We start from the raw sequence: 56792 nt of genomic DNA, 5'->3' as shown, positions 1-56792 counted from the left end.
ACGGCCCGCCTCGACGGCGGCGCCCAGCGCACGGCAGTGCGACGGCTCGACCGGGACGGTACGGATGCCGTGCTGCCGGGCGGCGGTCGCGACACCGGCGAACAGCCCTCCACCGCCCACGGCGACCACCACGGTGTCCAGACCGGGAACCCGGTCGCGGATCTCCTCCAGCAGGGTGCCCGCCCCGGCGGCGATCAGCGGATGGTCGTAGGCGTGCGAGGCGAGCGCGCCGGTCGCGGCGGCGAACTCCGCGCAGGCCGCCTGCGCCTCGGCGTACTCGGTGCCGACGAGGCGCACGTCCGCACCGTAGGAGCGGAGCTTCGCCACCTTCACCCCGGGAGCGGTGGCCGGCAGGAACACGGTGGCCGGCACACCCTGGCGCCGGGCGGCCCACGCGCACGCCAGCCCCGCGTTGCCACCGGAGGCGATGGTCACCCCGACGTCCGGGAGGGTTCCGGTCTCTCGGTGTGCCTGGAGGAAGTTCTGCGCGCCCCGGGCCTTGAAGCTGCCGGTGTGCTGCATGAACTCCAGCGCCAGGTGGACCTGTCGTCCTCGCGGCACACGTGCCTGCCCGCTCTCGCCGGGGCCGAGCGGTACGACGGTCACGGGCCGGACCCGGCCCGCGATCCGGTCGGTCGCCGCCTTGATGTCGTCATGGCCGAGTGGGTGCACTTCATCGCTCCGATCACAGGTGGACACCGCTCCATGGTGCCGGGCGACCGACCATGGGTGCCGGGCCACATCCAGGAGACGGGCCGCCCATGGTTCCGTGCCCCCCTGCCGGCGGGCAGGCACCCCAGCGGTGCCGGCGGGGCCAGCGCCGCGGCTCGCCACGACCCGCTACGGCTCCCCCGGCGCGTACGGCCTCGGGGGTACGCGGGGCGGGACGGGCCATGACGTGGTCCGAGGCGACGGCGCCCCTGGTGCGGGAGCGGGCGGATCAGCCGCTCGTCGTGCCGGAGGCCTGCCGGCGGACCGCCGAGACCAGGCCGCCCGGCCCCTCCCCGCGTCGCGGCGGGGTGTTCACCGGGCGCCCGTAGGCGGCGGCACGTTCGCGCACGGTGTGGGTCTCGGCCTCCCAACCGTGTCCGGCGAGCCAGCCGACGGGGTCGTCGGGCATCTCCGAGACCCACATGGACGCCGTCGAGCCCGGCGTGGCGTCCGCGGCGAAGCGCTCGATCACTCCGGACGAGCCCAGCGTCAGCCCCATGCGGCTGCCTGCCGCCGACCGCGCGCCGATCCGGCCCAGCAGCAACTCGACGGCGTCCTGCGGCAGATAGATCAGCAGTCCCTCGGCGATCCACACGGTCGGCAGGGTCGGGTCGTGCCCGGCCGCGGCCAGTGCCCCCGGCCAGTCGTCCCGCAGATCCACCGTCACGGTGATCCGCTCGCACCGCGCGACGGCCCCCTCCTGACGCAGCACCGAGGCCTTGAAGTCCAGTGGGGCGGCGGTGTCGACCTCGAACAGCCTGGTGCCCTCGGGCCAGTCCATCCGGAAGGCCCGGCTGTCCATGCCGGCGCCCAGCAGTACGACCTGCCGGATGCCGGACGCGGACGCCCGCCGCAACAGGTCGTCGAGGAACTTCGTCCTGATGACGATGGAGAACGCCACCGCCGACCAGCGGCGCCGCGCGCCCTCGTCGTCGGGGAGCGGCGGCGAGGACGGCCACACCCCACCGGCGGCGGCGAAGGCCTGCGCCAACGGGTCACGGAACAGCGGGTTCTCCCGCGCGCTCTCCCGTGCCCGCACCCTGGCCACCCCCACCGCCGTGGCCCACACCCCCGACGGCCGCTCCCGCTTCAGCTCCTCAGTCACGACGCCAGACAGTACCGCGTCGCACACCCGTTCCGTGCGGATCCGCTCCGTGCGCACGGAACTCGTGCACCACCTGGATCCCACCGACGAGGTGGGCGTTGAGGTCGTCCAACTCCGCGGCGGGAACCCAGAGTTCCAGAATCGTCCGGCCGCCCGCCTGCCGGACGGGATACCGGCGCAGGAACTCCGAGTCGACCTCGAACCGGGTGACGAATCCGGCGCCGTCGTGCTTCACGTTCCAGTCCCGCGCGATCCTGATCGCGTAGTCCTCGTCGAGGACCGGATAGAAGATCGGCTGCTCGGGCAGTCGGGGCGGCCAGGTACGCCAGTTCGACTCCCGGACCAGCTCCAGCTCCTTGGGGCCGGTGGGGCGCCACAGGGTGGTCGTCGCTCGCCGACTGTCCATGCGCGTCGCTCTCCGAACGTGGGCCGCAGGTGCGGCGGGACGGGAGCCCGGACGATACCGGCACCGCGCGGGCGGCGGCCACGCGGTTTCCGCCGCGTGGCCGCCGACGGCCGCTCCGTGGTCGCACAGGCCGCCGTCTCGCCTACGAGCCGCTCACGGCGGGGTAGTCCGTGTAGCCCTCGACGCCTCCGGCGTAGTACGTCTCGCGGTCGCCTTCGGCGAGGAGGTGGCCGTGGGCGAACCGGTCGACGAGGTCCGGGTTGGCGATGAAGGGGACGCCGAAGGCGACCGCGTCGGCCAGCCGGCGTTCGAGCAGGTCGTTGCCGCTCTCCCGGGTGAAGCCCAGGTTGGCGACGAGAGCACCGCGGTAGTGGGCGCGGAAGCGTGCGAACGCGGCGAGGGGGCCGTCGGTGCCGGCGTCGGCACCGCTGTCCGTGCCGGTGCCGCTGTCCGTGCCGGTGCCGACACCCGTGCCGGGCTCCGGGCCGACGAGCTGAAGGTACGCCAGGTCGTTGTCGCTGAGGCGCTTCAGGAGCTGGTCGTAGTCGGCGAGCACCTCGGCGTCCGCGGTGAAGGCGGGCCCCCGGTTCCAGTACGGGGAGAGCTTGACGCCGACGCGGTCACTGCCCCACACCTCGCTGACGACGTCCACGATGTCCAGGAGGAGCTGGGCCCGCCGCTCGGCGCTGCCACCGTACGCGTCGGTGCGCCGGTTGAGACGGGGGTTGAGGAACTGGGCCAGCAGATGGCTTCCCTGGGCGTGGATCTCCATGCCGTCGAATCCGGCGCGCCGGGCGTTGACGGCGGCCTGCCGGTAGCTGTCGATCGTGGTGGCGATCTCCGCGGCGGTCAGGGCACGCGGTGTGACGGTGTCCTTGAGTCCCTCGGGGGTGAAGGACTGCTCCTGGGGGTTGATCGCGGAGGGGCCGCCGGGGAGGCGGCCACCGTGGTGATCCGGGTGGGAGGCGGCGCCGAGGTGCCCCACCTGCGAGACGATCCGTCCGCCCGCGGCGTGCACGGCTTCGGTGACCTTGGTCCAGCCGGCGGTCTGGGCGTCGGTGTAGATGCCGGGGACGTTGATGTAACCGATCGCCTCCGGGCTGACCCAGGTTCCCTCGCTGACGATCAGACCGGCGCCGGCGCGCTGTGCGTAGTAGGTGGCGTGCAGATCGGTGGGCGCCAGTTCGGCGTTGGCGGCCCGGGCGCGGGTCATGGGTGCCATGACGACGCGGTTGGGCAGTTCGAGGGCGCCGAGCCGGACGGGCCGGAGAAGGGGCTGAGCGTCGGGGGCCGAGGTCCGGTCGGGGAAGTCGGACATGAGTGTCTCTTTCGTAGGAGCGGAAGAAGGAAGAAGAAGGAACACCCCTCGCCGGCATGGCCCGTCGCATCACGTCACGTCACGACACGAGGAGCACAAGCGGTGAGCGGAAAGTGGGTCAGTCCTGCTTGAGGACGTGGAGGGCCGAGAGGGGACCGCCGAGCTGGATGAGCCGGCCTCCCTCGCGCAGCGACCCGAGGTCGACGGGCGCGAAGCCGAACTCGGAGGTCAGCTCCTTCACGGTGTTCTTGGCGTCGGCGTCGTCGCCGGCGAGGAACAGCACCTGCCGGCCCGCCTCGTGGCGTGGGTCGGGTGCGATGAACTGCGCGTAGAGGGCGTTGAACGCCTTGACCACGCGTGCGCCGGGGAGCAGGGAGGCTACGTACTCACTCCCGGTGAGCTCGCCCAGGTCGGCGATGGCCGGGGTCGGCGCCAGGGTCTCGAACTGGTTGGTGGCGTCGATGACGACGGTCCCGTCAAGGGGCGGGAGTCCGGCGACGGCGTCGGGGACGCTGGGCCAGCCGACGGCGAGTACGACGAGATCCGCGTCGGCGGCCTCCGCGGGGGTCCCGGCGGTGGCGAGCGGGCCGAGGCCGGCGACCAGGGCGGACAGGGAGGCGGGCCCCCGGCTGTTGCTGAGGACGACCTCGTGGCCGTGGCGGACGGCGTGCCGGGCGATGGCCTGGGCGACGGTGCCGGCTCCGAGCGTTCCGATGCGCATCAGGCGGCCCCGTTCCGTGAGTCGGTCGCCGGAGGTGTGGTGAGCAGGACGGTTCCGCTCTTGGCCGGCCGGCGGGCGTGCTCGACGGCGGCCTTGAAGTCGGCGAGGTCGTAACTGGCCGCGACCTCCAGCAGGTTCGGGGTGTCCTGTGCCAGTTCGAGGGCGAAGGCGACGTCCTCGGCCCGTTCCTCTGGGGTGCGGTCCGTCCACCGCAGCACCGTGGCGCCCCGCACGGTGAGTTCCCGCGCGACGAGCGGCAGCGACTCCAGCGGTGTCGTGCCCGCTCCCATCTGCCCGTAGGAGAGGAGGGTGCCGCCGGGGGCGAGCAGCGCCGCGAGGTCCCGGCTCATGGCGCCGCCGACGCTGTCGAGGACTACTCGGACCCCGTCGTCGCCGGAGTGCCGGCGGACCTGTTCCCGCCAGTCGTCGTCACTCGTGGAGATCACGGGCTGCGAGGGGTACAGCGCGCGCTTCCGCTCGGCGCCGGCAGTGCTGCGCACGAGGTTGATCAGGCTCAGGTCGTGCCGGACCGCGGCCGCGCTGATCAGTTTCCCGACGGACGAGCCGGCCGCCGTCTGGAGCACGGGGCCCTTGTGTCCGTGCAGGGCGTTCTCCAGCGCGCGGTACAGGGTGAGCAGGGTCAGCGGGTTGACCAGCATGAGGGCCGCGGTCTCGTCACCGACCCCGTCGGGCACGGGTACGGCCAGGTCGGCGGCGACCACGACGAAGTCGCTCCAGGTGCCGGGGGCCGGGAAGACCGCCACGCGCCGGCCGGGGCGCAGCGTGCGCACGTCCGGTCCGACGCTCTCCACGACGCCCATCCCCTCCACTCCGGGGATGCGGCCCGCCGACTGCTGTTCCGCCGGTCCCGAGGCGTACCTCACCAAAGCCAGGTCCCCCGGATGGACGGGCCGGACCAGCAGACGAACCAGCACCTGACCTGCGCCGGGACGTGGCGGGTGCGGTTGCTCCCGCAGGGTGAGTACCTCCTCGGGCTCGCCCGGCCGGGTGTGCACCACAGAACGCATGGGCTCCTCCACTCAGTTTTTGATGATGAGCGTCATTAAAAATAATGATGAGGGGTAACATTGAAAACGTCAAACACGACGCCGAGCGGGAGGGCGGCCATGCCGCGGATCACCAGGGAAGACAAGGCCAGGAACCGGCAGAACATCATCGACGCGGCCGGGCGCATGTTCCGTGCGCAGGGCATCGACGCCGTCGGGATCGCCGACCTGATGAAGGAGGCGGGCCTGACCCACGGCGGCTTCTACAACCACTTCGCGTCCAAGGACGAGTTGGCCGCCGAAGCGTGCGGCGCCTCGTTCGAGGCGTCCCTGGGCGTCCTGGACCAGGCCGTCGAGGAGGGCCCCGGTCCCACGGGCACACCGCTGCAGCGCGTCGTGAACGGCTACCTCTCCGCCGCCCACCGCGACGCCCCGGACGGCGGCTGCCCCTCCGCGTCCCTGGTCATCGACGCCGGCCGACACAGCGACACCGTCCAGGGCGCCTACGCCGTCGGCGTGGAGGGATACCTCACGGGCTTCGCCTCGGAACTCGCCCGCGACCACGACGAAGGGCTCACCCCGCAGGAGGCACGGGAGCGGGCGGTGCTGCTGCTCAGCCGCCTGGTCGGGGCGATGACACTCGCCCGAGCCGTACGGCACACCGAGCCCGAACTGTCCGACGAGATCCTGCGGACCTGCCGCGCCCACGCCTTCGACTGACGCGGCATCACCCGCCCCGCCCCGGCCGCGGCGAGCTCACGGACGACGCCGGCGTGGTCCGCGCGCCGGCGCGTGTCCGTGAGCGCGCCACGCCATGGCGCGGTGTCACCTCGTCGACGGGCGGGAGCAGGTCGCAAAAGCCCCACCGCCGCGTACGCGCCTCCGGAACGGGGAGCAGGACGAGCGGGAGCAGGGAGGTCCCGGGCCGGGCGGCAAAGACGCCCGCCTCAGCGCGCTTCCGCGCGGCGGGCGACCAGCACCTCGATGCCGTCCAGTATCCGGTCCAGGCCGAACTCCACCTCGTCGTCGCCGACGTCGTCGTCGTATTCGTCGCGGGCCATCATCGACGCCAGGATGGGATAGCCGTGCTCGTGCAGGAGCGGCTGGAGGAACCGTGTCACGGCGGCCGACCGGGTGGGCGCCGCGCTGCTCCCGCGCACGTCGCGGCGGGCGCCGGCGACGCGTCGTGCGTAACCGTCGAGGAGCAGCGCGCACGCCAGTGATTCGGCGGTGCTCAGCCCGGCACCGGTCAGCGCTTCCAGCAGGACCTCCGTCCAGCGCAGCAGGTTCGGGGTCGCGGGCGCCCCGCGGAGAGGAAGATCGGGAAGCCAGGGGTGCGCGTCGCACCGCTCGATCATCGCCCTGGTCCATCCGTTGGCCGCGGCCCGCCATCGGCCGGGCCCGGTCTCCAGATCCGGCGCCGGTCCCCACGCGGTCTCGGCGAGGAGCACGAGCAGTTCGTCCCGCGAACTGACGTACCGGTAGACCGCGTTGGCGGTGAGCCCCAGCCGCCTGGCGATGTTCGGCATGGACAGGGCCGCGAAGCCCTCCGCGTCGGCCAGGGCGACAGCAGCCTCGACGATCCTCTCCACGCTCTGCGAGGGTTTCCGGCCCAGTCGGCCCGTCCTGGCGGTGAGCCCCCACGCCAGGGCGAGGCCCGGCGGCAGCCGCTCGTCGTCGTTCGGCGGCATGACACACCTCTCCTGTCTCGGCCACGGACATTGACTTCGTGTGCGCCTCACACTTTATATTAGTGTGGGGCACACACGAATGATGCGAGCAGGGGGACGGACATCATGGAAGCCTTACGAGTGGATCTCTCGGCAGGGCGGCACGGGCATCGCGGGCGGCGGAACACGGTGCGGCAGCGTCTACGAGCCCTGCTGACCGTTCTGGCCTGCGGCGCCGTGATCAGTGGCGCGACCGGCGGGTACGCGCGGGCAGCACATGACGCCGGGGGCGGCCGGGGCGGTGGTCCCGGCGCCGTGGCCGGCACCGTGGCCGGCACCGTGGTCAGGACGGACGCCGGCCGGGTCGGGGGCCGTCTCGGCACGGACACCCGCGTGTTCCAGGGAATCCCGTACGCCGCTCCCCCGGTCGGGCCGCTGCGCTGGGCCTCGCCCCGGCCGGCCGCGTCCTGGCCGGGCGTACGGCCCGCGACCGAACCCGGCAGCCGGTGCGCACAGGCGGCGGGGCTCATCGACCCGCCCAGCGACTCCGAGGACTGCCTCTACCTGAACGTCACCACGCCTTCGCACGGCACCGCCCACGCGCTGCCGGTGATGGTGTGGATCCACGGCAACGGCTTCATCAACGGCGCCGGCAGCCTTTACGACGCCCAGCGCCTGGCGGCCAGGGGCAAGGTGGTCGTGGTCAGCTTCAACTACCGGCTCGGTGTCCTCGGATTCCTCGCCCACCCCGCGCTCGACCACGGCCCGGCCCAGCACCTGTCGGGCAACTTCGGCCTGGAGGACCAGCAGGCCGCCCTGCGGTGGGTGAAGCGCAACGCGGCGGCGTTCGGCGGCGACCCGGCGAACGTCACGCTGTTCGGCGAGTCGGCCGGTGGCACCAGCGTCTGCGCGCATCTCGTGGCGCCGGGATCGGCGGGCCTCTTCCAGAAGGCGATCCTCCAGAGCGCCCAGTGCACGGGACGCAAGTGGTCACCGGGGCCGCCCGCCTGGTTCCCGCTGCCGCGCGCGGAGCGCGAGCGGCACGGGCTCGCCGTAGCGGCCGGGGTCGGCTGCTCCGACCTCCGTACCGCGGCGGCCTGCCTACGGGACGAACCCGTCGAAGAACTCGTCAAGTGGTCCGACCACGCACTGGGCACCGGGCCGACGGTCGGCGGCGACGGCGACGGCGACGGCGACGGCGACAACGGCGTCCTGCCCGTGGCCCCGGAACAGGCCTTCGCCACCGGCCACTTCAACCGGGTCCCGGTCGTCCAGGGAACGACCCGGGACGAACATCGGCTGTTCACCGCGGCCATCGAAGCGGTGACCGGTCGGACGACGACCGGCGCCGACTACCGGCAACAGGTCGGGACGCTCTTCGCCCCGGCCGACGCGGACCGCGTCCTGGCCCGTTACCCCGCCGCCCGCCTCCGCTCCCCCGGCGAGGCGCTCTCCGCCGTCGTCACCGACTGGGCATGGGGGTGCCCGGTCCTCGACCGGGACCGGGCCCTGGACCGGCACACACCCCTCTACGCCTACGAGTTCGACGACGCCGGAGCTCCCTGGTTCAGCACTCTCGAGAAGCCCGATTTCCCCACCGGGGCCTTCCACGGCAGCGAGTTGCAGTACCTCTTCGCCGACGAACAGCTCCCCGGCCCGGCCACACCCGCGCAACACCGCCTCGCGGACACGATGGTGCGCTACTGGGCCCGGTTCGCCCGCACGGGCGACCCGAACGGTCCCGGCACTGCGCCCTGGCCCCGCTTCGGAACCGGCCGGCACGTGCAGTCACTGCGGCCGGGGAAGACGGGACGGGCCGACCTCGCCCGCGAACACCGGTGTGCCTTCTGGCGGACCATCGGCGACTGACGACCACCGCCGGGCGCGCGCCGCTCCACCACCACCGGGCGTGAACCACTCGGCGGCGGGCGGGCGCGCGCCGTTCGGTGCCGCGTTCAGCGCCGCGGTCGAACCGTGACGACGATCTTTCCGGCGTGGACCCCCTTCTCGAGGTGCCGGTGCGCCTCGACGACGTTGTCGAGGGTGAACACCTCGTCGATGGCGGGCCGCAGCGCGCCGAGGCGTACACCCGCGTTCAGGAAGGCCGCCATACGTTGCACCACGACGGCGTCGAGGGTGTGGTCGAAGCCGCGGTAGCGGAAAGTCCTGAGCGTCGTGCCCTCCGGGGAGGGTGCGGGCCGGGGGTCCAGGAAGCCCGCGGTGATCAGTGTTCCACCGGGACGGGCCGCCTCGAGGAGTTGCTGCTGTCCGGGGCCCCCGACCATGTCGAGGACGATGTCGGCGCCGGCGCCGGCCGTGAGGTCACGGACGGACTCGACGACGTCCATCCGGTCGGTGGCGACGACCGCGGCGGCACCGGCGGCGAGCAGTTCGTCCTTCTTCCCGGTGTGCCGGGTCAGAGCGAGGGGCACGGCGCCGATGTACCGGGCGATGCTCATCGCCGCACGGCCGACGGCGCCGGACGCGGCGGTGATGAGGACGTGGTCGCCGGGCCGCATCCCCGCCTTCTCCACGAGCGCGCCGTAGGCGGTGGAGTACCCCACCCAGACCGCCGCCGCCTCCGGGATCCCCAGCCCGGCCGGGCGGGCGATGACCTGGCTCGCGGGGAGCGTGGTGTACTCGGCGTAGCTGCCTGTGACGTGCGCGTCCGGGACGGCCGCGAGGATGACCGGCTCACCGACCCGCAGCCCGGTGGTCCCGGGACCCAGCGCGTCGACGACGCCGGTTCCCTCGATGCCGAGGCGGGCGTGCGGCAGCGGAACCGGTACGAACCCGGCGCCGGAGCGCACCATCTCGTCGAGCGGGTTCACGGCGAACGCCTCGATCCTCACCCGCACCTCACCGGGCGCGGGCTCGACGACCGGATCCTCGACGACGTGCAGGACATCGGGCCCGCCGAACTCGTCGAACACGACGACTCGTGGCATGGTGACTCCTCCGCATTCAGTGCTTTGCTGCTGCTTTCGTTGCTCGTACCGAACGTTACGGAGCCGCGCGTTACCTCTTGGTACCTTCGATGTCATGCGGAACGCGGCTCACTCAGCCTTCCTCGCCGACTGCCCCACACGTCTGGCGGTCGAGATCATCTCCGACAAATGGTCCGTCCTCATACTCTTCGGGCTCAGCCAACGGCCTCGCAGACACGGTGAACTCGTCGACCTCATCGGCGGCATCTCACGCAAGGTCCTCACCCAGTCGCTGCGCCGGCTCCAGCAGTACGGTCTGGTCGAACGCCGAACCGCCGAGTCACGGCGGGTCGAGTACGATCTCACCGACCTCGGCCGGACCCTCGTCGAGCCCATCGAGGTCCTGACGAACTGGGCGAAGGATCACGGCGAGGCCATCGTCGACTTCCAGGAGGCGGCGACAGCGGCCACTGCCGCCGCCCGGTCCGGCACGGCGGGCCCTTCCTGATCGAGCGAGCGGGGCCACCTGCTCGTACCGCGCGGACACGCCGTCGCCCCATGCCGTGACGCCGCGGCACACGTCGAACGTGACGTGCACACGTGCTCTGCCTCACTGACGGGGCCGCTGGGCAACCTCTCCGGCGCCGGCCTCTTCTTCCTGGGGTGACAACCCTGAAGAGAAGGCCCCGTCTGCTCGTACTCCTGACTCTGGCCGTGGTGGCGGTCGTGACGGCGACCGTCGTCATCGTCGTCCGGGCGAACAGGATGGAGACGGTCTCCCCCGGCGAACAACGCGACCGGGCCGCGCCCGGAGCGCGCATACCCCCGGGTCCGCACCAGGTGGACTGCCGGAAGGTCAAGTGCATCGCGCTCACCTTCGACGGCAACCCGGGCGAACCCACCGACCGGCTGATGGACCTCCTGAAGCAGTACAAGGCGCCCTCGACGTTCTTCCTCGAGGGCCGGCGCATCCACGAGTTCCCCGACGTTGTGCGGCGGATGGCCGAGGACGGCCACGAGATCGGGGACCACACCTGGACCCACCCCGTGCTGACCGACGCCTCCGATGCCCGGGTCCGCGACGAACTGCGCCGCACGGCGCGAGCCATCTCCCACCTCACCGGCAGCGCGCCCACGCTGATGCGCCCGCCCCAGGGCCGCACCGACGACCGCGTCTCCAGGATCTCGAAAGAACTGGGGCTGGCGCAGGTGCTGTGGACGGTGACCGCGAAGGACTACGCGACGGACGACACCGCGCTGATCACCGAACGCGTACTGGAGGGCGCCGACCGCGACGGCATCGTCCTGCTCCACCCCCTGCACAAGGGCACGGTGCCGGCCATGCCGTCCATCCTGAAGGCACTCGGCGCACGGGGCTACACCTTCGTGACGGTCTCCCAACTGCTCGCTCCGTCGAAGGCCGAGCCCGGCACGATCTACAGGTGACCGACCGAGCCCTCCCCCGCGGTCACCGGTCGGGGGACAGCCTCGACGCCCGCGGCGGAGAGGACTCCTGCGCCGTCGGGTGAGGCGGTTCAGGTGGTCGTCGAACCACCGGCCTGCCGGTCCGGGAATCTTGTCGCGGGTTCCCCACTCGGGGATCCGCGGCGGCCACCCCCCGCAAGCGCGCCGCCGGCCGGTGTCGCCCTCGGTGCCGGGGAATTCAACTCCCCGGCTGACGGGCGGTGTCCGCCTCGCCGACGGCGACGACCTCCCGTCGGGGTCCGCCGAGCACGACTTTGAGCGCCCCTGTGTCGGCGGCCCGGGCGAAGACGCCGTACGCCTCCTCCATGCGGTCGAGCGGGAAGGTGTGGGTCACCAGTTCCGCCAGGGGCAGCCGGCCGGCCGTCGCCATGCGCAGCAGTGTCGGCGTGGAGTGTGTGTCGACGAGGCCGGTGGTGAGGGTCAGGTTCTTGATCCACAGGTTTTCCAGGTGCAGCGTCGCCGGTCTGCCGTGGACACCGACGTTGGCGACGTGTCCCCCGGGGCGCACCATGCGTGTGCACAGCTCGAAGGTCTCCGGCAGGCCCACCGCCTCGACGACCACGTCCGCGCCGAGTCCGTCGGTGAGGTCCGCGACCAGTTGGGCGGGGTCCTCCCGCGCGTCGGCCACCGCCTCCGCGCCCATTTTCCGTGCGGCGTCCAGTCGCGCCGCGACCACGTCGACCGCGATGACGCGTTCGGGCGAGAAGAGCCCGGCCGTGGCGACGGCCGCCAGTCCGACGGGACCGGCCCCGACCACGACCACCGTGTCCCCGGGACGGACACGCCCGTTGAGTACACCCACCTCGTAGGCCGTGGGGAAGATGTCGGCCAGCATCACGGCGTCCGCATCGGGGATCGCGCCGGGCAGCGGGTGCACGGAGAGGTCGGCGTGCGGAACCCGCACGTACTCCGCCTGGGTCCCGTCGACCAGGTGCCCGAGGATCCAGCCACCGCCGCCGAGGCACTGGCCGTACACGCCTTCCCTGCAGTACCGGCACCGGCCGCACGCGGTGATGCAGGACACCAGCACCCGGTCTCCCGGGCGTACGGTGCGCACATCGCCGCCGACCTCCACGACTTCGCCCACCGCCTCGTGCCCGAGGACGGTTCCGGGACGCACCTCGGGCACGTCCCCCTTCAGGATGTGCAGGTCCGTCCCGCAGATCGTCACCGCGTCGACGCGCACGACCACGTCCGTGGGCTCCTTCAGGTCCGGGTCCGCGACTTCCTCCCAGGCGGACCGTCCGGGCCCGTGGAACACATAGCCCTTCATCTGGATCCCCATCCTCTCGTCGACATCGGGCGTGAGGCCGTGTCCGGAGGCCGGCCCCGGCGGTGCGCCCCGGAGCCGCCGCATACCGGAACACCCCACATGTCCAGTTTTGCTCCGTCTGCCGGAGCGCGCTCGGGCCGAGGGTGTGGGACATGGCATGGACCATGCCGAGGAAGGCGTTGCCGAAGGCCATGCCGGCGAGGTTCTCCGATCCGGCCACCGGCAAGAAGCGCCCGCCGGCCGACTACGCCCTCACCAGGCTTCTCCCACGACGTCGTCGAGGCGGCGACCTTCCACCTCGCGCACGGCCGCACCAACGCGGTGCTGCCGCCGCACGTCATCCGGTACAACGGGACCGTCCCCACGAAGCTCACCGGCCGGCCCAAGTACGAGACCTACCGGGCGCCCGAGCGTTTCCAGGAGATCGCCCACGCCCTCGGCCTGCCCGCAGCCACCCCCGCCGAAGGCGTGGAGTCGCCGGCACGCGCGGTGGAACGCCTGCGCAGTGCCGCCTCACGGGCGGCCCATTCCGCCGCGGCACGGCTCTCGGGCGATCCGTCGAGTCCCACGGCGATCGTTCCGGGCAGGAGCCCACCTCCTGTGTGCTGTGTCCTGTGGCTCTGCGGTCCGTGCTTTTCTGCTCTTTGCCGCACTTCGAGCATGTCGGGCGGCCCGCCGGGGCAGGGGTCGATGGTCCCCGTCGGGGACCGGTGGACCGGTGCCCACGAGAGCCGGGGCCCTTCGACGTACGGATGCGGTGGTCCCGTCGGCGGGCGCACCGCATCGGGGGCGTTCAGTGCAGCCACTTGTGGTCGCGGACGCAGGGGAGCCTGGCCCACAGCCGTCCCAGGCCCAGGACGTCGCCGGCGGAGACCGCGGCGAGGGCGATGAGCACCACGGCGTAGATGAGGTGGTAGTCGGCGAACGGTTCGTCGACATGTTCGGCGTACCGTTCGACATGTGCTGGGCGGGGGGCGCGCACCGCGGTCTCCCCTTGCGGCCGTCCGGACCCCGGGGGCGCCGGGGTCCGGGGGCGCGGGAGCCGGTCGGCTTCGTAAGTGCCCTCGTTGACACACGTGGCCACGGTGGCGTCCGCGTACTTCCCGAGCACTGACGGCAAGACCTTGCGAGCCTCGGCCGTCAGACATCGGCCGGCCTGCTCGCGGGTGCGGAAGCGGCCCGTCGACTCGGAACCACGGTGCGCACGGTGGCAGTTCGGATCAGCTCGCGGGATTTCCTTCGCGCTCCAGCATGGCCGAGATCGCCGCGGCCACCTCCTCGGGATGTGACAGTGGCGAGAGGTGACTGCTGGGGAGCTCGGTGACGACGGCTTCGGCGCGTGTGGCGAACCATCGCTGCAGTCGGGGATCGAGGATCCGGTCGTGGGCGGAGAGGACGTAACCGCAGGGGAGGTCGTGCCAGGCGCCCGTGGACGCCGGGGCCGCCAGGCAGGCCCCATGGGTCGGCTTCTGCGCGGCGGCGAGGCTCCTGGCAAGACGGGGCGGCAGGTCGTGGGCGAGTGCCTCGCCGAACAGTGCCGGGGCCACGTGGGACCAGCCGTCCGCATCGAACCGCAAGGCCACCCGGCCTGGCATCTCGGCACCCTTGTCGCTCAACATGCCTATGGTCTCCCCCTCGTCAGGTACGTAGGCGGCCACGAAGACCAAGGAGTCGACCTTGGGATGCTCAAGCGCCGCCCCGGAGATGACGGTGCCGCCGTAGGAGTGTCCGACGAGGGTGACCGGTGCTTCCGCCGCGTCGATGTGCCGACGGGTCCAGGCGATGTCGTCCGCGAGTGAGGTCATCGGCAAGGTGACGGACAGTGCTTGATGGCCCTGTCCGCGCAGGTGGCCCATGACCTCCTGCCAGACCGAGCCGTCACTCCAAGCGCCGTGGACCAGTACTGCGTTTCCCATTCTTCCGACTTCCTTCTGTCGTGACCGTCCTGAGTGATTCCCACCCCGGCGGAGGTCCGAGTTCCTCCGACGTGGGACAAGCCGCGGGCCGTGGGCCGAGCCCCGGTTCTCGTCGGCCCCGGGGTCGGCCGGCGTCACGTCCGCGCCGAGGCGGACACCTTGCCCGCCTCGGAGGTACGGCCCGGGCCGGACGCGGGTGCCGGGCGGACCATGAGCAGTACGGCGACGGCGCCGGCGGCCGCGGCCACGGCCGAGAGGAGGAAGACGTGGTCCAGCCCGGTGGCGAAAGCCCGGTGGGCGAGGTCGGACGCCGCCTTGCGGTGCCCGGCCGGTGCGGAGGCGATCACCTCTTTCGCCCGGCCCGAGGCCAGAGCGTCGGCCGCATCGGCGGCGTGTGGCAGCCCGCCGGCCGTCAGCGTGGTGGCGGCATTGCTCGCGAAGACGGCGCCGAGGACCGCGATGGCCAGGGTCATGCCCAGTTGGCGCGCCGTGTTGACGGCTCCGCCCGCCATGCCCGCGCGCTGCCGCGGCACGGCAGAGGTGGCGGCCGAGACAAGGACCGGCGTGGCAAGGCCCACCCCTAGACCGGTGACGACCATGCCCCAGGCGAGCGACGTCCCGCTCGCCCCCTCCGTCATACCGGCACGCAGCAGGAGCATGCCCGCTGCCACCAGCAGCAGACCGAGCCCGATGGGCAGGCGCGGGGAGAGCCGCTGTATGTGCCGGCCGGTCAGAGCCGAGACGAGGAATGACGAGGCCGCGAGCGGACTCAGAGCAAGTCCCGCCCCGACGGGAGCGAGTCCGCCCAGGGACTGCAGCCACAGCGACACGAGCGCGAGGCAGCCGAAAGCGCCGGCCTGTAGCAGGAACGCGCCGGTCAGCAGCCCGGTGAAGGAGGCGTTGCGCAGCAGCGTCAGGTCCAGCATCGGGGTCTGGCCCCGGTGGGCGGTGCGGTGTTCCACCACCACGAAGGCCACGAGGGCGAGCGCGGCGACAACCTCGCAGACAAGGGTGCCGGGCGAGCCCCAGCCGTCGTCGGACCCGCGGATGAGTCCGTACACGAGCGAGCCGGCGGCCACGCTGAAGGTCGCCGCCCCGTAGAGGTCGACGCGGTTCTTCCGGCCGGTGGCGAGCGGCCCGTCGGCGGCCATGAAGCGCCAGGTCAGAACGATGGCTACGACCGCGACGGGCAGGTTGATCCAGAAGATCACGGGCCAGTTGATGTGCTGCGTCAGCACGCCGCCGAGCAGCGGGCCCGCCGCCGCCGCGGCCCCGTTGGTCGCACCCCACAGCCCGAAGGCCGTACCGCGGTCCCGCCCCTGGTAGGAGGTGAGCAGCAGAGCGGGAGTGGTGGCGAACATGGCGGCTCCGCCGATGCCCTGCACCGCCCGGGCCGAGATGAGCACTCCGGCGTCGGGAGCGAGGCCGCAGACGAGCGAGGCCACGGCGAACAGCGCGAGCCCACCCGCGTAGGCTCGCCGGTGCCCATAGCGGTCGGCGAAAGCGCCGGCCGCGAGCAGCAACGCCGCCAGAGCCAACGCGTAGGCGTCGATGACCCACTGCAGCGACGCGAACGAGGCGTCGAGGTCAAGGGCCATGCTGGGCAGCGCCACGTTCACGATGGTGACGTCCACCAGCAGGATGCAGGCGCCGAGACAGACCGCGATGAGCGGCCCCCACTTACGCATGTCGTCATCTCCGTTCGAGGATCGCGGAACGGACCGGAACCCGGCCCTCGGCAACTGTCGACGGCAGGTACGCGATTGCATGACTCGCATGACCAGATCTGCGCGATTTCCCTAGAATCGCTGTCGTGAAGACGTATCTCGACAGCCCCGACCGTGTGCGGCATCACCTCACCGATGACGACCTGGCCCTGGCCCACGCCCTCCAGCTCAACGGCCGCGCCTCCTTCACCGAGATCGCGGCCGCGCTCGGCGTCTCGGACCAGACCGCGGCTCGCCGCTACACCCGCCTGCGCACCACTGGGAAACTGCGCGTGCTGGGTCTGACCGATCCGTTCCGGCTGGGAGATCTGTCATGGTTCGTGCGCGTACGGTGCACTCCGGACGCGTCCGCCTCCATCGGTTCGGCGCTGGCCCGGCGCACGGACACGACCTGGGTCCACCTCACCTCAGGGGGAACGGAGACGATGGCCGCGGTCCGTTCCCGCGGGCCCGGCCTGGAGGAGCCCTTCCTGGTGCAGAAACTGCCCCGTATCCCCCGGGTGGTCGACGTCTCCGCGCACTGCGTCCTGCATGTGTTCTTCGGCCGGGACCTCGGCTTCATCAACAAGACGGGCCCGCTGACCGACACGCAGATCGCCGCCCTGACCCCGCGGCCGACGGACGGAGGGCGGACAGCCGGCTCGGAACCCGTCGTACTGGACGACCCCGACCGACTGCTGCTCGACCTGCTGGCCCGTGACGGAAGGGCCCCGGTGGGCGAACTGGCCGCGGCCACCGGGCTGTCCGAGTCCACGGTGCGCCGCCGCATCAACGATCTACGCGCCGAAGGCGTGCTGTACTTCGACGTGGACTACCACCCCGACGTCCTGCACCAAAAGCTCAGGATCTCGCTCTGGCTGGAGATCGACCCCGCGCGGCTGGCCGAGGCGGGCGAGGCCCTGGCGGCACATCCCGCGGTGTCCTTCGCCGCGGCGGTGACCGGCGCGACGAACCTGTATGCGAGCATTCAGGTGGACTCGGCCCAGCTGTTGTACCGCTACCTGACGCAGTCCGTGTCCCGACTGCCCGGGCTGCGGCACACCGTGACCGTCCCGATCCACCGAACCCTCAAGGGTCCGAGCCCCTACTCGCCGTCGATCGACTGAACGCATCATGACGGGCCGGCGGGGCGACCGTGAACGGTCGGTCACGCCGGCCCCCTTCCCGGGCGGACCTCCGACTCCCCGGCGCCCGAGTCGGCGCGTGGCATACGCACGGATGAACGCGTGGGCCCCGTCGCGCACCGGCCTCGCCCTGGTGGGCGCGTACATCCTGGCCGGCGAGCCGGCCGCACCCGCCGGTCAGGCCGAGGCGTTCGACGCCTGCGACAGGGTGCCGCGACCGTTCACGCCCCTCACCCAGGCTCTCGCGAACGTGGATGACACGGCACTCTTCCCCCGCCACCGAGGAACCCCTGCGGAAAGCGCGACGCGGCACTCGACACGCGGCCACGGGCGGGCGAGGGGTTGATGGGCCGCCCCTGCTCCAGGCGGACGTAGTAGTCGGTGGACACACCGGCCGGCAGCGCGACCTCCTCGGGGCGCGGGCCCGGCACTCTGCGGGTACGGCCGTCCGGAGGAAGCCCGGCCCCGGCGGGATCGACCAGCCCACGGGCCCGTCGCAGGAACTCGGCCAGTTCACGGCTGGTCAGCGGCCACGCTCTTCAGCGTCTCCGGTGACCGGGACTTCTGGCCGGCCCGCCGAGTCCTGGGTCGCGCCATCCCCGTCCCGGCAGGGCTCGGTGCAGGCGTCCACGACGTGTCGAAGTGGATGAGGCTGGATGTGCCGGCCCCGGGAAACGGCTCGGGACCTCCAGCACTGACACAAGGCAAGGAAGATCATGGCTTTTCCGACCGACCGACCCGCGATCTGGTTCGTGACCGGCACCTCCCGTGGCCTGGGGCTCGAGCTGGTCAGGCAGCTGCTGCGGCGGGGCGACGGCGTCGCGGCGACCACCCGCTCCTCCGAGCGGCTCCTGGCCGCCCTCGGCGACGCCACCGACACCACCCGCCTGCTCCCCCTGACCGTGGACCTGCGGGACGAGCAGCAGGTCCAGCAGGCCGTCACCCGGACCACCGACCACTTCGGCGGACTCGACGTCGTCGTCAACAACGCCGGCTACGGCTTCCTCGCCGCGGTCGAGGAGACCACCGACCGCGATGTGCGCGACATGCTCGACGTCCAGATCGTCGGCGTGTGGAACGTCCTGCGCTCCACGATCCCCGTCCTGCGGGAACAGCGCAACGGCCACATCGTCAACGTCTCCTCCGTCCTCGGCCTGACGTCCGTACCCGGCTGGGCCCTGTACTGCGCCGGCAAGTTCGCCCTCGAGGGCATCAGCGAGGCCCTGGCCGGTGAGGTCGCCGACTTCGGCATCGACGTCACCATCGTCGAGCCCGGCTACTTCCGCACCGGCTTCCTCACCCGCGACTCCCTGGCCCTGCCCCGGGCCACCACCGACCACTACCCCGGCATCCGCGAGATGGTCGAGAACCACCTCAAGCTCCAGGGCAGCCAGCTCGGCAACCCCCTCGCCGGCGCCACCGCCGTCATCGACCGCGTCGTCAAGGGCGAAGGCCCCCTGCGCCAGGTCCTGGGATCCGATTCCCACGCCTACGCCACCGCCAAGGTGCAGGCCCTCCAGGCCAACCTGGACGCCACCGCCGCCACCGCCCCCACCACCGACTACCCCGACGCCTCCTGATCCCCACCACCGGTTCCACGAGAGGAACGTTCCATGAGCAAGGTATTGATCGTCATGTCGGCTGCCAGTGTCTGGGAGCGCACCGATGGTTCCGCGTATCCGACCGGCTACTGGGCCGAGGAGCTGGCGGCCCCGCACGAGAAGTTCGTCGAGGCCGGCCACACCGTCGACTTCGCCTCCCCGGGCGGCGTGCTCCAGCCGCTCGACCAGCACAGCGCGGACCCGGAGATCGCCGGAGAGGACTGCGCCCGTTACGTGGCGCACGCGGAGAAGGCGCTCCGGGAGTTCGGCCCCCTGCTGAAGCTGGAGGAGGTCGACATCGACGACTACGTGGCGGTCGTCCTCCCTGGCGGCCACGGTCCGGTCGTGGACCTCTATCGGGACACTGACCTCGGCCGCCTGCTGACCGCCGCGAACGCGTCCGGCAAGCTCATCGGCGCCGTCTGCCACGGGCCGGCCGCGCTGCTGAGCGCCGTGGACGAAGAGGGCAACTGGCTGTTCGCGGGCCGGAAGATGGCTGCCTTCACCGACGAGGAGGAGCAGATGTTCGGCACGGCCGAGGGTGCTCCGTGGCTGCTGGCCGCCACACTGCGCGAGAAGGGGGCCGACCACTCCGGCGGTGCGGCCTACCAGCAGTACAACGTCGTCGACGGCAACCTGTTCACCGGCCAGAACCCGGCCTCCAGCGCCCGCATGGCCGAGGACATGATCGCGGCGCTCGACTGAGCCGACCGCGCCCACTCGAGCGAGATCAGTGCGTCGCCGCCCCCGACAGCCCTTACAGAGGGGTCGGGGGCGGCGGCTGCGCATGGGGACCGTGTCCCGTGGTGAGGCGGACGAGCCGCTCGTAGCAGCCTTGTAGCAGCAGAGGGCGACGGTGAGGCCGGGAAAGCCAGGTAGTCGCGGGGATCAGGCTCGTGGCGCGGCTCGAGCGTCGGTAGCCGGACCGTCAGGACATCGCCCTCTCCATGACCCAGCGGCGGCAGCCCGACCGTTCGCTGGACTCGACAGTCTCGGGGCATACGCGGACACGGGTGGGGGCCGCCGGATCGCTCGGCGGCCCCCACCCGTGTTGACGCGTTCCTACTTCCGCACCGGTCCGCGTATGACGGACTCGGCCATGGCACGTGCGCTGCCGAGATAAGCGGACGGGTCGCTCAGCTTCCTGATCCGCTCCTCTCCGAGTCTTTCGACCACGTCCGGGACCTCCAGCAGCTCGTCGACGAGTTCGGTCCGCGACTCCGTCGCCCGAGCGCACGCCTCGTAGACGATCTCGTGGGCGCGCTGACGGCCGAAGTGGGGAGCGATCGCCATCATGACGGCTTCGGCCAGGATGAGCCCCCCGCTCAGCCCGAGGTTGTCGCGCATGCGGGCCTCGTCGACCCGCAGGTTGCCGAGCACGTGCGTGGCCTGCTCCAGGGAGGAGGAGAGGAGGAGAAACGCCTCGGGGACAACGGCCCACTCGACGTGCCAGGGGCCGGTGGCACGCTCGAAGTCCTGGATCGCCGCGTCCAGCATCGCGGAGGACTTGTCCCGCAGGAGCTTCGCGGCGGCGATCACGAGTTCGCTGGAGATGGGATTGCGCTTCTGGGGCATGGTGGAACTCGCCCCGCGGCCCTTCACATAGGGCTCGGCCAGTTCCCCGAACTCGGTCGAGCACATCATGGCGACGTCCGCGGCGATCTTGCCGAGGGAAGCACCTGTCGCCGCCAGGAGTCCGACGATCTCGACGAGGCCGTCCCGGGCGACATGCCAGGTGATCTCGGGGTCCCGCAGGCCGAGTTCCGCGGCGAGCTCCGCGCGGACACGCAGGGCCTCCGGGCCCGGTCCGAGGGAGGCCAGAGTGCCGGCGGCTCCTCCGAACTGGACCATGAGGTCGCGCCGCCGTGCCTCGGACAACCGCTCCGCGTGTCGGTCGAGAGCCGAGAGCCACACCGCGACGCGGTAACCGAAAGTGATGGGCAACGCGTGCTGGAGGTGAGTCCGTCCCGCCATGACCGTGTCGAGGTGCTCGGAAGCGAGCCGCCGCATGGTGTCACGCAGCCGGTCCAGGGAGTCGGCCACCAGCTCCAGCCCCTGGGCGCACTGCAGGACCGTGGCCGTGTCCATGATGTCCTGGGTGGTCGCGCCCCAGTGCAGACAGCCGCCCGCGTCGCCGCACTGCTCGGCGAGTTGCGTCACGACGGGGAGAATCGGATAGCCGACGTTGTCGGTGTCCCGGCGCAGCCGCTCATGATCGAGACGTGTCGGATCGCAGAGCGCGGCGATGGCGTCCGCGGCGTCCTGAGGCACGAACCCGAGACGCGCCTGCACCCGCGCCAGAGCCACTTCCACCTGCGTGATCCGCTTCACGTAGGCGGCATCGCCGAAGACGTCGCGCATCGCGGGAGTACCGAACATGTCCCTGAACAACAGGGAGTCGAAAACCGTACTGCTCATGAGACGGCGCTCACCGAGGACGGGGCCATGTCGATGGCGACGTACTTCTGCTCCAGGTACTCGTCGATGCCGGTGTTGCCGCCCTCGCGGCCCACGCCGGACTGCTTCATGCCGCCGAACGGAGCACTGGGATCGGACACGTATCCGCGGTTCAGGCCCACCATGCCGGATTCGAGCCGCTCACTCATGCGCAGCGCACGGTTCAGGTCTCGCGTGTAGAGGTAGCTGACCAGGCCGAATTCGGTGTCGTTGGCCGCGCGGAGGACTTCCTCCTCCGTACTGAAGGTCTGGACCGCTGCGACCGGCCCGAAAATCTCCTCGCGGGTGATGCGCGCACCCGTGGGGATGTCGGTGAGCACGGTCGGCGGGTAGAAGTAGCCGCGCCCCTCCGGCATCCTGGCTCCCGCCCGCACCTGGGCACCGGCGGCGACCGTCTCGTCCACCAGGTCGGCGAGACGGCGGCGCTGGCGATCGTCGATGAGAGGCCCGAGATCAGTGGCCGGGTCCGTGCCCGCCCCCAGGGTGAGCCTGCTCATGCGGGCGACCAGCCGACGGGTGAACTCCTCGGCGACGTCGGCATGGGCGTACAGCCGGTTGGCGGCGATGCACGCCTCACCGACATTGCGCAGCTTGGCCGTCATCGCGCCCTCGACAGCGGCATCGAGGTCGGCGTCCTCGCAGACGATGAAAGGGGCGTTGCCACCCAGCTCCATCGAGGTGCGCAGCACGGTCTCCGCCGCCTGGGCGAGCAGAAGGCGACCCACGGGGGTGGAGCCGGTGAACGACAGCTTGCGCAGTCTGCCGTCCCGGATCAGGGGCTCGGTCACCGGGGCGGCGTGACTGGTGGGAACGATGTTCAGGACGCCGCTGGGCAGACCTGCCTCGATGAGCACGCCGGCGAGGGCGGCCGTTGTGAGGGGGGTCTGCTGTGCCGGCTTGACGACCATGGTGCAGCCGGCCGCCACGGCCGGTCCGATCTTGCGGGCGGGCATCGCCAGCGGCGCGTTCCATGGCGTGATCAGGAGGCAGGGGCCCACCGGCTGGCGGGTGACAAGAACACGGGCGGTACCGTCCTCACTGACTTTCCAGGTGCCGTCGATCCGAACGGCCTCCTCCGCGAACCAGCGCAGGTAGTTCGCACCGTAGTGGACCTCCGCGCGGGACTCGGCCAGGGACTTGCCCATCTCGAGCGTGATCAGCAGCGCGAACTCCTCGATGCGTTCGAGCAGCAGATCGTGCGCGCGGCGCAGGATCTCGCCGCGGCGCCGCGGCGGGACCGCCGCCCAGCCGGGCTGTGCGGCGCTCGCGGCGTCGAGAGCGGCCGACGCGTCCTTCGGAGTGGCGTCGGCGACCTCGCACAGGTGCTCGCCGGTGGCGGGATTCACCACAGGGAACGTCGCGCCTCCCGCACCGGGCCGCCACTTGCCGTCGATGAGCACCCCCTTCTCGACCTGGTCGATGACGTCGTACTGGGGCTGGGCTGTGTCCACGAGATGTCCTACTTCCTGGCAGGTGGTGGGCCGCTGAGGTGAAATGCGCGTGCGGCCCGCCCCCGGGAGGGCCGCACGGGGAGTCGCCTGCGGCTGTTCCGCAGAGGTGTGCTGTCGCTCGCCGGGATCAGGCGGCGTCGGGGTGGTCGGTGGTGGGGGCGGTGGCGTCGCCGAGGGCGGCCAGGAGCCGCTCGGAGGAGCGGGTGGCCGCCGCGACGCCGGACATGTCCTCCAGACTGGACCTCCGTGGGCCCTCGTGGGGACGTGTGCGGGGCCCTGCAAGACCGCGTGCCGAGGAACCTAGGACGCACAGGGCCAGTCATCCGCGTGCACCGTCATCGACACTGGGAAGCGTGAGTCCTAACAACCGTGAATTGGCCGACTTCCTGCGACGGGCCCGTGGGCTGGTCGATCCCGCCCGGGCCGGGCTTCCTCCGGACAGCCGTACCCGCAGGGTGCCGGGCCTGCGCCGGGAGGAGGTCGCGCTCCTGGCCGGAGTGTCCACCGACTACTACGCCCGCCTCGAGCAGGGGCGGCCCATCAACCCCTCGCCCGCCGTGGTCGACGCCCTCGCACGAGCCCTCGGCCTCGACGCCGCCGGCAAGGCCCACTTCCAGGACCTCATCGGCACGACCGCCACACCGACCCGCCGTCGGCGCCCCGCCGGCGTGCAACGCGTGCGGCCCGGCCTCTACCAGCTCATCGACACCCTCGACGGTGAACCCGCCCTCGTCCTGGGCCGCCGTACCGACATCCTCGCGGCCAACCGGATGGCCCGCGCCCTGTTCACGGACTTCGAGCAACTCCCGCGCCCCGAACGCAACTACGCCCGCTGGATGTTCCTCGACGACCACACACGCTCCCTGTTCCTCGACTGGGAGGACCAGGCACGCGCCGCGGTCGAGAGCCTACGGCTCGAAGTCGGCCGCAACCCCGACGACCAGGCCACCCAAGCGCTGATCGACGAACTGCGCGGCAAGAACGCCGACTTCGACCAATGGTGGGAACAGCACCGCGTCCACCAACGCACCCACGGCTCGAAACGCCTGCGTCACCCCCTCGTCGGCGAACTCACCGTCGAATACGAAACCCTCACCCTCCCCGGAGACCCCGACACCACCCTCTTCCTCTACACCGCCGAACCCGGCTCACACTCCAAGGAGGCCCTCGACCTGTTGGCCAGCTGGGCGCTCACCGGCTCCGCCGACCACCACTCGAGCCCCGACGCGGCCAACTGACCACCTCGCCGACGGGTCGTCGGGACGGTGGCCCGGGCCTCTCCCGGACTCAGGGGGATACGCAGGCTCACGCGCCCGGCCGATCAGGAACTGCCGGGCGCCCGTGGTCCGCGTAGGGCACGAGGTGGAGGTGGGCGGGAGCGCCCGCCGTAGTGGCCGGACTCGGAGACGTTGAGCACTCTCGTCGCCGTCTGCACGGACATGCCTTCGCGTGCCGTCACCACGACGGCCTCGCAGCGTCTATCGGGGGCACCACCTTGCCTATGGGCTCGGCTGCCCGGCGGTGGACGGCCGGTTCCGCCTCCGGTTCGGCGGTCTGTCGTCGGGCCACCACCGGCCCGGCCGGTCAACTGCGGGGCGCGAGAGCCTCCTTGAGTGCGGAGCATCCCGCCGATCCGCTGCAATCCGCTGAAAGGGGCCCTCACCCTTCTTGCCCGGCAGCATGTCGGGGCGTACGGCACAGAGGCACAGATCCATATCAGTCAGGCAGCGGCACACCTCGCCGGGGACGAGGCTCCCGGACGGGCCCAAGTGGGGACGGAAGCGGTTGCGGAGGCCACACTGCGGACCGGCGCGGGCGCCTCTGTCCGGTCACCGTAGCCCGCGGAATCCTGCGCGAGCCGGACACCACCACAGGCGGCCCGGGGAGGACGTCCTGGGCCGCCTGTAGTGGTGTCCGGCTGCACTGAGGTGTCGGTCCGCGCTGTGACGAAGCCTGGCCGGAAAACCGCTGCCGGCCAGGCTTCGTCACGCTGCGCGCCCACTCAGTTCTGCCCCCGCCGGGTCCGCCCCACAGGAAAAGCCCCGACCCGGGATGAGGCGTGTTCGTGGCTTCGAGGATGACATCCCCCGAAGGGCGGGGCTCGTGGCCTCAGCAGGCAGAGCCGGGAGGAGGCTGGGACCCGCTGCCAAGAGGCGCCCAGGATGAGATGACGTCGTTCATGCTCGAGGCGCCCACGTAAGTGCCGGCGAGGTTGACGAGCGCGCTGCCGGGCGGCACTGCGACACCACGCCCTGCGAAGTTGTTGTGCTCATAGAAGCAGATCGTCTGGCCGCTGTTGTTGCGGATGGACGAAATGGAGTCCTGCAGACCGGGGTTGAGCTGCTTGAGGGCATCGCCGACGTAGCCCGGGACGTTCGACGTACAGTTCTGCTCGTAGGCGTCTTTGCAGACCGTGATCCCGGTGGCTGCTGCTTCTGCGGTGGCTGCGGATGCCATGCCGACAAGGCCGCCCAGAACGCCGGTCGTCAGTGCGAGACTCGCGGCTGCGCCGGCGAGTCCCCTCTTGTGAATGGTCGTCAAACGAACTCCTTGAGGTCGGCCCGTGCAGCTGTGCGGCCGTCTGCCGAGCGTTGTCCGAGTGTCTGTGCCGAGGCCTTCGCGGTTGACCTCTGGCCGGTGTTGGGCGCCGTCGACCTGTTGACCAGGCGGGGTCTTCATGTGTGACAGGTGCACCGCGACATCGCTGCTTCCAGGCCGCCGAGCAGGAATGCGGCCCGGACGACCACGAGGTCCGCCGCTGCCCCGGCCGGCACCGCCACATGACCCTGGCCATGGCCGCCCACGCCTGCCTGTCTGTCCTGCGAGCCCGACATCTGAATGCGGACGAAGCAGAAACGGATGCGGAGTGGGTGCTCGTGCGGCTGTTGCTGCCGGCGCCGGGCCGACTGCGGGGCAGGGGTGGGCAGCCGGAGGCGTACCCCAGTCCCTGGTCGAACTGGCCCAGATGTGGGACGGCGGGCTGCTCGCCTCCGTCGCCGGCCTGCGCTTCGACGTCCCCGTCAAGAGCATCGACACCGGCCTCCCGGCCCAGGTACTACCGCTACAAACGGGGCGTGACCTCGCTCGACGCCGTCAATGACCGCGTCGCGGGGTTCGGCCGAGGACCTGAGCGGGCGCCAGCAGGGCAGGCGCATCGGGCACCATACGGAATCGGCTGTCGTGCCGCTGGACGCGGCCACCGGTGGGATGCGCGAAGTGGGTGCCCAGAAGCAGGTCGTCCGTACCGGCCAGCTCCGCGAGCAGACGGTGGCGGGTGTTCTGTGCCTCGGCGGGATTGACGTCGCCGACGGTGCTGATCTCGGGGTGGGCCAGTTGTACGGGATGATGCACGCTGTCGCCGCTGATCAGCGCGCTGCGGTCGGTGCCTGTCAGTCGAACCGACAGGTGGCCGGGAGTGTGGCCGCGTGTCGGCACCAGACGGACGCCGTCGGCCACCTCGATGCCTGACGCGGGAACGTCGAGGAGGTCGTACAGGCCGTTGTCGCGGACGGGCCTCAGCGAGTCCCGGTGCGTTTGGGCTACTTCTTCGTCGGTCTCGGCGGCGGCGGTCCAGTAGTCCCATTCCCCGCGGTCGGCCAGATAGCGGGCGTTGGGGAAAGTCGGTGTCCAGCGGCCGTCGACCAGGTGAGTGTTCCAGCCGACGTGGTCGACGTGCATGTGTGTGGTGATCACCAGGTCGACGGTGTCCGGGGCGAAGCCCGCGGCAGTCAGGGCGTGGAGCACGGGGGTCCGCAGGTGATCGGCGTCCGGTATCTGCCGGGGCTTGTCGTTTCCGATGCCCGTGTCGACCAGGATGCGTTTGCCGTGCGCCTCGAACGCGAAGACGTGGACGTGCATCGCGAAGGCCGTGCCGTCGGTGAAGTCGGGCCGCAGCCAGGGCTCCTGCAAATGTTCCGGTGTGGCGCCGGGCAGCAGCCATTGGCTGGTCTCAGGTGACATGTCGATCTCGTCGACCCTGTGCACAACGATGCCTCCGAGGTCCCAGCCCAAGAAGGCCGGGGACACGCGACTTGCAAGCATGACCGATCCGTTCGCCTGTTGTGTTCCCGCTCTTGAGATCGACCCTAGGGCTCTCAGTAACCTTTCGTAAGTACGTACTTTTTTGTAACCTCGTGTCATGGTGGTTAGTGAGCAGACCGAAGAAATTTTCGCCCGCCTTCCGGCAGACTCGTTCGACAAGGACTGCCCGACGCGTCCGGTGATGGCCCAGGTGACCAGTCGGTGGGGCGCGTTGATCCTTGCCGCGCTCACTCAGGGACCGATGCGCTTCTCTCGCCTTCAGCAGCACATCGGCGGCATCAGCCAGAAGATGCTGTCGCAGTACCTGAAGTCGACCGTGCGGTACGGGCTGGTGGAGCGACAGGTGGAGCCAACGGTTCCGCCACAGGTCACCTACAGCCTGACGCCACTCGGGGAAAGCCTGGCGCGACAACTCTGCTCATTGCTGAGCTGGCTCAGCACCAACACCCCGGAACTGGAGGCCGCCAGGGAACGCTACGACGCGGCTGAGTAGCTGCTCCCGCCCCGATCTCGGGGCTTGATGACCGACCGGGAGTCCCCGATCGGGTGGTCGTCGAGTGCTCGGCGCATGTGGACACACGCGGGGCAGGGCCGCCCGCCGGGCCCCATCGCCTCACCTCTGCCCGGGTGCGACGGGGGTTCCGCAACATCCGCCCGACCACCGCTCGCCCAGCGACGGCACCGAGACCGTCCAAGCCGGGCCCGGGGCGGCCTCCCGACTCGAGGAACAAGCAGCGGGCCACACGTCACGCCTCGGAAAGACGGCCGAACGCGCCGAGTCGATCAGGGAACACCAAGCCCGGCGAGGATGTGTTCCCAGCCGAGACGCCGTCTGCTTGCCCGACCAGCGCCGCGGCACCCTGCGTTCGCGATCGGACAGCTCCAGCCGCGACGGCTTCGGACCAGGCGTCAGCCCACCCTGCGACCGCACGCGAACTTGCCTCAGGACCCTAGTAGTGCTTCGTTACGTGGAGTGATCTCGGCTGATCGTGGGCAGCTTCCTGGAGTGAGGTTGGGGGAGGTGGAACGGCTCCGGGGCGAGTTGGCGGAGTTCGTTGCCGATGTGTTCGGGTCGTTTCCGCGGCGGGATCAGCGGCGGTGGGGCGAGTGCTATCTGCGAGGCTTGATGCTCGACGGCCGGCGCAAGTCCATCCAGCCGATGGCCGAGCGTCTGCCGGACGGGAACATGCAGGCCCTGCAGCAGTTCGTGAACCAGTCGCCGTGGGATCCGTTACCGGTCAGGCGGCGGATCGCCGAGTGGTTGTGCGAGGCCATCCGCCCTGAGGTGTGGGTGATCGACGACGTGTCGTTCCCCAAGTGCGGCAAGGCGTCGGTCGGGGTGGCCCGCCAGTACTGCGGGGCGGTCGGCAAGCGGGCGAACTGCCAGGTCGCGGTCAGTGTCCATGCCGCCACCGACACCGCCTCGTGCCCGTTGGAGTGGCAGTTGTATCTGCCGCGTGAGTGGACGGACGAGCCGGACCGGTGCCGCAGGGCAGGAGTCCCCGACGAGGTGGTGCACCGGGAGAAGTGGCGCCTGGCGCTCGGCCTGCTGGACACGCTCGCCCAGTGGCGGCTGAAGGCTCCGGTCGTGGTCGCCGACGCCGGCTACGGCGTCAGCACCCTGTTCCGGCTCGGCCTCCAGACGCGAGGGCTGTCCTATGTCCTGGCCCTGAACGGGAAGGAAGTCGCCCACCCCGAGGATGCCGAGCCGCACCAGCCTGCTTATGGCGGGCTCGGACCACCCACCCTTCCCCGTTACCGCACCCCACCACAAGCCGTCTGCGTCCTCGCCGCACAGGCGGGTGCGGAGCGGTTCACCGAGGTGACCTGGAGGCAGGGCAGCAAAGACGCGATGACCTCACGGTTCGCGGTCCTGACAGTACGGCCCGCGGGCAAGCAGTCCCTGGCCGCGGCTCAGGAGGCCGGCGGCGGCCGCAACCGGTGGGACGGCGTCCTGCCCGTCCAGACGCTCCTCATCGAATGGCCGGACGGCCAGGACACCCCGACGGACTACTGGATATCGAACCTGCCCGCCGGCACACCGGTCACCGACCTGGTGCGGTGGGCGAAGATGCGCCGGCGGATCGAGCACGACTACCGCGAGCTCAAGCACGGCCTCGGACCGGACCACTTCGAGGGCCGCACCTGGCGCGGCTGGCACCACCACGTCACCCTCGTCACCGCCGCCCAGGCCTTCCTCACCCTCCGGCGGCACGACCCAAAAGTCCGCACACCGGCCTGACCCTCTACCAAGTCCTCGACGTTCTTCAGGACCTGCTGAGGTGCTGGACCGGTACCTGCACCACCTGCGGACGACCCCTGCCCAGCCCACGAACCCGCCGCAGACAGCCCAGAACCTAACGAAGCACTACTAGGCCCTGTCGTTTGGATCACCGGGCGGACCAGAGGAAGATGCCCGCGATGTGGAGTCCGGCCAGGTAGATGGTGGCGGTCTTCTCGTAGCGGGTGGCGATGCCCCGCCACTGTTTCAGGCGGTTGATGCACCGCTCGACGGTGTTGCGCTGCTTGTAGGTCTCGCGGTCGAAGGCCGGCGGCCTGCCGCCGCGGCCGCCCCGTTCGTGCCACAACGGGCCGATCCGCTACGAGTTCGGCGATGACCTCTGAGCTCAGCCTGGTGGTCTGCTGACTGCGAATGACTGCTCACGTGTTCGGTTCCCCACCACGCAGACCATGATCGACGATCACGGTCTCGACGTGCCACCGCCGACCATGCACGAGCTCGTCAGGAGTTGGTGGCTGGTCTACCGGCGGTAGAACTCATGGTGCGCCGATTGGCCAACCGAAGCCCTCAGTCGCACCCGGTGGTGGCCGGGGCCGGCAGGTGGACTGGCAGGATGTGTGTATGGATCCCGGTGTGCTGAAGGCGGTACTGCAGGCGGTCGGTCCGCGGCTGCGGGCATTGCGCCGGCAGGGGCGCGCGACGTTGGATGACATCAGCGAGCGCAGCGGAATTTCCTCGAGCACGTTGTCACGACTGGAATCCGGGCAGCGCAAGTTCACCCTTGATCTACTGCTGCCGCTCGCGGTCGTTCACGGCTTGCCGCTGGACGAGCTCGTGGGAGCGCCGCCGACCGGTGACCCGCGACTCCATCTGCGGCCTGTCGCGGTGCCCGGGCAGGGACAGACGGTTCTTCCGCTGGTCCGCCATTCCGGTGGCCCACATGTTCACAAGCACGTGCTGCCGGTAAGAGCGACGACCGCCACGAGGCAGAGCCTGCACGCCCATGCGGGGTACAGCTGGGTCTATGTCATGCGCGGACGACTGAGCATTACCGCCGGCTCACGGCGGGTGGTCCTGGTGGCCGGGGAGGCCACGGAGTTCGACACACGTCTGCCCCACTCGTTGAGTAATGCGGACGAACAACCTGTCGAGTTCCTGAGTGTCTTCGGGGCCCAAGGCGAGCGGATGCGGATAGTGACATCTTGGGTGGAATGTTCGGAATGACGCGTATCTCTTGCCGGGTTGGCAAGAGAACGAGACCATGCCTCGGGCCGTCTCGCATGATCGCTTGGTCCCGCACGCCGTCCCGCACTCGGGAGCAGCCATGTCGCTCATGCCACCGCCCATCGATCCGGAACTCGCCGCAGCCGTTGACCTCGACTCACTGCGCATCACGCTCACTCATGAGGTGATCGGCGAACTTCGCGAAGTGTCGGCACCCATGCCGACACTGGACCAACTGCGCCGCGGCGGCGCCTTCACCGTGGAGGAACGGATCGCCCATTCAGGCAGTGGTGGCTCCGCCGGAGTTCCACTGTTGCTGTGCCGACCCATCGGGGTCACGGGGCGGCCGCCCGTCCTGTATTACCTGCACGGGGGCGGCATGGTCATGGGACATGCACGGCAGCACCTGGACTACGTCCTGCGGTGGGCGGAGGAGTTGCGGGCGGCCGTCGTATCGGTCGAGTACCGCCTGGCTCCGGAACACCCTTATCCCGCAGCCCTCGACGACGCCGCGGCAGGCATGGCGTGGGTCGCCGCACATGCCCAGGAAGCGGCAGTCGATCCGGAACGTGTTCTCCTGGTGGGTTTCAGCGGGGGCGGAGCCGTGGCCGCCGGACTGGCTCTGCGTCTGCGGGACGAAAACCAGTATCGGCCTGTGGGGCAGATGCTGGTCTGCCCGATGCTCGACGACCGCAATGACACCCTCTCCGCCTTCCAGCTCGCGGGTTCCGGTGGCTGGAACCGCGCGACCAACGAGGCCGCCTGGAGACATGTGCTCGGTCCACGCCGAGGGGCGCCGGACGTGCCTGTATACGCCGCGCCTGCCCGCGCCGAGGATCTGTCCGGGCTTCCGCCTACGTATCTCGAGGCCGGTTCTGCCGAGACGTTCCGGGACGAGGTGGTTGCCTACGCCTCTAGGATCTGGGCGGCGGGCGGTAACGCTGAACTGCATGTGTTCCCCGGCGGGTTCCACGGTTTCGACTTCCTCGCGCCGGAAGCGCTGCTGTCCCGTGACGCCCGGGACGCTCGTCTGAAATGGTTGCACCGGACACTGCCGGTTCAACCCTGAGGGCTGTCCGTAATCCCCGGTGGATCAGCGCGCGGCGTCAGATGCGGTGCATCGCAAGGCGGAGGGGCGTCCGCACACTGGATGTATGCGGACGTCCCGACAACGCGGCGAGGTGCCGTAGCTGTCGTCGCACGCCCGCCGGGGATCACGGGACAGCCCTTAGATGTCGGCCCAGGCGGCCAGCCTGTCCGTCGCGTACACACACGGGCACGCTCCCTGGGGAACAACCCCGCAACGGGCGGGATCAGCTCTGGCGCCAGGTGCGGAGTCTCTCGGCGATGCCGTAGGAGTCCAGGTGGAGCCTTCGGATGTCGTGGATCAGATCCCGCCACAGCTCGAACTTCGTGTCGACGCGTTCTCCGGAAGCTTCCAGATAGGCGATGGCCACACCGTACCCATAGAACTCGTTGCGGGCGGGGAGCGGGCGCAACAGCACGCATTCCTCAAGCATGAACGCAGCGCGATCGACCGGACAAGCCCGAACGCACCGCCCCAAGCCCAGCCGCTGCCGGCCACCTGGACGACGAGCAGAGGGCGTGCGCGTGCCATATGCACGTCGGCGTGGCCGACCCATGTAAAGCGATCAAAGCAACCACCTGCGTCCGGGCTGGCGACGCTGCGCTGGCGGCAAAGTGCACGTACTGGGAGGGCCGTGACACCGGCTACGCCAGTGGGCGCACCTTCACCTGGAGGCGACAGCAGGTGGCCGGGCCACCGCCCTACTACGACTACCCCGCTATTTCGAAGACGGGACTGCTGCAGGGTTGGGTGAGAGCGGGGTTTATGCAGCCAGGGCTGCGGCTGGGGTCATGATGGGCTCGTACTCGATGGGGGTCAATCGGGCCAGGCGTCTCCGACGCCGGCGTCGGTGGTAGGTGCGCTCGATCCAGGTGACGATCGCGATCCGCAGCTCCTGGCGGGTGGCCCCAGGTACGGCGGTCGAGGACGTTCTTCTGCAGCAGCGCGAAGAAGCTCTCCATGGCCGCGTTGTCGCCGGCCGCACCGACCCGGCCCATGGAGCCGAACAGGTCGTGACGTGCGAGAACGGACACGAATTTCCGTGAGCGGAACTGCGACCCGCAGTCGGAATGAACTGTGCATCCGGCGACCTGGCCGCGACGGGCCACTGCGGATTCAAGGGCTTTCACCGCGAGGCTGGACTTCATCCGGGCCTCGATGGAATAGCCCACGATGCGGCTGGAGTACACGTCCTTGACGGCACACAGGTACAGCTTGCCCTCCCCGGTGGCGTGCTCGGTGATGTCCGTCAGCCACAGCCGGTTCGGCCCGGCTGCGGTGAAGTCCCGCCGCACCAGATCATCATGGACCGGCGGCCCGGCCTTGGCGTTCTTCCCATGGCCTCTGCGCTTGCCGAACGCGCTCCACCAGCGGTTGTCCCGGCAGGTCCGCCAGGCGGTCCGCTCGGCCATCGGCTCACCGGCGGCCCGGGCCTCGTCGAGGAGGAAGCGGTGGTCGAACCCGGGATCGTCGCGGTGCGCGTCGAACAGGGCGTTGGCCCGGTATGCCTCGGCGAGCTCGGAACCGGTGACCGGTGAGGCCAGCCACCGGTAGTAGGGCTGGCGGGCCAGCCTGAGTACCCGGCACGTCACTGCCACCGGCACCCGGTGAGGGGCAGCGGTGGCGGCCAGCTCGCGGACGAGCGGGTACATCATTCTGACGGCAGGTTTGCCTGCGACAGACACACCGCGGCTCTCCGCAGCACCTCGTTCTCCTGCTCCAGCAGCCGGATGCGCTTGCCGGCCTCGCGCAGCTCGGCCGACTCATCCGACGCCGTCGCGGACCTGGCGCCTTCATCGGTGTCGGCGCGGCGCAGCCACTTCGACAGCGTGATCGGGTGGACGCCGAAGTCGGCGGCGATCTGTTCCAGCGTGACGCCGGGCTCACGGTTGCGCGCGACCCGCACGACGTCCTCGCGAAACTCCTTCGGATACGGCCTGGGCACTGCAACATTAGGAGCCTGGGGCCGCGCCGCCAAGGCGGGCCACGGAGACAGGCAGGTGCAGGCCTGCGGCGCCGCAGGCCTGCGGCGGGGGTGGGTCATGAGGGCTCCGGTGCGGCCGGGGGGGCGGGCGCGGCGACCGTCGGGGGCGCGGCCGATCTGGCGAGCGACGCTCTGGATCTCGCTGCTGCCGTAGGCGGTGCGGATACCGGAGGGTGACATGCCGCCGGCCTGGGCGAGGGGTTCGAGCTTGTAGGGGCGGTCTGCGTGGAACTCCCGTCCGTAGGCGAGGAGGTGGCGGATCTCGCGGTCGGCGGCCTCGCGGGTGGCGCGGGCGTTGCCGAGGGCGATGAGCAGGGGGTCCTCGTGGTGGACGTCGTGCTGTGCTTCCACGGCGAACGCGTAGTCGGCGCGGGCTTGTTCGGCCTCTGCGAGAGCGTCGGGACAGAGCTCCTGCGGTGTGACGTCACCGGGCTGCGGCAGGGGAATGCGGATGGCTGCAAGGTCACCGATCAAATCCATGTTTACGGCAATCGCAAAAAACTGTGGCAAGCGCAATACTGTTGCGGGGTCAGAGAGCCACCCGTGAGAGAAGCGGCGCGGATCGGGGCCGGGCGTCCCTTATGGACCGCATGCACGCCTTCGTCTCGCTACGGTGTTCAGCGCCCCTGCTCGCCGCAGCGGCTATTGCGAGCGGCGCCGTCGAACAAGGCGGCGACGCCAACGCCGTCAGGACTCCGGGGCGGCGGCGTGCTGCCGGTCGGTCTCGGCCACCATCGTCACGATGGTGGCCTCCAGACGCTGAACCGACCGGAGCAGGAGCCTGGGGCCGCGCCGCCAGCCTCTGGAGCCGAAGGCCGCCCACACCAGGTCGGTGAGCTCAGTCAGCAGCTCGGCCTTCCGGTCCTCGCCACGCTCGGAGATCGCCACCGCGCGGGCATGCGCCACGTACGTCCCGATCGTCTCGCGCAGGACCGCCGCGGGCCAGGTCGGCGCGTAGGTCTCGACATTGTCGACCATCCACCGGGTCGCCTCGTCGAGCTGCTTCATCCACCGGGTCCGCTCTCCTCGGACACGGGCACGCATCTCCCTCCGTCCATCCCGGGTCATCGGCGGCCGGCTCCGGCATCGCCCGGAGCCGGGCCCCCGCCGAGACGATCCTGAGCATCGACGCCAGGCACGTGTCCCTGGCCTGATGGAGTTCCGCGATCCTGCGCTTGCGGGCCTCCAGCCGCGGCACCACGAGCCACCCGGTCCCCACCGTCGTGACCAGCGCGGTCACCAGCGCGACCCCCACTGTCTCCCACGTCCCCGGCTCCGCCGCCGTACCCCACCTCTCCCCGCCTTGGGCACCGGGCACCGGCTGGCGCATCTCGGTGAACACCGTCGCGAAGCTGATGGCTGAACTCAGCCTCCTTGCCCGGAAAGTGAGACGCCGGAGCGGGCGGACCAGGCCGGGGAAGCGGCCGACCACACCGGATTTCGTCAAGAGGGACTTCACCGCCGAGGAACCCGACTCCGTCTGGGCAGGCGACATGACGGAGATCGTCACCGAGGAGGGCAAGCTCTACCTCGCCACGGTCATCGACCTGTTCCCCCGACGCCTGCTCGGCTACACGATGGGCACCCGCCACGACGCGGACCTGGTCGTGGCCGCCCTGAACATGGCCGCGGCCGCCCGCCGCGGTGACATGAGCGGCGTGATCTTCCACAGCGACCGCGGGCCGGAATACACCTCACGGAAGTGCGGCCGTGCCTGCCGCAAACTCGGCGTCTTCCAGTCCATGGGGCGAGTCGGCTCGTGCTTCGACAACGCCGTCAGCGAGGCGTTCAACAGCGTGCTCAAGGTCGAGTACGTCCACCGTCACACCTTCCGCACCCGCGCAGCGGCCCGAATCAGGATCGCCACCTGGATCACCGACTTCTACCACACCCGCCGACTACACAGCGTGTGCGAGTTCACAAGCCCGATCAACCACGAGAACGACCACCGAGCCGGCCTCACAGTGAGGCCGGCGGCATGGGAAGGACTCCACTATCCGAGGGGATCGACAGGGTCACTTCGCGAGAGGGCACCCGCCGCCACTCCTTGCGGCGGCGGGTGCCGGTGCGTCGAACCGGCAGCTCGTCAGGTCGCAGTCACACGGTGTAGCCACCGTCTACGTTCCAGTTGGCGCCGGTGACGTACCAGGCCTCGGGCCGGGCAAGGTAGGCGATTGCGCTGGCGATGTCGTCAGGTCTGGCGTACGAATGGGTGGCCATCAACTCCTTGGCCCCAGCGGCGAACTTTGTACCGTCAGGATTCATGTCCGTGTCGGTGGGGCCTACCTGGACGTTGTTCACCGTGATGCCACGCGACGACAACTCACGGGCGAGGCCTCGGTTCAGCCCAGCGACAGCTGCCTTCGTCATCGCGTACACCGACAGCCCATCGACCGGCACCCTGTCGGCGTTGATGCTGCCCACGGTAATGATGCGGCCCCCCTCCTCAAGGAAGGGCACAGAGGCCTGCACGGCCGCAAACACGCCCTTTACATTGACCGCCACCATCCGATCGAACTTTTCCAAGGAATACTGCTCTACACCGTCAATGAGGTTCAGCCCGGCATTGTTCACCAAAATGTGCAGACCACCGAGTTCGGAGGCCGCTCGGCGAACGGCGGCTTGGACGGCTGCCGCATCCGCACTGTCCGCCTGAATAGCCAGTGCCTTGCCTCCGGCCGCAGCGATCTCCTCGACCAGAACGTCAGCGAAAGCCTTCCCCTTGACGTAGGTGAAGGCCACCTGCGCGCCTTCGCGAGCAAGGCGGCGAACGACGGCTGCTCCGATCCCTCGTGAGCCTCCGGTAACCAATGCCACCTTGCCTTCAAGGGCCATGTCTGCCTGCTGGGTCATATGTGTCACCTTTCAGGGAGACAGTTAGACAATCCATGTCATAGTGGTGCGAGGGCTCGGGCGAGTGCGGGGCGGTGGCTTTGGCATAGGCCGTATCGCCACCGCCGCTGGACGATCACTTCAGGCGGGCAGCAGAGCCGAATCTCGGATCGATGTCATCGACTCCCATGATTTCGAAAGCCTTCCCGACGACCTCACCAAGATCTCGGGAAAAGACGGAGGTGAGTCCCCCGTCCACGATGAGGTACTGGCCAGTGACAAAGCTGGAGCGATCGCTGGCCAGGTAGAGCACGGCGTTTGCGATGTCGCGCGGGTCGCCGCCGCGGCCCAGCGGGTGGAACTCTGCGAACGGCTCGCGAAGGGCTTCGACGAAATCCTCGTAGAGGGCCGGGTCCAGCTTCGTCCCTCGCGCCATGATCGGTGTACGCGTCATGCCGGGCAAAACGACATTGGATCGAATTCCGTATTGCGCGAGTTCCGATGTCGCAGTTCTGGCGACCTGGATGACGGCTGCCTTCGCGGCATCGTACGACGGTGCTGCAAAGCCACCCTGGATGCCTGCGATGCTCGAGAGTGACACGATACTGCCGCCGGTCCCCTGCAGTCTCATCTGTCTGCCAGCGTACGTATGTCCCAACACCACGGAGCGCAGCAGCAGGTCGCAGGTACGGCTGAACCCGTCGGGGTCGAGATCCAGCAAGCCGGTCGGTTCCCCGACAGCGCCAGCGTTGTTCACCATGATGTCGAGCTTCCCGAAGGCTGACACCGCGGAGGCCACCAGCGCCTCAATGTCGTCGGCACGTCGCACGTCGGTGCGTTGGAACTGAACATCGTCGCCCAACTCTTGCTTGAGCTTCTCGCCGGCGACATCGTCGATGTCGCCGACAACGACCCGGGCTCCTTCTGCGAGGAAGCACTCGACGACCGCGCGGCCGATTCCGCTGGCACCGCCGGTGATCACCGCGACCTTGCCCTGCAGTTCCGCGGTCACGACTGTGCCTCCTGTGCTTCGCCGCCTTCGGACCGGCAGGCCGCTCTGTACTGCGGAACGTGCCAGTAGAAGGCTCGGAACTCGGTGATCCGCCCGTTCTTCACCGTCACTACCTGTGCCATCGGCTGATCGAGTGTCTCGCCTGTCACGCGGGAGCGCGTGACAAGCTGGCAGAGCACGACGACCTGATCAGCGTTCTCGAAGAACACAGGGTGCTGAACATCGACGATGTCCCAGTGCCGGCTCATCTCGATGGACCAGCCCTTGAACCCTTCGTAGCCGATCCAGTCACCGCCCCAGGGCAGATCGGGCGACTGGTGCAGGATTACGTTGGGGTCGAGGGTCGCGCCCATCTCGTCGAAGCTCGCTCCGGCGAGGGCGCCTCCCGCGGACATGTAGATCCGCTCTGCCCGGTAGAACTCTTCAAGCACGTCGATGGCGCGCGCATCGGCGCCCAGCGGTGAATTCATCGTGAGTCCTCTCTCGTACTTCATCGGTTAGGCCGCGTGTCCTGATGGTCCTTGACGGGGCCGAAGGCTGGCGTGCCGGCGGTCATGCCGCCGTCAATCACAAATTCGGCTCCGGTCACAAAGCTCGATTCATCGCTGACGAGGTAGACGACAAGTGCGGAGATCTCCTCTGGCTCGGCGCCTCGACCGAGCGCCCCACCCCCAAGGGCAGAGACGTCATACCCGGAGATCATCGGTGTATGAACGACGCCGGGATGCACGGAATTCACTCGCACTCCATCCACCCCGACCTCCATCGCAACCGACTTGGTGAGGCCTCGAACGCCCCATTTGGCTGCGGTGTAGCCGTGGAGTTCCGCGGAGCCCTGCAGGCCGGCCGTCGAGGAGATGTTCACGATGGACGAGGGAGTCGCCCGCTTCAGGGCTGGAAGTGCTGCGGTGATACCGAGGAAACATCCGGTGAGGTTGATGCGCAGAACCGTCTCCCAGTCCTGCTCACTGTACTTACCGATCGCCCCGAAATTCGTGATTCCGGCGTTGTTGACCAGTGCGCTGAGGGAACCGAACTCCCGCTCGGCGAGGGCTACAGCTGCCTCCCAAGCCTCGGCGCTGGTTACGTCAAGATGCGCGTAGAGGGCGGTTGGGCCGAGCTCCCGTGCCAGGTGTTCGCCCTCTTCGTCACGCACGTCGCCGATAACGACGCGACCGCCTTCAGCAACGATCGCACGGGCATGCGCTGCCCCCATCCCCCGAGCTCCGCCGCTGATCAACGCAACTTTCGTTGCCAGTCTGTCCATGACGTCTTCTCCCTGTGCATGGTTTCGCGAGTCTCCATGAACCGGCCGCGCGGTCAGAGAGGTCTGCCACGCAGGTATCGGGTCAGAGCGACAGCGAGCAGCAGGGCCGTACCGTTGAAAGCCGGCTCGACCCAACTCGGCAACCCCAGCAGGTTCAGCCCTGTCACTCCGGTTGCCAGGGTCACCACAGCGGTCAGAGTGCCCCACACGTTGAACTGCCCGACGCGGAAGCTCGTCGCTCCAAGGAATGCCGCGGCGAAGGCCGGCAGCAGGTACGACGGCCCCACCGATGGGTTGCCGCTGCCGAGTTGACCGGCCTGCACCACACCGGCGATGCCGGTGAGTGTGCCGGCAAGGACGAAGGTGACGACCGTGACGCGGTCGGAGTTGATACCCGCCAGTCGCGCGGCGTCCTTGCTGCCACCGATGGCACTCATATAGCGCCCGAAGGGCGTGCGCTGCAGGAGGAGCCAGACGAACACGGACACGACTGCCACGTAGAGAATGGGCGCAGGCACGCCCCACGGAGCGGACGAAGAGATCTTGAGGATCTCCGGCGGCACTCCCAGGAAGATCACCGTGCCGCCCGAGTACGCCAGCACAAACGCCCCGATCAGCGCCGACGTGCCGATCGTGGCAATGAAGGAGTTGACTTTGGCTCGTGCGACGAGAAGCCCGTTCATGAGCCCCACCGCCGTCGTCGCCGCGATCGTCAACGGTACGGCAAGGGAGAGCGGCACCTTGCCATGGGCGCTGAGGCCGGGCAGCAGTAGTGCAGCAAGACCCATCTGAGCGCCGAGCGAGAGGTCGAACTCGCCGATCACGAGCGTCATCAGCGCGGCCAGCGCCACGAGGGCCAGCACAGACTGAGTGCTGAGGATGGTCCTCGCGTTGTCCCATGTTGCGAAGGTTTCGGGCAACACAATTGAAAATGTGACCACGAATACCAGCAGTAGGCCGGGGAGAGCGAATCTGGAGGCGGCGGCCATACGCATACGCACGTCGATGACCTGAGTAACTTCGGACTTCAGAGCGGCTTCAGCACCGGCCGGGGGTGCCACTGCGTTGGATGTTCTCACAATGCCTCCTTAGACGTTTGGCTGGCTATCAATTCTTGTGCGTTTCCGGCGACGCCGAAGGCCGCAGCAGAAATGTGGCTCGCGGTGAGCGAGCTGCCGGCAAGTTCTTCACTGATGCGACCGTTCCGCAGAACATAGACGCGGTCACACAGTGAGACGAGGTTGTCGAAATCGCTGTCGATGACGAGAAGGGCGGTACCGGATGCCGCTGCCTGCTGGAGCACTGAAAATATTTCAGCCTTTGCCCCGATGTCGACGCCCTGCACGGGTTCGTCAAGGATCAGTACCTGCGGGGAGCGCGCGAGCCACTTCGCCAGGACGACCTTCTGCTGGTTTCCGCCTGAGAGGGTGTCGAGGCGGCTGTCCGGGTCCGCAGGGCGGATGTCGAACCGCTCGATCGCCTCACGCACTCGCCTCCGTTCTTGGCGTAGTGAGAGCAGCCCGGCTCGGCCGACAGCCGGTTTTGCCATGGTCACGTTCTCGGCGATGTTCATGGTGAGGACGCATCCCTCACGACGCCGATCTTCAGGAACGAGGGCAACGCCAGCCCGGATTGCCTGCCGGGGGGATGAGCCAAAGATCGGCTTAGCGTCGACGGAGCGGGCTCCTGCCGTCAGCGGCTGTGAGCCGAAGAGGAGCCGGGCCAGTTCGCTACGACCGCTGCCGGCAAGTCCTGCGATGCCGACGATTTCACCGGCGCGCACGTGCAGACTCGCGTTGCGGACCCGGCTCCCGGACAGCCCAGCAGCGTCGAGTACGACAGGGCGATCAGCGTGCTTTGACGCCGTGTCCATCGTAGCTGCTGTCGCGGGGAATCCGCTGGTCTCCCCGCTGCGCGCCGAGTGTCCGATGATCATCGAGGCGAGAGATTCGCGTGTCGATTCCGCAATGGAGCAGGTTTCGACTTTGTGTCCGTTGCGGAGGATTGTCGCGCGCGTCGCGATACGAAATACCTCCTCGAGCCGGTGCGTCACATAGCCCACGCCCACGCCCGCTGCGGTTACGCGACCGATCGCCTCGAAGAGGAGCTCGGCGTCCTGGTCCGGGAGCGCAGCTGTCGGTTCGTCGAGGATGAGGCAGGACATCCGCCCGGTCTCGAGGCCATGCCGGTGCTGGAAGGCCCGGGCGATGGCCAGCAGAGAGCGCACCGTGGCCGGGAGATCACGCACGACGGCGTCCGGTGAGACTGCCAATCCGAATTGCTCGAGGATTTCTTCGGCGCACCGGCGCTGCCTGCTCCAGCGGATCACGGGACCCGACCTTTCGAAGCCTGACCCCAGGGCAAGGTTCTCCGCGACGGTCATGTCATAGACGAGGCCGAGATCCTGGTGCACGAAGGCGAGTCCGAGGTGATGGGCTTCGCTGGGCGTGTAGGAGTGGGGCAGTCTTCGGCCGTTGACGTCTACGGCACTTCCCGCGTCGGGCCGGTGGACGCCGGCGAGGCACTTGATGAGCGTTGATTTTCCGCAGCCGTTCTGCCCAAGCAGGGCGTGGACCTCACCCGGGGCGATTTCGAGCGAGACGTCATTCAGTACCCGAACACCACTGAACGTCTTGCTCAGCGATTGGATGGAAAGTGCTGCCGGCCCGTCGGGCACATGGAGCGCTGTAGCCTCAGCCATGCCAGGCCTTGAGATAGGCGGCTCGGTAGTCGACATCACCACTCCAATTTCCGTTGTGTGCTTCTTCAGCGTTCGTTGCGTCAAAAAGACGGATCGGGACCGTGTGCTTGACGAGCGACTGGCCGGCGAATAGGCGGTTCAGGTTGTCGATGGCGGCATAGGCCTCCTGCTCGAAGCTGATCGCGATGGTGGCTTTGATGTAGCCACCTGCTTTGATCACTTCGAGGTTTGCACCATCACCGTTGGAGGCAACCATGAAGGCCTTATTCTTTCCGTCGGTGAGGTTTGCCTGCCGTAGACCCGTGAGTACCTGCAGACCAGCGAAATCGAAGCTGACCCAGAAGGCGTTGAAGTCGGGATTGGCTCGGGCGAGTGACGCGCCTTCGGAGGACAGAGTTGTGGTGGCGTTCGCCACTTGGAAGTCTTTGTGCTTCAAAACCCGGCAATCACCGTCAGCGTCGGCGCACTCGCCCATGAAGCGCTGGAATCCTCGTGCCCGAGCCCCAAGATTCGACAGCGCCGGATCATTCATCGTGAGGAAGTGCGCGTGTCCCTTTGTCTGCAGGTAGGCATACTGAGCGGTGAGATACCCGAGATTCTCGAAGACTGCGATCGGAGGCTGCACATCCGCGTAGTATTCGCCCTTGGTGTCTCGTGTTTTGAGATCCCAGCAAGCGGCACAGGTTACGGGGATGTGTGCACTCTTGGCTGACTGAAGTCCGCTGCCGACATCGGTGGGATCGAGCGAGATGAGCACGATCGCATCGGGGCGGGTCGTCACCGCCTGTTCAAGTTTTTGATTGGCGACGGTCGGCGAGCCCTGTCCGTCGTAGGTTATCGAGGTCCAACCGGCGTCTTTCGCCGCGGCGTGCAGGGCCCGTGCGGTGCGCAGCGCTCCTGTCTCAGCAAGCGTGACCGCGACGACCGCAATTCGTTTTCCTGGAACCGCTGCGGGGCCGACGATGTTGAGGGGCCCTTGAGGCGCCTTCGCAGCCTCGATCGACTCTCGCACGGAATGATCGAAGCCCGGCTCGACGGTTCCGGTGTACGCGCTGCTGGTGGGGGTCACGGTGCAGCCGGCTACGACAAACGACAGAATAAGGGCCAGAGCGATCGGGATACCGCGGATTTGGAACATCATTGTCCTTTGGTCAAGCTAAGGGCTGTCCCGTAATCCCCGGCGGATCAGCGCGCGGCGTCAGATGCGGTGCATCGCAAGGCGGAGGGGCGTCCGCATACTGGACGTATGCGGACGTCCCGACAACGCGGCGAGGTGCCGTAGCTGTCGTCGCGCGCCCGCCGGGGATCACGGGACACCCCTTAGGGCTGCACTGAGAGCGTGGGCGCCTTCCGTGTGAAATCACGGGACAGTGGTGCCCGTGCTGGATGACGCCGTCAAAGGCGCTGTCACCGGCTCACATCCAGCGGCAGCGTTTTGTGTAGACGATGCCGGGATCAGCCTGAAGATCACGACAGAGCTAAGGCACCGGCATGACTATGAGACCTAGGCAGCACCCGAGTCAGCAGCACGTCGGCCTTGCTGAGCCGCAGAGCCGGCCGCCGATCGGGTCGTGACGGAAAACCTTGAATCGCACCTATCCCGACGGATTGGGACGTCGAGGACCGGTCGGCGACCGGGGCACGTCAGCCCTGGTGACTGTTGATCATCAAATCGGCCAGGTCTTCTGGATTGATGAACGACGGTGGGGGCGGCGGGCCCCACTGAAACAGTCCCTTCGCCCCTTCAAGGATCTCTGGTGTCCACAGCGCGTCCTCGGGGATGGAGTCCATGTCGCTGTGGTACTCGGCGAAGTTGCCGGCGGGGTCCTTGAAGTACCAGAAGAAGTTTGACCCTGCGTAGTGCCGGCCCATTCCCCATACGTGGCGCTCGGGGTGGTCGGCGAGAAGGTCCATCGCACCACGCCCGATCTCGTCGACGTCGTCGACTTGCCAGCTGGTGTGATGAAGGAAGGGAACCGGCGCCCGCTGGATGAGGACGTTGTGGTGGTCGGTGGAGCATCGCAAGAAGACACCGAGGTCCCGAACGATGTCGCTCACCTTGAAGCCCAAACCGCGGGTGAAGAAGGCAAACGACGCGTCGTACTCCGTTGAGCCGAGGACGAAATGTCCGAGCCGACGCGGTCGTACGCGGCCGGAACGCTGCAGCCCCGGCGTTCGGGCGTTCACCCGGTCAATGCGGCCACGTCCGTTTACTGGAGATGCCGGCGCTGGTTCTTGCGTGAGACGCGGCATGACCCGGAGAACGATGCGGGTACCGGTGCCCGGGTCATGGCACACCAGCGTTTCTCCGGACGCCGTGCTCTGGACACCAAGCCGGGTCAACGAGCGCTGAATGGCGGCGAGATCGTCGAGCGTGTCGACGGTGAAGAGGGCTTCCAGCAAGCGGCGGCGGGGGGCTGCAGCCAGCTTCAGCTGCTCTTCCCCGTCCGTCGTGGCGAATGACCACCCGGTGGACCTCGTCAGCCCGAAATCTTCGTAGAACGCGGCCGTCGCATTGAGATCAGGTACTCCCAGCGTGACCCTGCGCAGTCCGTTGATTGCCATGGCGAGACTCAGAAATTCGCGGAAATCGGCTGTGCGTCATGCTCACGCCGTCGGGTGAGCAAGCGCTGTTCAATGCTCCCGACACCGCCCACCCAACTGGTGAGGATGTTGCCGTCTTGCAGGTAGCGAGGCGGCTTGCGGCCGGCGCCCACACCGGACGGAGTACCCGTGAAGATCACGTCTCCCGGGTACAGCTCAACAATGCGGGAGAGCCGGGCGATCAGCTCGGGAACCGGGAAGATGAGTTCCCGGGTGCGTCCCAGCTGTACGGTCTCGCCGTCTATGGCGCAGCCGATCTCAAGATCATCGGGATCGTCGAGTTCATCCACGGTGACCAGGCTGGGACCGATCGGCGAGAAGCCGGCATGCGACTTGGCCAGGCTGAACTGAGGAGCAGGTCCGCTGTGCTGAAACTCCCGCTCAGAGAGATCCTGCCCCACAGAGACACCGGCGACATGGTCCCATGCACGGGATTCCTCGATATTGCGCCCGCCGCGGCCCAGGACCGCGACGAGCTCCACCTCCCAGTCGACCGATCCTGCCGGAAGCGCCACGTCGCCGTAGGGTCCGCTGATCGATGACGTGAACTTCGTGAAGATCACAGGATGTGGGGGCTTGTCAAAGCCGGACTCGTCGGCGTGGGCCGAGTAGTTGAGTCCGACCGCGAAGATCTGCGGCGGCCTGGGTACAGGCGAGCCCACGACGGTGCGGTCGGGCAGCGGCTCAGCCAGGGCCGGCTTTCCCAGGGATGTCTCGGAGTACCACTGCGTGAAGGCCGACCAGTGGCCATAGATGGCTTGCGGATCGGCGCTGAACCGTCCGTTGCTCGCGGATTCCACGTCGTGGAGCCCGTCCTGTGCTTGGACGTACAGACGCCCGGCCACGTTCATCAAACGCATGTTCTCTCCTTGTACAGACAGCCTATGTGACTGCCATCACCTCGCTGCCCTCCATGAAACCCCTGCGAAATCGAAGAGTCAACATAGTTTCGAAATTTTCTGGCAGTAGCTTGTTCTTGCTGGATCTTCAACAGTTCAGAGTGAGGCGTCGGCTTCGATGCCGTCTGGACGCTGGACTCCTCGCAGGTCTCTGACCTGCTCTGCCCGTCGGTTCCGCCCGAACCAACAGCGCAGCCCTGGACGTGTGGCGACAACACGCCGGGCGCCGGTGGGGTCAGAGTCAGGCAGATGCAGGAGCGTGCGTACCACGCAGCATGAGTGACACCGCTATGCGCTGCTCCGCCGGGGGCAACCCGGGCCGCAGCATCTCCGCCATCAGGAGCTCGACGGCCGCGTTCGCCAGGACCTCGAGGTCACAGCGCACTGTGGTGAGATCGATGATCGGCCAGGAGGCCATCGGAATGTCGTCAAACCCGATGACCGTGAGTTCGTCAGGCACGGCGATCCCCCGCTGCCGAGCGGCGGAGAGCACACCCAGCGCGATGACGTCATTGCCGCAGACGATTGCAGTCGGCCGGTCGCGGCTGCCGAGGAGGTCATGCGCGGCCTCCTGTCCGGCCTTGTGGTCGAAGACTGTGCGCCGGACCAGGTCACGAGGGAGGCGGATGCCGTGCAACCGCAATCCGGATCGGAGCGCCTCAGCCCGCTCGCGTCCGGTCGAGGTCACGACCGGTCCCTGCACGGCCCCCACTCGATGGTGGCCGAGGCCGGCCAGCAGCTCGGCGATCGCCGCTGTCCCGCCGGTGTTGTCGACCGAGCAGCTCGGAGACTCCGCGACATCCAGCACACGGTTGACGAGCACGTGCGGGATACCGCGCTCGGACAGGTCCCTGGGGAGAGTTGACCGCCGCTCGGTTGTCGTGAGGATCACGCCGTCGTACGACCCGTCCGCAAGGACATCGAGCCCCACGGCCCGATGCTCGGAATCGGTGACCACCACAGTGCGCAGATCACGCTCGGCCAGGCGGCGGCGCAGCGGCTCCACCAACTGCGGATAGTAGGGGTTGGTCAGCTCTTCGGAGACCACCGCGATCCGCCGGGTGCTCCGAGTGGACAGTGATCTTCCCGAGTCGCTGGGGATGTAAGAGAGTTCGGCGGCCGCCCGGAGCACTTTCTCCCGTGTCTCCGGGGAAGTGCCGGGGATGTTGCGCAAGGCCCGGGACACCGTCGGCTGCGACACTCCCGCGCGCCGTGCCACGTCGAAACTGGTCACCTTCTTCGCCATGTGACCGCTCCTGATGCGCCGACGCCAACGACCTCGTTGACAAGTATACGTATGCAATCGAAGGTGACTGCCCTGACGGACATGGCTGAACAGACAAGGAGAGGCACATGGTCAAGCAGGTGAAGTCCGCGCGGCCCGCGGTACAGGACAGTGACCGGTTGAAGGCAGTGCGCGAGACCGTCGTAGACATCATCGCCGACATCCGCGAGCGCGGTGATGTCGCCGTGCGCGAGTACTCCGAGCGGTTCGACAAGTGGTCGCCGGAGTCCTTCCGGCTGGACCAGGAACAGATCGCCAGGATCGTCGAGACCGTTCCCGCTCAGGCCATCAGCGACATCAAGACGGTTCAGGAGCGGGTCCGGACCTTCGCCCGGCACCAAAGGGCCTCGCTCACCGACTTCGAGGTGGAGACGGAGCCGGGTGTCTTCCTGGGGCAGAAGAACATCCCGGTGGGCTCGGCGGGCGCCTACGTCCCAGGCGGTCGCTACCCGCTCGTCGCCTCAGCGCACATGACCGTCGTGACCGCGAAGGTGGCCGGCGTCGAACGGGTCACCGCGTGCACACCGCCGATCCACGGAGAGATCCCCGCCGCAACCGTCGCGGCGCTTCATCTGGCCGGCGCTGACGAGATCTTCCTGCTTGGCGGTACGCAGGCCGTCGCGGCGATGGCCGTCGGCACCGAGACCATCCGGAAGGTCGACATGCTTGCCGGGCCCGGAAACGCCTATGTCGCCGAAGCCAAGCGGCAGTTGTTCGGCGAGGTCGGTATCGACCTGTTCGCAGGTCCGACAGAAACCTTGATCATCGCCGATGAGCACGCAGACCCGTTCGTCATCGCGGTCGATCTTCTCAGCCAGGCCGAGCACGGGCCGGACTCCCCCGCCGTGCTGATCACAACGTCGGAGTCCGTGGCGCGCCGTGTCATCGAGCTGGTCGAGGAAATACTCGTCGACATGCCGACGGCCGATTTCGCGGGCGTGGCATGGAAGGAGCATGGCGAGGTGCTGGTCGTCGAAGACCTCGATGCCGCCTACGCGCTGGCTGACCAGTACGCCTCCGAGCATGTGCAGATCCTCACCGACAACCCTCGTGAGGCCTTGGAGACGATGCGCAACTACGGCGCGCTGTTCCTCGGCGAGGGCACCTGCGTCTCCTACGGTGACAAGGTGATCGGCACCAATCACACCCTCCCCACCCGTGGCGCGGCCAACTACACGGGCGGGCTCTGGGTGGGGAAGTACCTCAAGACGGTCACCTACCAGGAGGTGACCGACCAGGACGCCAGCGCGGCCCTGGGCCGGCTGTGCGGCCGTGCCGCCCGCGTCGAGTTCTTCGAGGGCCACGCCCGCTCCGGTGACGTCCGAGCGCACAAGTTCGCCGGTGAGGAGCTCCCGTGGGCACCGGCAAGCCTGTGACCGGCCACTTCGAAGGTTCGGCGCAGACCATCGCCGGCCGCACGGCCTTGATCACCGGAGCGGGAAACGGCCTCGGCCGGGCGATCGCGCTCGAACTCGCGGCCCAGGGCGCGCGGGTCATCCTGACCGGCCGCAGGAGGAGCACGCTGGATGCCGTGGGCCTCGAAGTCGGCAAGGACGTGCGCGCGGTGACCGTCGACACCTCCAGCGAGGAGTCGGTTGCTTCGCTGGCCAAGGAGCTGGCGGACGAAGAGATCTCCATCCTGGTCAACAACGCCGGCATCGCGGGCCCGGTAGCATCCCTGACCGGCATCGCCGTGCAGGATTGGGACGACGTCTTCGCGGTCAATGTCCGCGGTGTCTTCCTGATGTGCAGGGCGTTCCTGCCGCCGATGATCGGGCGTGGCGGCGGGGATGTCATCAACCTCGCCTCCGTGAGCGGGAAGCGGCCCCTGGCCCGGCGCACGCCGTACACCGCCTCGAAGCTCGCGGTCATCGGCTTGACGACGACGTTGGCACATGAGGTCGGTCCGCTCGGCGTCTCCGTCAATACGCTGTCGCCCGGACCGGTGGATGGACCGCGGATGGACCGCAACTTCGCTCTCGAGGCCCAGCGCACCAACACGACCGTCGAGGAAGCCCGCAAGGAGTACGTCTCACGTGCGGCTCTGAATCGGATGGTGACCGAGCATGAGGTCGCACTCGCTGTGACCGCGATGCTCAACATGCCGGGGCTCTGCGGCGCTGATATCGACCTGTCCGCAGGAATGGCGGCCCGCTGAGATCTCGCCCCGAGGTGGCAGACGTACGGACCCTGCAGCTCGCTCGGCTCTCGCGTCCGTCCGTCTGTCCATCCGCATGGGGCGCCCTCCTTGTCGTCCGGGACCGCACCGGGCGGCCGACAAGGGTGAAGTGAAGGTTCCGCTGTGCGGTCCCGGCTACCGATGGAGCGCGCCCCTTCAGCATCGGGTGAGCACTTCGTCAGCTCGAGTCAAGGAGAACGGGAGCCCTTCTCCCATGTGATCCATCCCTCGTCGATCACCCTCTGAAGTTCGTCGCGGTAGCCCGCGGCAGCATCCGCCTGACCACGGACGACGGCAACGGGCCGCTCACCCTCGAACCGGGCGAGGTCGCGCTCCTGAACAGCCGGTCGTGGATCGAGGTCCGAGGAGGAGACGACGGTGAGTCCGCTCACGAGGTCGACGTTTCGAGCCCAGCCTATGCCTCCGTACACGAAGGCGGCGCCTACATGGTCTTCGGCGGTCACATCGTCCTCTAGACGATCGGCTGGTCCCTCCCGCTGGCGGCGCTTCCGCCGGTCGGGCACATCCGGGCCGCGTCCACTACCGTCCCCCTACGGCCCAGGCTCGATCAGCTCCTCGACGAAGTGTCCGGCCACCGCATCGGCTCCGCCTTCGCCGTCCGCCAGCACGGACAATTACTGGTGCTGGACATGCTGCGTGTCTACCTCGGACAGGCCGAGCTTTCCCCGCTTGCTGCGCGTGCTCACCGACGAACAACTGCACCCAGCGGCGACCCTCATGCACGCCGAGCCGGGCGCAGCCTGGCGGCTGGAGACACTGGCGCGGACAGCAGCCATGTCCCGCACGGCATTCGCCACGCGCTTCCGGGCAGTGGCGGACATGCCACCGCCCACCTATCTCAACCGCCGGCGGATGCTGTTGGCACAGCAAACCCTGCGCACGGGGGGTGCCTCTATGTCTTTCGTCAAGCGAGGCGTGGGGTTCGGGGTTCGTAGAAGGTGCCGTCGCGGAGCATCGCGAACAGCACGTTGACCCTCTGGCGGGCCAGGCGGAGTAGGGCCTGCGTGTGGGTCTTTCCGCGGGCTCGGCATCGGTCGTAGTAGGTGCGGGAGGCGGGATCGTGCAGGGCGGCGAAGGCGGACAGGATCATCGCGCGTTTGAGCTGCCGGTTGCCGCCTCTGGGCGCGTGCTCGCCGTGGATCGAGGTCCCCGACGACTTCGTGGTCGGGGCGAGGCCGGCGTAGGAGGCGAGGTGGGCGGCGGTGGGGAAGCTGGTGCCGTCGCCGACGGTGACCAGCAGGTGGCGGCGGTCCTGACGCCGACGCCGGGCAGCGACGTCAGGACCTTTGAAAGAGGGTGGTCCTCCAGCAGGGTTGTGATCTGGGCTTCCGTGGCTCGTCGCTGTTCGTGGACGGCGCCGAGTGAGCGTGCCGGCGAGGGAATCTCGATGTCGAGGGTGCCGGTGCCCGGGACCACGACGGTCTGCTCGTCGAGGGCCTCGAAGATGTCGTCGATCAGCCGGTTCGCCATCCGGGGCGCCTTGGGGCGGATCACCTCAAGCAGCCTGCGGCGTCCGGCTTTTCGCAAGCTGGCCGGGGATCCGTAGCGTTCCAGCAGCCAAGTGACGGCTTGATGGTCGAGCCGGGGGGCCGAGGACGCGTTCCAGGCTGGGGGGAACTGGGTGAGCAGGCCGCGGACGCGGTTGCTGGTGCGGGTGGCCTCGGCCGCGAGGTCCTGGTCGAAGCCGACCAGAACGGTCAGCTCGGCGGTCACCTCCAGCGAGCGCAGGGTGTGCGGCATGGTGCGGGCCGCGTCTGCGATGACCGCGGCGTCCTTCGCGTCGGTCTTCGCTTCGCCGGGGTAGAGGTCGGCGATGCGCCGCATGGCGAGTCCGGGCAGGTAGGCGACCTTGCAGGCCGCGTCGCGGGCGACCGCGAGGGGCAGGGCGCCTATGGGTGCGGGTTGGTCCACGATCACCAGGACGGTGCCGAACTTGGTCTTCAGCTTGGTGAAGACGTCCCGCAACTTCGGTTCGTTATTCGGGAGTTGCTTGTCGAAGACCTTCTTGCCGGCCGGGGTGAGTCCGTGTCCGTGGTGAGCGCTCTTCCCGACATCCAGGCCCAGGAAGACGCCTATCTCATCGTGCTCGTTCAAGCCGTCCTCCCGAACGGGACATGCGGTGCCGGCCTGGGCGTTGGCGTCGTGCGCGCATCCACGTTATGCAGACCTGTCGCCCGTGTGCGGCCGGGCATTGCACTCGGCCGGGCGGTAGTCGGACCTCTGACGTGTTGAATCGGTGCCAGACACGCGGTCTGCAACCGTAGCGTCCAGGGTGCCGGTCAGCTGGGCACCGTGCTCGCCGCCAAGCTCCTTGGACACGTCGGGGACGTCACACGCTTCCCGACCGAGCACCACTTCGCCAGCTACACCGGCACAGCGCCCCTGGACGCTTCCAGCGGCAGGAACACCCGCCACCACCTCAACACCGGAGGCAACCGCGCGCTGAACTGCGTGCTGCACATCATCGCTGTCTGCCAGATCCGCGACGGCGGCCGAGGCCAGGACTACTACCTGCGGAAAATCGCCGAAACAAGACACCAGCCGAGGCCCGAAGGGCCCTCACACGACGCCTGTCGAACGTCGTCTATCGCACCCTCAAACACGACCGCCACACGACTCTCGCTACGGCCTCTTGACACACAGAGGCACTCATCATCGTCTCCAACGGCGCCTCTCGAGCCCGGTGGCACCCCCCCAGGTCATCGGTTCGACGGGGGGGGGACCAGCCATGCCGGGCCCGGAGGCCAGCGGCCCTCTTGCAGGACCGCGGAAAACATAACGGGGGACGTCCCCGTCGGCGCGCTGGCATCCGCTCTGGGCTACGGCTCGGAAAGCGCCTTCAGCACCGCGTTCGAACGCGAGGTTCGGAGTGCCGCCGCTGCGGTACCGGAAGTGCGTTCGCGAGGAGGCGGTCAAGCCCGGTCAGGATGGCGCCGAACTGCTCGAGCCGGGGAATCCGTCACCGCGTTCGGCCCCTGGACGCCGATCGCGACCAGGCCGCGGTCCTAGCGGCTGGTCAGCCCCCCGCAGGCCGACGCGGACCGTATGGCCGTCACGGTTCTGAGTGACCTCAACCCACTGCGCGAGGCACTCCACGATAGTCATGCCCCGACCATGCTCAGCAGGATCGTCGTCGGCTCGCTCGCAATCGTCCCGCAGCCGTTCGCCAAAGTCCACGACCTCGATGTGGAGCGTTTCCTGATCGTGGAGCAGAAACAGCGTCGTCGAGGCACGGCCGTGCTGGGCGGAGTTCGCGGTGAGCTCGCTGACGACGAGAACGGCGGAGTCCCGCTCGTCCTCCGAGAGTCCCCACCGCCCGAGGACGTCGTCGGTGAAGTGGCGGAAGGTGCGCGCGGACGCCCTTCGTGACTGCAGAGCCAGGACGGCCTGCCGGGGAGAGGCGCCGGCCGCGCCCTTCAGTGGTACTCGACGAGTCAGGTCCGCCGGTGCATCGGAGACAAGCATGATGGGTCCTCTCGGTCCCCGGGGCGTTCTGCTGCTGCGAGTCCAAACGCCTTGACAGCAGCTCTCACCAATTCAGCATCATCCTGTAGATTCGATGTTTCAAGAGATTTTCGAAACTTTACTAAAATCATGAATCGTGACTACAATCTGCGACATGGACAAGCGCGCTTCGACGAAAACCCGCACGGGTGACACCTACGACCGGCTGCGCGCCGACATCCTCGGCGGCCACTGGCGGCCCGGTGATCGGCTAAAATTCGCACTTTTGAGCGAACGGTACGAGGTCAGCATCGGTGTGATCCGGGAGGTTCTCAGCCGCCTCGCCGAGCAAGGTCTCGTACGCGCCGAACCCCAGCTGGGATTCAGGGTCACCCCCATCTCCGCCACCGACCTCGAAGACCTGACCGCAGTCCGTGTCGACATCGAGGGGCTGGCTCTGCGCTACTCCATCGACCGCGGCGATCTCGACTGGGAGGCGCGCCTCGTCGCGGCCCACCACGCGCTGGACCGGACACAGCGCATCGACCCCGAAGACCCCACCCGGCTCAGCGACGAGTGGGCGGCCGCCCACGCACGTTTTCACGACAAGCTCCTGAGCGGTTGCGGCAGCCCGAGACTGCACGCGATCGCACGGTCGGTCAGGGACGCCGCCGAGTTGTACCGACGATGGTCGGTACCCCTTGGCGAGGAGAAGACGCCACGCGACGTCGAAGCCGAACACCGCGAAATCCTCGAAGCCACCATCGACCGCGACGCCGACCGGGCCGTGGCGGCACTCACCAAGCACATCAGCATCACCACGCGACTCATCCTCGAGTAGCAGGACGGCCACCCCTCAGATCTCATTGATTCCGGATTGAATGATCCGGTATTGACAGCATTCAAACCCATCTGTCAATCTGGACCATTCAATCCGGAACTTGAGGAGGTCTGCCGTGTCACCTGCCGGCCGCCCACGCACCTTCGACGAGGAACTCGTCCTCGAAGCAGCGATGCTGCTGTTCTGGCGGCAGGGCTACGAGGCGACCTCACTGGCGCAGCTGCGGGATGCCACAGGGCTGTCCTCCGCGAGCTTGTACGGTGCCTTCGGCTCAAAGGAAGGGCTGTTCACCCGGGCCGTGGAGCACTACATCGCCGGACCGGGCAGCGTCACCGACGTCATCGCGGACGAGTCGCTGAGTCCGTATCAGGCCGTCGCACAGTTGCTGCACGGTTCGATCGACATGCAGACCGACCTCTCCCACCCCCGCGGATGCCTGGTGGCCTTGTCGGGAACAGTGGAAGCACACGGCACAGAAGATGCCGGCGTCCGGGAAGCCGTCGCGGCGCGCCGCGCGACCGACCGCGCGCGCGTCAAGGCTGCCGTGACCCGTGGCATCGCCTTGGGCGAACTCGCCAAGGACACCGACACGGACGCGGTCACCACCATGGTCCACAGCTTTCTGCTCGGCATCTCCACCCAGGTCTGCGACGGCGTCTCGGCCCAACAGTTGCACATGGCAGCGGACGCTCTCCTCTCACTGTGGAACGCTCCTGCCAAGAGCGCGGCCGAGACCCGCCCCGGGGACCGGTAGCGGCCCTCCTTGACCGGCTCCGGCAAGGGGTGTTGACCCGGTTCGACTGTTGCCCGGCGTACAGCCGTACACCGGGCTGCCGTTGGTTGGCTCGGTCCGCCGTGGCGGTCGGCCACCGCGCGGCGATGTCAGCCAGCGGTGCGGTAGGTCTCGAGGAAGGGCCGCAGGGCGTTGAGGAACGCTTCCGGGGCTTCCTCCGGCACGAAGTGCCCGCAGTTGGGGATGACGACACTGCTGACATCGTCGGCCAGCGAGCGAACCTCGTTCTCCATGTTCTCTCCGCCCAGAGCGTCACCGGCGACCGACAGCACGGGGATCGTGAGCTTCGTCTTCTTGCGCAGGGCGCTCTGCGTGATTGTCGCGTCGATTGCCCGGTAGTACTCAAAGCTGGCCCGCAGTGCTCCGGGCAAGCGCATGGCCTGGACGTACACGTCCACCGCGGTGGACGGGATGGCCGTGGGGGTGGCCGCTTTGGTGGCGAACTGGTGGCCGAGGTAGAGGTGTTCACGCCCCTGGACCAGTTGCTCGTTGATGTCGTGGGCGCGGTTGAAATTGAAGTGCCACAGGAAGTCACTCGTGCGCCGGTCACCCAGCAGCGGAGGCGACGGCAAGATGCCAGGAATGATCGCGTCCACGAGCGCCATCCGATGGATGCGGCCGGGTGCGTCAGCCGCCATGGCGTAGCTGGTCCACATGCCGATGTCGTGACCGACGACAGCGAACCTGTCGTGGCCGAGCAGGCTCATGAGCTGGTGGAAATCCTGTGCACACGTTGCCGAGTCGTACCCGGTGGACGGTTTGTCGGAGAGGCCGGTGCCACGCGGGTCGGCGACCACGACCGTGTATTGCTCGGCAAGCGGCAGCATGACGTGACGCCACTGGTACCAGAACTGAGGCCAGCCGCTGATCAGGAGCAGGGCCGGCCCCTGGCCTCCGGTGACGGTGTGCAGACGCACTGAGCCAGTGTCCATGTACCGGCTGGAGAAGACGTCGGGAAAGCCCGCCGGCAGGTCCGGTACGCCGGTGACGGAACCGAAGCCTGTCGGCTGGGCCTCATGGGGAGATGCGGTGGTCATGTGGGCGGTGAATCCTTTCCGGGCAGGAAGCCGCGGATCACGGTCCAGATTTTGGATTGATCGATCCGATATTGACATCCCGCACCCGCTGACGTCAATATCGGATCAGTCGATCCGAAAATAAGTGAGGAGATACCACCCGTGTCCACGGCACCTCCCGCTACGGCCCCACCGCGGGCCCGCAGCAGCTTCCCCCTGTCGGCCTTGACCGTGATGGCCTGCACCGGATTCCTCGTGATCACGACGGAGACACTGCCGGCCGGGCTGCTGCCCCAACTGGCTGCGGGGCTCAACGTGTCCGAGGGGGGCGCGGGCCAGCTGGTGAGCGCCTACGCGCTCGGCACGGTCCTCGCAGCCATACCCGCGATCTCGCTGACCCGTGAGGTCCGGAGACGGCCCCTGCTGCTGGCAGGCCTGTTCGGGTTCCTCGTGGCGAACGCCGTCACCGCCCTGGCTCCGTCCCTCGCGGTCGCCCTGTCCGCCCGGTTCATCGCGGGTGCCTTCTCCGGTCTGCTCTGGGGCATGCTCGCCGGGTACGCGCGCCGTATCGCGGCGCCCCGGCACACCGGGCGGGCCCTGGCCGTCGCCATGGCCGGAACACCGGTGGCACTGTCTGTCGGAACACCGCTGGGAACCTGGCTCGGCAGCGCGGTCGGCTGGCGGTGGTCCTTCACCGCCATGTCGCTGCTGGCCGCCGTCATCATGGCCGCCGCACGCGTCCTCGTGCCCGACGTCGCGGGGCAGCGCACGATGACGCGGCTGCCACTAACGCGGGTGCTGAGACTCCCCGGAGTGGGGACCATCCTCACGGTCGTCCTCGTGTGGATGCTCGCCCACAATCTCCTCTACACCTACATCGCGCCATACCTGCGCGAGGCACGGATCACGCTCCGCCCGGACCTCGCCCTGATCGTCTTCGGCCTCGCCGCACTCGCCGGGATCTGGATCACCGGTCTGTTCATCGACCGCGCGCTGCGCACACTCACACTGGCGAGCGTGACGCTCTTCGCCGTTGCCGGAGCAGTACTCATGGCCATCCAGGGGTCTCTCATCGCCGCGCTCGTCGCCATCGTCGTATGGGGCATCGCGTTCGGCGGGGCGGCGACGCACCTTCAGACAGCCATGAGCGAGGCCACGGGCGAGAACGCCGACGTGGGAAACTCGATGCTCACCACCTCCTTCAACCTCGCGATCTTCGGGGGCAGCGCTCTCGGCGCCCTTGTGATCGAAGACGTCGGCGCCGCGATGCTGCCCGCGGGGGTAATCGCTCTCGCGCTCCTCGCCCTCGTCATCGTCAGCTGCGGACGGCGCGCGGCCTTCCCCCGAGACAGGTAAGGGAGTCTTCCAGCCGGCACCTCAACGCGGTCATCGGCTGCTGCCCACAGGCACCGCCGGTTCGGCCACAGAACATGTGTCTTGAGTTCGATCACGCCTCACACAGGTCACACAGGTCGGCCTGGCGGCTGCGCCCGCTGGTCAGGTCGTCGCTGGTGCTCCGACTGTCATGCGGGCGACAACGCGGTACTGCTCGGCCAGGTGGGCGGGGCTGAGTTCTCCGCCTGGGCGATACCACTGGGAGACACCGGTGCACATCCTCACGACCGCGCGGCTTACCTCGCGAGGGGAGGGCGTGCTGAAGAGCCCGTTGGCCGCTCCCTCTTCGGGGAGTGCGTCCATCAGGCGCTGCTGGCGGCTCCGCGCGGCGATGTGCTCCGCGCGTCCGCCGCCCTCGCGTTCCCACAGATCGTTCATCGCGAACCGCCAAATGGCCCTGAGCAGCGACTGCTTGGAGATGTAGTGGTGATGAAGACCCGGCACAGACAGGTCGGCGGCGGTGGCCACTTGCGAATCGTCGTTCCGTGGTAGCCCTGCTCAACGAAGCATGTCTGCGCTGCCCGCAGTATCGGCGGTAGTCGCTCAGCAGTGAAGTCGCGCCAGGCCGAGGCCGTCGTCACATCCTGCGTCGACATCGCGGATTTCCTTCTCTGACGCCTAACTGATCGTTTCAGAATGAGTTGAGCCGCAGGTCTTGTGCTCGTCGATCTTGGTCGGCAGGGTGTCCAGGTACGAGCTGATCTTGTTCCTGACGACCCGTGGGAGCGTGTGGCCCCGCAGCTGCCGTCTGCTCCCGCACGGCGCCGCCGTCATCCCGGACGGTTGCGAGTTCCCGACCGAGTAACCCTCGCCGGTGTCCTATTTGTGCTGCGGACCGGTGTCGCATGGCGTGATGTCCCGGCGGAGACGGTGGGATGCTCTGGAGTGACGGCCTGGCGCCGGCTGCGGGACTGGACCGAGGCCGGCGTCTGGCCACGCCTGCATGCTGCCCTGCTGGCCGAACTTCGCCGCACCGACCTGCTGGACCTGGATGACTGCGCCGTGGACGGCTCGCATGTCCGGGCC

51 protein-coding genes and 7 pseudogenes (2 of these 58 only partly in view) are annotated in these 56792 nt (G+C 68.7%); 23 read left to right on the top strand and 35 right to left on the bottom strand.

Annotation, left to right across the window (positions count from 1 at the left end; genetic code table 11):
• The 6 genes and pseudogenes from QFZ64_RS31830 to QFZ64_RS31805 all read right to left on the bottom strand — a co-directional run.
• On the bottom strand, positions 1-672 hold the 5' portion of the coding sequence (locus tag QFZ64_RS31830) for a serine/threonine dehydratase (protein ID WP_307070930.1). It extends 318 nt beyond the left edge of the window; the window shows 672 of its 990 coding nt (coding positions 1-672); it begins with the start codon at positions 670-672; its stop codon lies off the left edge, out of view.
• Between the two features lie 268 nt (positions 673-940).
• The gene (locus QFZ64_RS31825; RefSeq protein ID WP_307071934.1) at positions 941-1780 is read right to left on the bottom strand and encodes a class I SAM-dependent methyltransferase; all 840 of its coding nucleotides are present in this window, start codon (positions 1778-1780) and stop codon (positions 941-943) included.
• Positions 1781-1871: 91 nt separating this feature from the next.
• Positions 1872-2222, bottom strand: a pseudogene (locus QFZ64_RS31820) (hypothetical protein); the annotation flags it as partial.
• A gap of 142 nt (positions 2223-2364) precedes the next feature.
• Positions 2365-3540 carry an alkene reductase gene (locus QFZ64_RS31815; RefSeq protein WP_307070929.1) on the bottom strand — a complete coding sequence of 392 codons (1176 nt, stop codon included), beginning with the start codon at positions 3538-3540 and terminating at the stop codon, positions 2365-2367.
• A gap of 118 nt (positions 3541-3658) precedes the next feature.
• Positions 3659-4261, bottom strand: a complete 603-nt coding sequence (locus QFZ64_RS31810) for an NADPH-dependent F420 reductase (protein ID WP_307070928.1) — start codon at positions 4259-4261, stop codon at positions 3659-3661.
• Positions 4261-5289: a zinc-binding dehydrogenase gene (locus tag QFZ64_RS31805; RefSeq protein ID WP_307070927.1), complete on the bottom strand. Its 1029-nt coding sequence runs from the start codon at positions 5287-5289 to the stop codon at positions 4261-4263. Before QFZ64_RS31805 ends, QFZ64_RS31810 begins: the two co-directional genes overlap by 1 nt.
• A gap of 99 nt (positions 5290-5388) precedes the next feature.
• Between QFZ64_RS31805 and QFZ64_RS31800 the strand changes: the two genes are divergently transcribed.
• Positions 5389-5988 (top strand): TetR/AcrR family transcriptional regulator, encoded by a 600-nt coding sequence (locus tag QFZ64_RS31800; RefSeq protein ID WP_307070926.1) that lies wholly within the window; start codon positions 5389-5391, stop codon positions 5986-5988.
• Positions 5989-6215: 227 nt separating this feature from the next.
• On the opposite strand, the gene QFZ64_RS31795 is transcribed toward QFZ64_RS31800, so the two are convergent.
• A complete protein-coding gene (locus QFZ64_RS31795) occupies positions 6216-6959 on the bottom strand; it encodes a TetR/AcrR family transcriptional regulator (RefSeq protein ID WP_307070925.1) in 744 nt (247 codons plus the stop codon).
• Positions 6960-7079: 120 nt separating this feature from the next.
• Between QFZ64_RS31795 and QFZ64_RS31790 the strand changes: the two genes are divergently transcribed.
• The gene (locus QFZ64_RS31790) at positions 7080-8807 is read left to right on the top strand and encodes a carboxylesterase/lipase family protein (RefSeq protein WP_307070924.1); all 1728 of its coding nucleotides are present in this window, start codon (positions 7080-7082) and stop codon (positions 8805-8807) included.
• An 86-nt stretch (positions 8808-8893) separates the two neighbouring features.
• Here QFZ64_RS31790 and QFZ64_RS31785 read toward each other — a convergent pair whose 3' ends face one another.
• Positions 8894-9886 (bottom strand): zinc-dependent alcohol dehydrogenase family protein, encoded by a 993-nt coding sequence (locus QFZ64_RS31785; RefSeq protein ID WP_307070923.1) that lies wholly within the window; start codon positions 9884-9886, stop codon positions 8894-8896.
• A gap of 94 nt (positions 9887-9980) precedes the next feature.
• Here QFZ64_RS31785 and QFZ64_RS31780 point away from each other — a divergent pair, with 94 nt between their 5' ends.
• Both QFZ64_RS31780 and QFZ64_RS31775 read left to right on the top strand, forming a co-directional pair.
• Complete coding sequence (locus tag QFZ64_RS31780) at positions 9981-10373, top strand: helix-turn-helix domain-containing protein (RefSeq protein WP_307070922.1); 393 nt, start codon at positions 9981-9983, stop codon at positions 10371-10373.
• Positions 10374-10528: 155 nt separating this feature from the next.
• Complete coding sequence (locus tag QFZ64_RS31775; protein WP_307070921.1) at positions 10529-11311, top strand: polysaccharide deacetylase family protein; 783 nt, start codon at positions 10529-10531, stop codon at positions 11309-11311.
• 217 nt (positions 11312-11528) lie between these two features.
• Here the strand turns inward: QFZ64_RS31775 and QFZ64_RS31770 are convergent, their stop codons facing one another.
• On the bottom strand, positions 11529-12623 hold the full coding sequence (locus QFZ64_RS31770; protein ID WP_307070920.1) for an alcohol dehydrogenase catalytic domain-containing protein: 1095 nt from the start codon (positions 12621-12623) through the stop codon (positions 11529-11531).
• A 285-nt stretch (positions 12624-12908) separates the two neighbouring features.
• Here QFZ64_RS31770 and QFZ64_RS31765 point away from each other — a divergent pair.
• Positions 12909-13133, top strand: a pseudogene (locus tag QFZ64_RS31765) (iron-containing alcohol dehydrogenase); the annotation flags it as partial.
• A gap of 283 nt (positions 13134-13416) precedes the next feature.
• Here QFZ64_RS31765 and QFZ64_RS31755 read toward each other — a convergent pair.
• From QFZ64_RS31755 to QFZ64_RS31745, 3 genes and pseudogenes are all read right to left on the bottom strand, one after another.
• A pseudogene (locus QFZ64_RS31755) lies at positions 13417-13598 on the bottom strand (hypothetical protein); the annotation flags it as partial.
• A gap of 245 nt (positions 13599-13843) precedes the next feature.
• Positions 13844-14539 (bottom strand): alpha/beta fold hydrolase, encoded by a 696-nt coding sequence (locus QFZ64_RS31750; protein WP_307070919.1) that lies wholly within the window; start codon positions 14537-14539, stop codon positions 13844-13846.
• Positions 14540-14673: 134 nt separating this feature from the next.
• Positions 14674-16227, bottom strand: coding sequence for an MFS transporter (locus QFZ64_RS31745; protein ID WP_307070918.1), 1554 nt, complete (start codon positions 16225-16227; stop codon positions 14674-14676).
• A gap of 125 nt (positions 16228-16352) precedes the next feature.
• On the opposite strand from QFZ64_RS31745, the gene QFZ64_RS31740 reads away from it, so the two are divergent.
• The 3 genes from QFZ64_RS31740 to QFZ64_RS31725 all read left to right on the top strand — a co-directional run bounded on the left by QFZ64_RS31740 (position 16353) and on the right by QFZ64_RS31725 (position 19696).
• Positions 16353-17372, top strand: coding sequence for an Lrp/AsnC family transcriptional regulator (locus QFZ64_RS31740; protein WP_307070917.1), 1020 nt, complete (start codon positions 16353-16355; stop codon positions 17370-17372).
• Between the two features lie 734 nt (positions 17373-18106).
• Positions 18107-18970 (top strand): SDR family oxidoreductase, encoded by an 864-nt coding sequence (locus tag QFZ64_RS31730; protein ID WP_307070916.1) that lies wholly within the window; start codon positions 18107-18109, stop codon positions 18968-18970.
• A gap of 33 nt (positions 18971-19003) precedes the next feature.
• Positions 19004-19696, top strand: a complete 693-nt coding sequence (locus tag QFZ64_RS31725) for a type 1 glutamine amidotransferase domain-containing protein (protein WP_307070915.1) — start codon at positions 19004-19006, stop codon at positions 19694-19696.
• Between the two features lie 357 nt (positions 19697-20053).
• Here the strand turns inward: QFZ64_RS31725 and QFZ64_RS31720 are convergent, their stop codons facing one another.
• Positions 20054-21409, bottom strand: a complete 1356-nt coding sequence (locus tag QFZ64_RS31720; RefSeq protein WP_307070914.1) for an adenylosuccinate lyase family protein — start codon at positions 21407-21409, stop codon at positions 20054-20056.
• The gene (locus tag QFZ64_RS31715) at positions 21406-22899 is read right to left on the bottom strand and encodes an NAD-dependent succinate-semialdehyde dehydrogenase (protein WP_307070913.1); all 1494 of its coding nucleotides are present in this window, start codon (positions 22897-22899) and stop codon (positions 21406-21408) included. The genes QFZ64_RS31720 and QFZ64_RS31715 overlap by 4 nt, the downstream gene beginning before the upstream one ends.
• A 353-nt stretch (positions 22900-23252) precedes the next feature.
• Here QFZ64_RS31715 and QFZ64_RS31710 point away from each other — a divergent pair, with 353 nt between their 5' ends.
• Positions 23253-24137 carry a helix-turn-helix domain-containing protein gene (locus QFZ64_RS31710; protein WP_307070912.1) on the top strand — a complete coding sequence of 295 codons (885 nt, stop codon included), beginning with the start codon at positions 23253-23255 and terminating at the stop codon, positions 24135-24137.
• A gap of 871 nt (positions 24138-25008) precedes the next feature.
• Here QFZ64_RS31710 and QFZ64_RS31705 read toward each other — a convergent pair.
• A complete protein-coding gene (locus QFZ64_RS31705; RefSeq protein WP_307070911.1) occupies positions 25009-25440 on the bottom strand; it encodes a peptidase inhibitor family I36 protein in 432 nt (143 codons plus the stop codon).
• A 164-nt stretch (positions 25441-25604) separates the two neighbouring features.
• Here QFZ64_RS31705 and QFZ64_RS31700 point away from each other — a divergent pair.
• Positions 25605-25760: pseudogene (locus QFZ64_RS31700) on the top strand (IS701 family transposase); the annotation flags it as partial.
• Positions 25761-25992: 232 nt separating this feature from the next.
• On the opposite strand, the gene QFZ64_RS31695 reads toward QFZ64_RS31700, so the two are convergent.
• The gene (locus QFZ64_RS31695; protein ID WP_307070910.1) at positions 25993-26940 is read right to left on the bottom strand and encodes an MBL fold metallo-hydrolase; all 948 of its coding nucleotides are present in this window, start codon (positions 26938-26940) and stop codon (positions 25993-25995) included.
• Between the two features lie 97 nt (positions 26941-27037).
• Here QFZ64_RS31695 and QFZ64_RS31690 point away from each other — a divergent pair, with 97 nt between their 5' ends.
• Both QFZ64_RS31690 and QFZ64_RS31685 read left to right on the top strand, forming a co-directional pair.
• Positions 27038-27433, top strand: a complete 396-nt coding sequence (locus tag QFZ64_RS31690; protein WP_307070909.1) for a helix-turn-helix domain-containing protein — start codon at positions 27038-27040, stop codon at positions 27431-27433.
• 513 nt (positions 27434-27946) lie between these two features.
• Complete coding sequence (locus QFZ64_RS31685; RefSeq protein ID WP_307070908.1) at positions 27947-29182, top strand: IS701 family transposase; 1236 nt, start codon at positions 27947-27949, stop codon at positions 29180-29182.
• Between the two features lie 148 nt (positions 29183-29330).
• Here the strand turns inward: QFZ64_RS31685 and QFZ64_RS31680 are convergent.
• Positions 29331-29516 (bottom strand): annotated as a pseudogene (locus tag QFZ64_RS31680) (IS5/IS1182 family transposase); the annotation flags it as partial.
• Positions 29517-29803: 287 nt separating this feature from the next.
• Between QFZ64_RS31680 and QFZ64_RS31675 the strand changes: the two are divergent.
• Together QFZ64_RS31675 and QFZ64_RS31670 are read left to right on the top strand one after the other, a co-directional pair.
• Positions 29804-30406 (top strand): helix-turn-helix domain-containing protein, encoded by a 603-nt coding sequence (locus QFZ64_RS31675; protein WP_307070907.1) that lies wholly within the window; start codon positions 29804-29806, stop codon positions 30404-30406.
• A 100-nt stretch (positions 30407-30506) separates the two neighbouring features.
• A complete protein-coding gene (locus QFZ64_RS31670) occupies positions 30507-31475 on the top strand; it encodes an alpha/beta hydrolase (RefSeq protein ID WP_307070906.1) in 969 nt (322 codons plus the stop codon).
• A 244-nt stretch (positions 31476-31719) separates the two neighbouring features.
• Here QFZ64_RS31670 and QFZ64_RS31665 read toward each other — a convergent pair whose 3' ends face one another.
• Complete coding sequence (locus QFZ64_RS31665) at positions 31720-31926, bottom strand: hypothetical protein (protein WP_307070905.1); 207 nt, start codon at positions 31924-31926, stop codon at positions 31720-31722.
• Between the two features lie 65 nt (positions 31927-31991).
• On the opposite strand from QFZ64_RS31665, the gene QFZ64_RS35495 reads away from it, so the two are divergent.
• On the top strand, positions 31992-32288 hold the full coding sequence (locus tag QFZ64_RS35495; RefSeq protein WP_373430781.1) for a glutamate-cysteine ligase family protein: 297 nt from the start codon (positions 31992-31994) through the stop codon (positions 32286-32288).
• Here QFZ64_RS35495 and QFZ64_RS31660 read toward each other — a convergent pair.
• Both QFZ64_RS31660 and QFZ64_RS31655 read right to left on the bottom strand, forming a co-directional pair.
• Positions 32257-33438, bottom strand: a pseudogene (locus QFZ64_RS31660) (IS3 family transposase). The gene QFZ64_RS35495 and the pseudogene QFZ64_RS31660 sit on opposite strands and share 32 nt — an antisense overlap.
• Before the next feature lie 726 nt (positions 33439-34164).
• Positions 34165-34485, bottom strand: coding sequence for a hypothetical protein (locus tag QFZ64_RS31655; protein WP_307070904.1), 321 nt, complete (start codon positions 34483-34485; stop codon positions 34165-34167).
• Between the two features lie 167 nt (positions 34486-34652).
• On the opposite strand from QFZ64_RS31655, the gene QFZ64_RS31650 reads away from it, so the two are divergent.
• On the top strand, positions 34653-35618 hold the full coding sequence (locus tag QFZ64_RS31650; RefSeq protein ID WP_307070903.1) for an IS3 family transposase: 966 nt from the start codon (positions 34653-34655) through the stop codon (positions 35616-35618).
• On the opposite strand, the gene QFZ64_RS31645 is transcribed toward QFZ64_RS31650, so the two are convergent.
• The 10 genes from QFZ64_RS31645 to QFZ64_RS31600 all read right to left on the bottom strand — a co-directional run bounded on the left by QFZ64_RS31645 (position 35575) and on the right by QFZ64_RS31600 (position 46038).
• Positions 35575-36330, bottom strand: coding sequence for an SDR family oxidoreductase (locus tag QFZ64_RS31645; RefSeq protein ID WP_307070902.1), 756 nt, complete (start codon positions 36328-36330; stop codon positions 35575-35577). The genes QFZ64_RS31650 and QFZ64_RS31645 overlap by 44 nt on opposite strands.
• A gap of 115 nt (positions 36331-36445) precedes the next feature.
• Entirely contained in the window at positions 36446-37321 is an 876-nt protein-coding gene (locus tag QFZ64_RS31640; RefSeq protein WP_307070901.1) for an SDR family NAD(P)-dependent oxidoreductase, read from the bottom strand.
• Positions 37318-37791, bottom strand: a complete 474-nt coding sequence (locus QFZ64_RS31635) for a nuclear transport factor 2 family protein (protein ID WP_307070900.1) — start codon at positions 37789-37791, stop codon at positions 37318-37320. The genes QFZ64_RS31640 and QFZ64_RS31635 overlap by 4 nt, the downstream gene beginning before the upstream one ends.
• Before the next feature lie 20 nt (positions 37792-37811).
• Positions 37812-38588, bottom strand: a complete 777-nt coding sequence (locus QFZ64_RS31630) for an SDR family oxidoreductase (protein WP_307070899.1) — start codon at positions 38586-38588, stop codon at positions 37812-37814.
• Positions 38589-38641: 53 nt separating this feature from the next.
• Positions 38642-39667: an ABC transporter permease gene (locus QFZ64_RS31625; protein ID WP_307070898.1), complete on the bottom strand. Its 1026-nt coding sequence runs from the start codon at positions 39665-39667 to the stop codon at positions 38642-38644.
• Positions 39664-41265, bottom strand: a complete 1602-nt coding sequence (locus QFZ64_RS31620) for a sugar ABC transporter ATP-binding protein (RefSeq protein WP_307070897.1) — start codon at positions 41263-41265, stop codon at positions 39664-39666. The genes QFZ64_RS31625 and QFZ64_RS31620 overlap by 4 nt, the downstream gene beginning before the upstream one ends.
• A gap of 16 nt (positions 41266-41281) precedes the next feature.
• Positions 41282-42430, bottom strand: a complete 1149-nt coding sequence (locus tag QFZ64_RS31615) for a substrate-binding domain-containing protein (protein ID WP_307070896.1) — start codon at positions 42428-42430, stop codon at positions 41282-41284.
• 503 nt (positions 42431-42933) lie between these two features.
• Entirely contained in the window at positions 42934-43854 is a 921-nt protein-coding gene (locus QFZ64_RS31610; RefSeq protein ID WP_307070895.1) for a VOC family protein, read from the bottom strand.
• A gap of 8 nt (positions 43855-43862) precedes the next feature.
• Entirely contained in the window at positions 43863-44753 is an 891-nt protein-coding gene (locus QFZ64_RS31605) for a fumarylacetoacetate hydrolase family protein (protein ID WP_307070894.1), read from the bottom strand.
• A gap of 280 nt (positions 44754-45033) precedes the next feature.
• Positions 45034-46038, bottom strand: coding sequence for a LacI family DNA-binding transcriptional regulator (locus QFZ64_RS31600; protein WP_307070892.1), 1005 nt, complete (start codon positions 46036-46038; stop codon positions 45034-45036).
• Between the two features lie 107 nt (positions 46039-46145).
• Between QFZ64_RS31600 and hisD the strand changes: the two genes are divergently transcribed.
• Both hisD and QFZ64_RS31590 read left to right on the top strand, forming a co-directional pair.
• The gene (gene hisD / locus QFZ64_RS31595) at positions 46146-47453 is read left to right on the top strand and encodes a histidinol dehydrogenase (protein ID WP_307070891.1); all 1308 of its coding nucleotides are present in this window, start codon (positions 46146-46148) and stop codon (positions 47451-47453) included.
• On the top strand, positions 47432-48235 hold the full coding sequence (locus QFZ64_RS31590) for an SDR family NAD(P)-dependent oxidoreductase (RefSeq protein ID WP_307070890.1): 804 nt from the start codon (positions 47432-47434) through the stop codon (positions 48233-48235). Before hisD ends, QFZ64_RS31590 begins: the two co-directional genes overlap by 22 nt.
• A 209-nt stretch (positions 48236-48444) precedes the next feature.
• On the opposite strand, the gene QFZ64_RS31585 is transcribed toward QFZ64_RS31590, so the two are convergent.
• Both QFZ64_RS31585 and QFZ64_RS31580 read right to left on the bottom strand, forming a co-directional pair.
• A complete protein-coding gene (locus tag QFZ64_RS31585; RefSeq protein WP_307070889.1) occupies positions 48445-48720 on the bottom strand; it encodes a hypothetical protein in 276 nt (91 codons plus the stop codon).
• A gap of 461 nt (positions 48721-49181) precedes the next feature.
• Positions 49182-50371, bottom strand: a pseudogene (locus QFZ64_RS31580) (IS110 family transposase).
• A gap of 198 nt (positions 50372-50569) precedes the next feature.
• On the opposite strand from QFZ64_RS31580, the gene QFZ64_RS35490 reads away from it, so the two are divergent.
• Entirely contained in the window at positions 50570-51286 is a 717-nt protein-coding gene (locus QFZ64_RS35490; protein WP_373430699.1) for a transposase, read from the top strand.
• On the opposite strand, the gene QFZ64_RS35485 is transcribed toward QFZ64_RS35490, so the two are convergent.
• Positions 51200-51742, bottom strand: coding sequence for an ATP-binding protein (locus QFZ64_RS35485; protein WP_373430698.1), 543 nt, complete (start codon positions 51740-51742; stop codon positions 51200-51202). The two genes, QFZ64_RS35490 and QFZ64_RS35485, sit on opposite strands and share 87 nt — an antisense overlap.
• A gap of 154 nt (positions 51743-51896) precedes the next feature.
• Between QFZ64_RS35485 and QFZ64_RS31570 the strand changes: the two genes are divergently transcribed.
• Together QFZ64_RS31570 and QFZ64_RS31565 are read left to right on the top strand one after the other, a co-directional pair.
• Positions 51897-52562, top strand: a complete 666-nt coding sequence (locus tag QFZ64_RS31570) for a GntR family transcriptional regulator (RefSeq protein WP_307070887.1) — start codon at positions 51897-51899, stop codon at positions 52560-52562.
• Positions 52563-52677: 115 nt separating this feature from the next.
• Positions 52678-53316, top strand: coding sequence for a TetR/AcrR family transcriptional regulator (locus QFZ64_RS31565; protein ID WP_307070886.1), 639 nt, complete (start codon positions 52678-52680; stop codon positions 53314-53316).
• Between the two features lie 128 nt (positions 53317-53444).
• Here the strand turns inward: QFZ64_RS31565 and QFZ64_RS31560 are convergent, their stop codons facing one another.
• Positions 53445-54392: an alpha/beta fold hydrolase gene (locus tag QFZ64_RS31560; protein ID WP_307070885.1), complete on the bottom strand. Its 948-nt coding sequence runs from the start codon at positions 54390-54392 to the stop codon at positions 53445-53447.
• 141 nt (positions 54393-54533) lie between these two features.
• Between QFZ64_RS31560 and QFZ64_RS31555 the strand changes: the two genes are divergently transcribed.
• Positions 54534-55727 (top strand): MFS transporter, encoded by a 1194-nt coding sequence (locus QFZ64_RS31555; RefSeq protein WP_307070884.1) that lies wholly within the window; start codon positions 54534-54536, stop codon positions 55725-55727.
• Positions 55728-55868: 141 nt separating this feature from the next.
• On the opposite strand, the gene QFZ64_RS31550 is transcribed toward QFZ64_RS31555, so the two are convergent.
• On the bottom strand, positions 55869-56234 hold the full coding sequence (locus QFZ64_RS31550; protein WP_307070883.1) for a hypothetical protein: 366 nt from the start codon (positions 56232-56234) through the stop codon (positions 55869-55871).
• A gap of 189 nt (positions 56235-56423) precedes the next feature.
• Here QFZ64_RS31550 and QFZ64_RS31545 point away from each other — a divergent pair.
• Positions 56424-56792 (top strand): IS5 family transposase gene (locus QFZ64_RS31545; RefSeq protein WP_307070882.1) (it continues 473 nt past the right edge of the window). Within the gene, positions 56424-56792 belong to an annotated coding region that runs on past the window's edge; the region does not span the whole gene.

Source organism: Streptomyces sp. B3I8 (assembly GCF_030816915.1).
GTDB lineage: Bacteria > Actinomycetota > Actinomycetes > Streptomycetales > Streptomycetaceae > Streptomyces.
This window is presented reverse-complemented; position numbering and strand designations above follow the sequence as displayed.

Coding starts and splice junctions, on each gene's coding strand:
- QFZ64_RS31560 (WP_307070885.1), bottom strand. CDS start 54,392: ATGACCACCGCATCTCCCCATGAGGCCCAGCCGACAGGCTTCGGTTCC.
- QFZ64_RS31655 (WP_307070904.1), bottom strand. CDS start 34,485: ATGAAGCAGCTCGACGAGGCGACCCGGTGGATGGTCGACAATGTCGAG.
- QFZ64_RS31780 (WP_307070922.1), top strand. CDS start 9,981: ATGCGGAACGCGGCTCACTCAGCCTTCCTCGCCGACTGCCCCACACGT.
- QFZ64_RS31770 (WP_307070920.1), bottom strand. CDS start 12,623: ATGAAGGGCTATGTGTTCCACGGGCCCGGACGGTCCGCCTGGGAGGAA.
- QFZ64_RS31805 (WP_307070927.1), bottom strand. CDS start 5,289: ATGCGTTCTGTGGTGCACACCCGGCCGGGCGAGCCCGAGGAGGTACTC.
- QFZ64_RS31665 (WP_307070905.1), bottom strand. CDS start 31,926: ATGCTTGAGGAATGCGTGCTGTTGCGCCCGCTCCCCGCCCGCAACGAG.
- QFZ64_RS31795 (WP_307070925.1), bottom strand. CDS start 6,959: ATGCCGCCGAACGACGACGAGCGGCTGCCGCCGGGCCTCGCCCTGGCG.
- hisD (WP_307070891.1), top strand. CDS start 46,146: ATGGTCAAGCAGGTGAAGTCCGCGCGGCCCGCGGTACAGGACAGTGAC.
- QFZ64_RS31615 (WP_307070896.1), bottom strand. CDS start 42,430: ATGATGTTCCAAATCCGCGGTATCCCGATCGCTCTGGCCCTTATTCTG.
- QFZ64_RS31720 (WP_307070914.1), bottom strand. CDS start 21,409: ATGAGCAGTACGGTTTTCGACTCCCTGTTGTTCAGGGACATGTTCGGT.
- QFZ64_RS31745 (WP_307070918.1), bottom strand. CDS start 16,227: ATGCGTAAGTGGGGGCCGCTCATCGCGGTCTGTCTCGGCGCCTGCATC.
- QFZ64_RS31570 (WP_307070887.1), top strand. CDS start 51,897: ATGGACAAGCGCGCTTCGACGAAAACCCGCACGGGTGACACCTACGAC.
- QFZ64_RS31630 (WP_307070899.1), bottom strand. CDS start 38,588: ATGGACAGACTGGCAACGAAAGTTGCGTTGATCAGCGGCGGAGCTCGG.
- QFZ64_RS31690 (WP_307070909.1), top strand. CDS start 27,038: ATGGTGGTTAGTGAGCAGACCGAAGAAATTTTCGCCCGCCTTCCGGCA.
- QFZ64_RS31695 (WP_307070910.1), bottom strand. CDS start 26,940: ATGCTTGCAAGTCGCGTGTCCCCGGCCTTCTTGGGCTGGGACCTCGGA.
- QFZ64_RS31635 (WP_307070900.1), bottom strand. CDS start 37,791: ATGAATTCACCGCTGGGCGCCGATGCGCGCGCCATCGACGTGCTTGAA.
- QFZ64_RS31785 (WP_307070923.1), bottom strand. CDS start 9,886: ATGCCACGAGTCGTCGTGTTCGACGAGTTCGGCGGGCCCGATGTCCTG.
- QFZ64_RS31810 (WP_307070928.1), bottom strand. CDS start 4,261: ATGCGCATCGGAACGCTCGGAGCCGGCACCGTCGCCCAGGCCATCGCC.
- QFZ64_RS31675 (WP_307070907.1), top strand. CDS start 29,804: ATGGATCCCGGTGTGCTGAAGGCGGTACTGCAGGCGGTCGGTCCGCGG.
- QFZ64_RS31815 (WP_307070929.1), bottom strand. CDS start 3,540: ATGTCCGACTTCCCCGACCGGACCTCGGCCCCCGACGCTCAGCCCCTT.
- QFZ64_RS31610 (WP_307070895.1), bottom strand. CDS start 43,854: ATGGCAATCAACGGACTGCGCAGGGTCACGCTGGGAGTACCTGATCTC.
- QFZ64_RS31605 (WP_307070894.1), bottom strand. CDS start 44,753: ATGCGTTTGATGAACGTGGCCGGGCGTCTGTACGTCCAAGCACAGGAC.
- QFZ64_RS31725 (WP_307070915.1), top strand. CDS start 19,004: ATGAGCAAGGTATTGATCGTCATGTCGGCTGCCAGTGTCTGGGAGCGC.
- QFZ64_RS31670 (WP_307070906.1), top strand. CDS start 30,507: ATGTCGCTCATGCCACCGCCCATCGATCCGGAACTCGCCGCAGCCGTT.
- QFZ64_RS31730 (WP_307070916.1), top strand. CDS start 18,107: ATGGCTTTTCCGACCGACCGACCCGCGATCTGGTTCGTGACCGGCACC.
- QFZ64_RS35485 (WP_373430698.1), bottom strand. CDS start 51,742: ATGCTTGTCTCCGATGCACCGGCGGACCTGACTCGTCGAGTACCACTG.
- QFZ64_RS31600 (WP_307070892.1), bottom strand. CDS start 46,038: ATGGCGAAGAAGGTGACCAGTTTCGACGTGGCACGGCGCGCGGGAGTG.
- QFZ64_RS31645 (WP_307070902.1), bottom strand. CDS start 36,330: ATGACCCAGCAGGCAGACATGGCCCTTGAAGGCAAGGTGGCATTGGTT.
- QFZ64_RS31750 (WP_307070919.1), bottom strand. CDS start 14,539: ATGGGAAACGCAGTACTGGTCCACGGCGCTTGGAGTGACGGCTCGGTC.
- QFZ64_RS31800 (WP_307070926.1), top strand. CDS start 5,389: ATGCCGCGGATCACCAGGGAAGACAAGGCCAGGAACCGGCAGAACATC.